Origin of the sequence: uncultured Veillonella sp. (genome assembly GCF_934230905.1) — a bacterium.
Classification (GTDB): Bacteria; Bacillota; Negativicutes; order Veillonellales; family Veillonellaceae; genus Veillonella.
Genome location: NZ_CAKQFJ010000009.1, coordinates 1 through 57,671, shown reverse-complemented (window position 1 = coordinate 57,671; position 57,671 = coordinate 1). Strand labels below are relative to the sequence as shown.

Below are 57,671 nucleotides of genomic sequence, written 5' to 3'. Positions count from 1 at the left end.
TTAGCCCAAGATAGCTTTCATATCAGCTTCTGGAGTTGTAATTGGATGCAAGTTGAATTTTTCTACCAAAATGTTCAATACATTGCTGGAGAAGAATTTAGGCAAGGAAGGTCCGATGTAAATGTTGCGGATACCCAATGCCAACAATGTTAACAAGATACATACCGCTTTTTGTTCGTACCAGGACAATACCAATGTTAATGGCAAGTCGTTTACGTCACATTCAAAGGCACCAGCTAAAGCTACTGCTACTTGAATAGCGGAGTAAGCATCGTTACATTGACCCATATCAAGAATACGAGGAATTCCACCGATTTCACCGATGTTAAGGTCGTTGAAGCGGAATTTACCACAAGCCAATGTCAATACTACAGTATCATCTGGAGTTTGTTTTACAAAATCTGTATAGTAGTTACGGCCCACTTTAGCACCGTCACAACCACCTACTAAGAAGAAATGTTTGATTGCGCCAGCTTTTACAGCGTCGATTACTTTGTCAGCAATACCCAATACTGTACCATGACCGAAACCAGTTGTTACTTCGTGACCACCGTTGATACCAGTGAATTCTTGAGCTTCTTTATAGCCGCCCAATTCAATTGCACGGTTAATAACAGCGGAAAAGTCTTTAGTGCCGTCTTCTTTTTCTTCTACGTGTGCACAGCCGTCGAAACCTACCATATCTGTAGTGAAGATATTAGCTTTGTAGTTTTCTTTTGGTGGCATAATGCAGTTTGTAGTAAATAAGAATGCGCCAGGAACATCAACGAATTCTTTTTGTTGGTTTTGCCATGCAGTACCAAAGTTACCTTTCAATTGAGGATGTTTTTTCAATTCAGGGTACGCGTGGCAAGGTAACATTTCACCATGAGTATAGATGTTTACGCCTTTACCATCAGTTTGTTCCAACAATTGTTTCAAGTCGTGAAGGTCATGACCAGTTACAACGATGAAAGGACCTGGTTCTACAGTCAAAGGTACTGTAGTTGGTACTGGAGTACCATATGTTTCTGTATTAGCTTTATCAAGAACAGCCATACATTTCAAGTTGATTTGACCGAATTCCATCAACAAATTTAACCATTCTTCAGCACTATGATCTTTAGCGAATTCAACAAGACCTTTGATAAACCATGCATCAACATCAGCATCATGGAAACCAAGGCGAGCAGCATGCCAAGCATACGCAGCCATACCACGCATACCTAACAATAATGTGGAACGAAGGGATACGATATCTTCTTCACCTTTCCACAATTGTTCCCAATCAAAGTTTTGTGCTGCGCTATCGATTTTTGTATGATAAGCATTTACTTCGTCAATGAATTCTTGAACGCGGTCTTCAGAAAAGTTTACGTTTGTTACGCACATAAACAAACCACGCATTAAATAATCAACGCCTTCTTTAGTTTGGCCTTTTACGTCTAAAGCGCGTGCTAAACCAACTAAAGCAGCAGTTAATTCGTCTTGTAAATTAGCAACTGGTGCAGTTTTACCACATACACCTTGTACAGTACAGCCGCCTGGAGCTGCAGATTGTTCGCATTGATAACAGAACATGCTCATTTAAATCCTCCTTTGCGAGACTTTCTCGCATTCAAGCTAATTTTTATAAACCTTATACGATACACTGATAAACATCAGGTTCTGATTGATTACATTGAAAGTATACCGTAAAGATGATACAATTTCTGTAGCTTGAGCAACAAACAAAAACTTTTTTAAATTTTTCCTGACTCCCCTTTTGGAACAGGTTGCTCACAAGAGCACATTTAAGTATTATATAATATTTATTACAAATTACCTATAAGAATCGTCACACCATGCGATGTGTAATTTAAGTTAAAATAACTATACAATATATTAGGAGGCACCAATGATCAAACAAGTTTTATCAAACGATATTATTAAACAATATCTGCCGGTCTTAACAACCTGTCCCTTATTCAATACATTGGGTATACCAGAATTAACGGACTACTTACATAATGCAAAAGTAATTATAATGGATTATAAAAAGAATGACTTTATCGCTATTTCGGGAGATCCTATGGAAGGTATTGGTATTATTTTAGATGGCAGCGCTCTACTTACGCGGGAAAATGTACTAGGTCAACGAGTTATCATGGCTAATTTAGAAGCCTCCTCTATCTTTGGGGAAGCCTTATTATTTAGCAAACGACCTCTTTGGCCAGCTACTATTAAAGCAACGAAACCAACTAAGATTATGTTTATTCCATTAGAAACATTTATTGAAACATTACCAGATTGCCAACAATGCCAAATTAAAATTCTATCAAATCTATTAGAAGACTTATCTGAAAAAGCATTACTTCTTACTAAAAAGGTGCATTATTTAACATTAAAAGGTATGCGTGAAAAAATTTACGCGTATCTTACAGATATTTATACAATGCAACATAGTGAAAAGCTTGTATTACCTCACAACCGTGAACAAATGGCCGAGGCCCTTAATGTTTCACGCACTGCATTAAGCCGTGAGCTAGGAAGATTACGTGATGAAGGTATCATCGAAATTAACGGTCGTCATGTTACCTTATTAGATCCTCAACAAATTGTAGAATTCGGCTTTAACAATTAATCAAAACTGGCATATAGCACAAAACCGCCTAGGTATTACCATAGGCGGTTTATTCATATGTTATTAGAACCAATGAGATAAATCAAAGTCTTCCCCAATGGTTGCTTTCACATGAGCTCGACCTAAATAAAGGCCAAGCAATGTAAGAGATATAGAACACATAGGGCTTTCATCATAAACACGGGCCAAATCGGAAAGAACCGGACTAATATCATCCATAATTTGACGAGCTTCTTCACCTCTAAAAGCAGTTGGTTTACTCTTCATCAAAGCCATGAGATCACGCTGTATCATAGGATCAGAAATGCGTGTTTCCCTAAAGAAACGTGGTGCCAATGATTCATCAACAACAGCCAATTTATACAGATTAGAATTTAAACTACGAACCACAAATCGAGGATCTACACCACGACCATCCGTAGCACGGAATAATTCTTCCTTTGTAAAACCACGATAATTAAATACAAATGGATATGAATTACTCAACAACTGCGTCAATGTTACGGATTCCCGTTCTTGTTGAGTACAACGCAAATAGTCTAGTTGACGATAAAAGGATGCGTCATAAGGTAAATCGGAAATAAATGGTTCGATATATTTTTCAACATAATGTTGAAAGTGAATACGTCCATAATTATTAGAGTTCCGAGAATATTGTAATAATAATGTTAACGCCATTACTTGAAAATGACCTAATGTAAGGTGTGGTAACACCCGCAACGCATCAAAAGCCACTAAGTACGGTGTACTCGACTTAGGCGATTGAACCACATCAAAAAAAGCTTCTAGTGCCGCCGTCTTCATCCACGTTGTAGGTGTCCCTGCATAAGCTTTTTGCATAGCTAACAAAGCTTCTTGAATTACAATATTCTGCAATAATAATTTTACTTCGCTAAGTTTAGTAATCCCCAAAGCAGCTAGTGCATCTCTTGTAATATCGGCTACAAATTGCATAGCATCACCATGTACTACACCGAAAGCATGAGCAAAAGGCTCAATTGCTAGAGCTACACGTTTATCTTCCTGTGCAGCCTGCGCCCAAGGTCCAATTGCTTCTGGCGCATCATCTTCTATATCAGATAAATGTGCATTAATTTCATCTGCGTTGAACATGCGTGTTTCTTCTAATGCAGACGGACCTTGTGGATTTACAGCTTCACTATTTGCATTACCAAACATCTGTGTAGCATCTGCATCAAAACAACGTGTTTCATCCATGACATCAGGAGATTCCCCCAACGCAATGGTATCCTCTGTAGATGGTACTACAACGGAAATAGGTACCGTTTTCTCGTTATTAACTTCTAAAACAGTCGGTTCTACTTCTGCAGGCTTATTAATATTATGGTCTTCTACAAAATTATGCACCTCAACAGGTTTCTTATTAAGTTGCTCATGTTCATTAACATTAGCCTCGTATACATCAACACCATCATGCGTTTCTCGCGGTGTTATGTGTACCTTTTCTTGTTCATACAAACGCCCTGTACGTGTTTTTTTCAAAGGCTTTGATTTTACAGAATGCTTTTCACTATTACTTACACTTTTATTAAATACCGCATAACATACTCCAAAGAAACCAAGTATAACAACGGCTAATACAACATATGGGATAAACGTTGACATCGCAGTCTCCTCTTACAATAATGCGTCATTATATACAGCACGAATACCACCAATACTCTTAGGTCGAACACGACAAGCCGTCACATGAGCTTCCCCGATTTCCTTAATACTTAATCGTACAGGAACCGCTACATGTTTCATATGCATACCAATGAAAGTATCCCCTATATCGATACCCGCATCTGCTTGTATAAATTCAACAATTACCGGATCCTTAAATCGGTTATAAGCCGTCATAGCCATAGCTCCACCAGCATGTAATTGAGGAACTACATTACATTCCTCCTCCCAAGTCATAGCCTCACGTTCCATTACAAGGGCTCTATTTAAATGTTCACAACATTGTACAGCAAGATATAAACCTCGTTTGCTAACGGCTTTATAAATCTCATCAAATACAATAGCTGCTACATCCTCATGAGAATCAGTGCCAATCTTTTTACCACAAACCTCACTAGTAGAACAACCTACTACAAATAGCTGCCCTTTATGTACCTTTGCCACTATTAATAATTCTTCTATAGCAGTATGCATCTCTTGTCTAATCTTTTCAATAGAATGCATGATATCGCCCCTTTTTAATATTCAAATCTATAAATATATTATCATAAATTATATGTCTTTTATAGACCAAACTATATTGTAATTGTGTGAAATTCCTATGATAAAATAGTGCGATATTATATTCATACAATCTTCGGCAAACAAAAGAGGCCTGCAATAGCAAGCCTCTTTAAATCGCTCAATGGCGAATATTAGATTTTTCTGTAAGGTTTTTGGCCTTGTTCGTAGAAGTTGTTACCTTCAGTATCGCCAACTACGATGCAAGGGAAATCTTCAACTGTCAATTCAGCCAAAGCTTCTGGACCAAGTTCACCATAAGCAAGTACTTCGTATTTTTTGATGGATTTTGCAATCAATGCTGCAGCGCCACCAACTGCTGCGAAGTATGTGCAACCATTTTTCTTCATGGATTCAACTACTTCTGGTTTACGGGAACCTTTACCAATCATGCCTTTAATACCTTGATCAAGCATTGTTGGTGTGTAAGCATCCATACGACCAGAAGTTGTAGGACCAGCAGAACCAATTGGATCACCAGGTTTTGCAGGTGTAGGTCCTAAGTAGTAAACGAATTTGTTTGTCCAATCGATTGGTAATTTTTCACCGCGTGCTAAAGCTTCTGTCATAACTTTATGAGCAGCATCACGAGCGGAGTAAATTTTGCCAGTAATAAGAACGCTATCACCAACTTTTAATTTACGGGAAAATTCTTCATTATATTCTTCAGTATTAATGCGAATTGTTTCAGCCATTGTAATTTCCTCCTATCGATTAAAGTACTACGTGTTTATGACGAGCAGCATGACACATAATAGTTACTGCAACAGGAAGACCAGCGATATGAGTTGCACCCCATTCGATGTTTACACCAAGGCAAGTTGTAGTACCGCCCAATTGAGGTCCGATACCAGTTTTATTAACCATTTCCAAGATTTCTTCTTCCAATTTTGCATATTCTGCATCTTTGTGAGGTGTGTTAATGTCACGAAGCAATGCTTTTTTAGACATAACAGCAGCTTGGTCCATAGTACCACCGATACCTACGCCAAGTACCATTGGAGGACATGGGTTAGGACCAGCATGTTTTACGATTTCAAGAACTGCATTTTTAACGCCTTCAACACCATCTGCAGGAACTAGCATAGCTACATCAGATTTGTTTTCAGAACCGAAGCCTTTAAGTTCTATATTGATTTCTACTTTATCGCCAGGAACAATGTCGATGTAGATAATAGCAGGTGTATTGTTTTGTGTGTTTTTGCGGTTGAACAAAGGTTCAGCTACAACGGATTTACGAAGGTAACCTTCTACATAACCTTGTGCAACGCCTTCATTGATAGCTTCTTTAAGATCGCCACCAACGAAATGTACGTCTTGACCTACTTCTACGAATACCATTGTCATACCAGTATCTTGGCAATATGGACGATCTTCAGCATCAGCAATTTCTGCATTTTTGATGATTTGATCGAGTACGATGCAACCAACTGGAGACTCTTCTGTTTCACGGCCTTTTTTCAAGCCTTCATAAATGTCTTTTGGCAAGTGGTAAGCTGCGTCCATACACATTTGACGGACTGTTTTTGTGATTTCAGATACTTGAATCTCGCGCAAGATAATCCCTCCTCAGGAAAATAATTAGATATTAACTCTAATACCATGAGATACATTTCTCTCAAAGTATTAAGCTAAGATTAACTCTATGACTCCATACTAGCACACTACCGGAGGCCTTTCAACGCTTTACCTATACAGTTTTCTCAATGAAATTTATCGATTTGATAATAATTTTCAGTGTTTAATTATACTATTTTTATGCACTTTCATAACTCTGATAACATCACTAAATCTCTTATATAATGCTTTATAACTGTAATAAATATCACATTTTATTATTGTATATGGTTCGTTACCAATTATTATATAATTCAGTGTTAACAATCATTTTATTGATTAATGAGATTATATGTCATTTACATATCAAAAGATTTTAATTATGAGTATATATAACGATTATTTTCAATACAATTTATTTACTAAATAACCTTACAAAGATAGTATAAAAACGTTGAAAAACACGCTAAACTACTGTATTTTTTATTAGTATATATAATTATCATTTTTTATGACCTTCTTATCAATTAATTTTATTTCTTATAGTTTTAAGTTTGCTATGTGTTTTAGTTATAGCATATGCTAAAAATTTTTAACTTTTTATAACATTTCCTCTTGCTATTCTCGATATGTTCATTTATAATTATGACTATATTATTCCTCGATAGCTCAGTTGGTAGAGCAATCGGCTGTTAACCGATCGGTCGTAGGTTCGAGTCCTACTCGGGGAGCCAATATTGGCCCGTTGGTCAAGCGGTTAAGACACCGCCCTTTCACGGCGGTATCCCGGGTTCGATTCCCGGACGGGTCACCAATATGGACGATTAGCTCAGCTGGGAGAGCGCCTGCCTTACAAGCAGGATGTCGGCAGTTCGATCCTGTCATCGTCCACCATATAAAAAAAGCAAGCTGAGGCTTGCTTTTTTTTATTTCAACTATGGTATACTGTAAAATATAGTTATGATTATATTTATATCAAGGAGAGTCCCTCATGAACTTAAGAGAAACAACTATACGTATGGGTTTGTGTCTCGCCTTAGCATTTGTTTCTACATTTTCAATAGCAAATGCAGCAGATATGGATGCACAAACCACAAAAGCTCGTTCAATTCCTATTGCACCAGTAAAAATTATACCTGATCCTGGTACCATAAAATCATCTTCTATTCAAATTACATCTACAACATCCAACACTCCTTCCAATATAGGAAAAGCTAATTACGATGGTCATTTAGATAACTTTCCCGCCCGCAAAGCAACTCTTGTGATTCCAACTACACTTCGAAATGAAAATACGGCTGCTTTTGGTAAATACCTATCTGATTCCGTAGCAAATGTTTTACGCTATCCTTATTACAATACAACAGTAGTAAGCACTAACACTCCACTAGCTCAAATTACAGCCGTTGATTTGGCAGAAGTAGCCTCTACACAACATTCTGAAATTGTTATTATGCCTGTTCCAATGCAAGATATATATGTACAACTACCAACATCATATCTTAGTCAATACTATCATGATGATAGCGATGATATCCACATTCAAGCAAAAGTTTCTGCTATGATTTATTATTATGATACTAATGAAGGCATTGTTCATACTATCCGCAGTGGTTTTAATCAAGTTGATGATACATTAACTATGCCAACTCATAAATCCGTTTGGAATAAAGTTATAAAAGATTTACTTGAAAAACTACCGTATAAACGTGTGCCAACAGATAGAGATCGTTATCAAACACCAGGTATTAATGCAGAAATGCCAGTTGTCCCTGACTATGAATTCCAAGTAGAACAACCAAAAAACACAGCTTACTCACTAAAAGGTGTTAGTGTATTATAATTTAATGATTGTATAGAACAAAAGAGTGTCCCCTATCAGGGTGACACTCTTTTTTATGTGTAAAGGAAAATAAGGGAATATACATTAATCACCTTATTTTCTATACCTGTATTCAATTAAATGACTACATATGTTGTGTTACTTTTAAACGAAGTAAAGCTCTTCCCAAAGCAAGTTCAGCCCGTTCAATATCAATATCAGGTGTAGGGTTAGATAAACGTCCTTCAGCGCGTGCTTTCGCTTTCTCCGCCCGACTAATATCAATAGACTCCGGACTTTCACAATTAGGTGTTACTATACTTACCTTATTATGTTCAATTTCAACAAAACCGCCAAAAATGGCAAATGTATGCTTTTCTCCATTAGGATTATCGATACGCAATGGTGCAAGATCAAGAGCAATAATCATAGGTGCATGATTAGGTAATATACCAAATTCGCCATCAATAGCACGTCCTACGAGAAAATCCGCCTTACCATCATATACAACGGCATCAGGAGTAATAATTGTTAGGGTCATAGGTTCCGTCATGGATTATTCCCCCTTCTCTTGCATTTCCTTTGCTTTTGCAACGGCTTCATCAATGGTACCAACCATATAGAATGCCCCTTCTGGCAAATCATCATGTTTACCATCTAGGATTTCTTTAAAACCACGCAATGTTTCTTGCAATGGTACATATTTACCAGGAGAACCGGTAAATACTTCCGCTACGAAAAATGGTTGACTCAAGAAACGTTGAATTTTACGAGCCCGAGATACAGTTAACTTATCTTCATCAGATAATTCTTCCATACCTAGAATTGCGATGATATCTTGTAAGTCACGATATTTTTGCAACACTTCTTGCACACCACGAGCCACGTTATAATGTTCATCCCCAAGTACATGAGGATCCAAAATACGGCTTGTAGAATCAAGTGGATCTACGGCAGGATAAATACCAAGTTCCGCGATGGAACGGGACAATACTGTTGTTGCATCCAAGTGAGCAAACGTAGCTGCTGGTGCAGGGTCAGTCAAGTCATCGGCAGGTACGTATACGGCTTGTACGGATGTAATGGAACCTTCTTTTGTAGATGTAATACGTTCTTGCAATGCCCCAACGTCATTTGCCAATGTAGGTTGATAACCTACGGCTGATGGCATACGACCTAAAAGGGCAGATACTTCGGAACCAGCTTGAATAAAACGGAAGATGTTATCGATAAACAAGAGCACGTCTTGTTTCTTCACATCACGGAAATATTCAGCCATTGTAAGACCTGTCAAGCCAACACGCATACGAGCCCCTGGTGGCTCATTCATTTGGCCATATACCAAAGCTGTTTTATTAATAACGCCGGATTCCTTCATTTCGTTCCAAAGGTCATTACCTTCACGGGTACGTTCACCTACGCCAGAGAATACGGAATAGCCACCATGTTCTGTTGCAACATTGTGAATCAATTCCATAATCAATACAGTTTTACCTACGCCGGCACCGCCGAACAAACCGATTTTACCACCCTTTACGTATGGTGCAATCAAGTCTACGACTTTAATACCCGTTTCAAGAATTTGTGTATCTGGTGAAAGATCATCAAATTTAGGTGCTGGACGATGGATAGGCCACATTTCATCTGCTACAACAGGTGCAGAATCATGGTCTACAGTTTCGCCGAGTACATTAAAGATACGACCCAATACACCTTCACCAACAGGAACAGAAATTGCAGTACCCATATCTTCTGCTTCCATTCCACGGGTCATACCATCAGTAGAGCTCATAGCAACACAGCGAACCATATCATCGCCTAAGTGTTGCATAACTTCTACTACAATTTTTTGTCTATCGTGAGCTTTATGGTCATGGTAAATGTGAATAGCATTATAAATAGCTGGTAAGTGACCAGCTTCAAAACGCACATCTACAACTGGGCCAATGACCTGCACCACTTTCCCAATATTATTACTCATTAAGAGGTCTCTCCTTATCTATTGCAAGGCATTTGCACCGCCAACAATTTCAGAAATTTCATTCGTAATACTAGATTGACGTAATTTATTATACTCAAGGCCTAAGGAACTAATAAGTTCCCCAGCATTATCAGTAGCTGATGTCATAGCTGTCATACGAGCACCTAATTCACTAGCTGCCGCTTGTAATAACCCGTTATATAATGTGATTTCTAAATACTTTGGCAATAATGCATCCAGAACTGATGCAGGGTCTGGCATAAATTCATATTCTTCGCCTTTTACTTCATCATCTGGTTGTTCTAATGGTAGAATTCGCTCTGCCTGTGCAATTTGCGTCATAGAATTTACAAAGCGCGTATAAATCATGATAACTTCATCAACTTCATGACGTTCATATAATGAAAGAGCATAATCCATAATATGTCGCGCATGTTCGTAACTTGGTTTATCAGAAAAACCACTGTACGATTGATCTATAGAATAGTGACGAGATTTCAAACTATCCTTTGGTTTCCGTCCAGATGTAATTAGGCAATATTCATTGGCACTTTTATGCCCAATTTGCTCTATTGCTAATTTTAATACATTAGACGAATAGGCCCCTGCCAACCCCTTATCAGCACCAATAACGATATAACAAGTTCGTTTTACAGGTCTACTTTCAAGTAAAGGACTTACATAACCTCGTAAATCACTAGTGGAGATATGACGCAAGATTTGCCCTATTTTCTCTGCGTATGGCCGCGTTGCATCAGCTTTTGCTTGAGCCTTACGAAGACGGGCAGAAGCTACCATCTTCATCGCTTTTGTTATTTGTTGTGTATTAGTAACACTTTTTATACGCTTTCGCAAATCTTGTGCACTAGCCATACATTACGCCTCCTTATGGGAAACTAATGTATGTGTAGCACCAAAGGCTTCTATACATTCTGGAATTGCTTGCTTCAACAAGTTTTCAGTAGCTTCATCAATTTTATTTGTGCTTTCAATATTGCCAATAATATCAGGGTAATTTGCACGAATGAAACGCAATAACGCTGCTTCAAAAGCCAACACATCATCTACTTGAATGCTAGCTAAGTACCCTTTTGTACCGGCATAAAGATTCACAACCATTTCAGCTACACTCATTGGCTCATATTGACCTTGTTTTAACATTTCAGTCAAACGTTCACCACGATCTAACTGTGCTTTGGTCGCCGCATCAAGATCAGAACCAAATTGAGCAAATGCTGCTAATTCACGATATTGTGCAAGGTCCAAACGCAATTGACCTGCGACTTGTTTCATTGCTTTTGTTTGCGCACTACCACCTACACGCGATACGGATAAACCTACATCAACAGCAGGACGAATACCAGAATAGAACATATCTGTTCCCAAGAAAATTTGACCATCCGTGATGGAAATTACATTTGTCGGAATATAAGCAGATACGTCCCCCGCTTGAGTTTCAATGATTGGCAATGCTGTAATAGAACCACCACCTAACTCAGGTGATAATTTAGCAGCCCGTTCCAATAAGCGGCTATGTAAGTAAAATACATCCCCTGGATACGCTTCGCGCCCTGGTGGACGACGTAATAATAGCGACATTGCACGATAAGCAGCCGCTTGTTTTGTTAAGTCATCATATACGCAAAGTACATGTTTACCTTTGTACATAAAGTACTCACCCATTGCAACACCTGCATATGGAGCAATGTATTGTAATGGTGCCCCTGTAGAAGCACTAGCAGACACAACGATTGTATAATCTAATGCACCAGTTTCTTCTAATTTTTGTACTACACGAGCTACGGTAGATTCTTTTTGACCAATAGCTACATAGATACAAATAACATCTTTACCCTTTTGGTTGATGATTGTATCAAGAGCAATTGCAGTTTTACCTGTACCACGGTCACCAATGATAAGCTCACGTTGTCCACGGCCAATTGGCACCATGGAGTCAATTGCTTTCAAACCAGTTTGCAATGGTTCGTTTACAGATTGACGATCTGCAATACCAGGTGCTGGATGTTCTACTGGACGACGTTCTGTAGCTTGAATAGCCCCTTTACCATCAATAGGTTGCCCTAAAGGATTAACTACACGACCAATAAGCGCATCCCCTACTGGTACATCCATAATTTTACCAGTGCGTCGTACTTCATCGCCTTCTTTAATCAAGAAGTCATCACCGAGTAGTACGGCACCAACATTATCTAATTCTAAGTTCAAAACCAAGCCATATACACCGTGTGGTAATTCTAATAATTCACCGGCCATGGCTCTTTCAAGACCATAAATATGGGCGATGCCATCCCCTACGTCGAGAACAGTACCCACATCATCGACATTAAGGTCAACATCATAGTCCTGAATCTGCTGTTTGATTATAGCAGTGATTTCTTCAGGCTTCATTTTCATATATACCCATTCACCCCAATCTAATAGAGTCAGTTCGTACTAACGTTTTTTTCAATTCATCTAAGCGCCGTGCAATAGATCCATCAATGCGTTTATCACCGATTTGAATGATAATACCACCAATGATTCTAGGGTCTTGACGCACCGATATAATGACATCCTTGCCGGTCATCGCTTGTAATTTAGCTTGTACATCCTCACGCAATATATCAGTTAATGGTTCTGCAACAGTTACAACAGCTTCCAAAATGCCCCGTGCTTCGCGAGATTTTTTTATGAAAGCTCTAATTGTATCTTGCAAATACCGATATCTGCCACGTTTAACCATGACATACATGAAATGAAGTACTGTCTTTTCTATAGCATCTCCAAAGACTCTTCCAAGTAAAGAAATCTTTGCATCTGCTTCTACAATAGGATTATTAATAAACCCTACCAATTCTGGTTGTTCATTAAGAACAGAGGCCACATATAAAAGATTTTCTTCTGTAGTTACTAAATTACCTTGTTCTTGAGCTAGCTCTAACATAGCTGAACTGTATTTATCTACTACAATTTCTGTGCTCATAATATCACAACCCTATCGTTTTACTATCAAGTTTCGCAATAGCGTCTTCAATTAATTTTGTATTAGTTTCGCTATCCATATCCTTTGCTACAACCTTAGTTGCCATAGCTACAGATAAAGAAATAACTTCATTACGCAAATTATTCATAGCACGATCGCGTTCATTTACAATATCTTGACGAGCTCGTTCTTTTTCATGTTCAATTTGTTCACGAGCTGCTGCCAATTGTTCACGTGTTGTTGCTTCTGCTTGTTGTACCGCTTTTTCAACAATTTGTTGTGCTTCTTGACGAGCATTAGCAATTTGTGCAGCATAATCAGCTTTAAATTGTTCCGCTTCTTGACGAGCATTTTGAGCATCTGCTAAATCTTTAGCAATACGATCTTTACGCTCTTGCATCATAGAAACCAATGGTTTAAATGCAAAACGGGCCAATATCCAAACTAATATAAAAAAGTTTAGCATTTGAGCAAGAATTGTCCCTAGCGTTAAATCTACCAAGGTCGTTCCTCCTCGCTATTATCTGAATAATAAAATGAAAGCAACTACTACACCGATAATAGGCATAGCTTCGATCAAACCAATAGCTACGAACATAGTGGACATCAATTGACCACGCAATTCTGGTTGACGAGCAATCCCTTCAATAACCTTGCTTGATACAAGACCATCACCAATGCCAGCACCAATTGCCCCACAACCTACTGCAATTGCTGCAGCTAATGCGAATAAACCTTGAACTTCCATAATTAATCCTCCATAAAATTAATGTTCTTCACTTAATGCCATGCCTAAATAATTGGCTGTTAAAACTGTGAAAATAAAAGCTTGAATGATACCAATGAATAAGCTAAATGCTATCCAAATCCATGGTACAGGTACAAACCAAGGCAAATGATACAATACTTCTAACAAAATTTCACCAGCTACAATGTTCCCAAAGAGACGAAAAGCGAGAGTAACTGGTCTAGCAATTTCTTCAAAAATATTAAGTACCAATAAAGCCTTATACGGCCGTATAAAATGCCTAAAATAAGATACCCCTTTTACCTTAATCCCTACTACCCAAACAACAAGAGTGCTACAAAGTGCTAGTGCAATTGTTGTATTAATATCAGAAGTAGGTGATTTAACAGCATCCAATGTAGGCATCAAACCTAATTCATTTCCTATAAAAATAAATAGAAAAAATGTAAATAATAATGAGCTAACCATTGGCCAATGTCGTCCAAGGTTCGGTGCTAACTGGGCTTCTAATAACTCTAGTATATTTTCTACCACATTTTGAACACCTGATGGTACTAAAGCTCGATTTCGCGTAGCTAATACGGAAATGATGATGACGATCGCCATCGTAATCCAGGTCGCAATTAAGGTATCCAGATTAAAAGATAACCCCAACCACTGTACTACTTGATGGTGACCTGCATGCAATTCCACAGACTCAACCCCTTTCTCATGCAGCAATATAAAATTTATATATATTAATACTATATATATGTAATATCATACCTCTTTATAAGTATATAATCAACATCCATACAGTAAACAATTTAAATGCCACATACCTAAAATGCATTTTTCGCATTTTAGGTATGTGGCAAAATATTCCAATTTTATCTTATAAATATAATTTTCATTATTTACAATCAAATATATAGTTATCGACTCAAGCGCCAATAAACAATATACAAAACAGGTTGTATAAGTACAATTGAAACAAATAAACTTTCTACCTTTACACTAGGTATTTTTAAACCAATTATCACAAAAGCACCTATTAAAGCTAATCGCCACATCATCTGACGACGAGCTTTAGCAACAGCTTGATTCGGATTTCCATAAACAAGGCCTTTATTGTGTAACCCTAAAAGTACTAAATATACCATCATAGTTAACATGCCCCATAGCCAACCTGGCATATATTGGTTCCACCCCAAAAGGTACTGAACTATAAGCCCTAAAAAGGTAACAAAAAAACAGGCCCATAGTACATGACGTATGAATTTAATATATTGATTCATAAACACCTCTCTATTTAACCTGTTTATATAACATATAAAATCCTGTAACAGCACCTGTTAACCCAAAAATAACCATACATAATGGTGCAGTATCCATCAACTGATCAAGCTGATAACCAATCCAAATGAATCCTCCGATACAAAATAGTAGTGTCAGCCCTGCCGAAGTTGCCATCGCCAGAGCTTTCACCATATCCTTATCCATATTATTTACCAAATCGATCTGGTCGATGTGTATCGCCTAAAAATTCGTGACGCAACGCTTGTAAAATACGTGCAGACGCTTTTCCATCACCATATGGGTTAACAGAGTTTGACATTGTTTTATACGCTGCTTCATCATGTAACAGCTCATAAGCCGCTTTGTACACAGCTTCTTTATCAGTTCCTACTAATCGAACGGTACCGGCATCAACAGCTTCAGGTCGTTCTGTGGTATCACGCAATACAAGTACCGGTTTACCTAACGCTGGTGCTTCCTCTTGAATCCCACCAGAATCTGTAAGAATTAAATAAGATTTAGCCATCAAATTAGCAAATGGTTCATAATCAAGAGGGTCAATAAGTGTCACCCGTTCTACATCACCTAATTCCTCTTGAACTACTTGACGAACTTTAGGATTTTTATGAACAGGAAAAACAACTTGGATATCTTCAAAATCATTCAATAAATCACGGATTGCTTGATAAACATGACGCATCGGTTCCCCAAGGTTTTCACGGCGATGCGTCGTAACAAGAACTATCCGTTTATTAGCATCCAACATGTTAATAGCAGCATCATCAAATACATAATCAGCTTTTACAGTTGTATCTAATGCGTCAATGACAGTATTGCCGGTTACATAAAGATGATTCGTATTAATATTTTCTCGTTTTAAATTAGCTTCAGAACTAGCAGTAGGTGCAAAATGATAGGTTGCCAACGAACCTGTTAACTTACGATTCATTTCCTCTGGGAATGGAGAATAAATATCTCCTGTACGAAGTCCCGCCTCTACATGACCAACAGGAATTTCTTGATAAAAAGATGCTAATGCACCAGCAAAGGTTGTCGTCGTATCACCATGGACCAATACAACATCAGGTTTCGCCTCTTCTAAAACGGACTTTAATCCCATTAATGCACGATTTGTTACATCGTACAACGTTTGACCTTGGCTCATAATATTTAAATCGTAATCGGGTGTAATATCAAACAGATGCAACACTTGATCAAGCATATCTCGGTGTTGTGCCGTTACAGTTACAATTGGCTCCATATCTGGTGCATCTTCTAATGCTTTTACAAGAGGTGCCATTTTGATTGCCTCTGGTCTTGTGCCAAAGATAGTCATTACTTTCAACATTTACTCATCCTCCACAGAGTTTATAAAAAAGGGGCGCAACGCGCCCCTACATTGGTTACTCTTTTTTAGAGCTATCATCTGAATGCTCTAATGCTTTTGCCAATTCTTTGCGATCAAAGGAAATAGTTTCATCTAAATCGCTACGTTCAATTGTAGGGCGTGGTAAGGGATGTCCCGCCGCATCACTATGTGTAATAACACCTAAACGACGAGCCACATAAATACTACATAGGAAAATAGCTAAGACCAGTACACAACCAATCCAAGCATTAACCTCTGCAACGATAACCGAAACACCACCGAAGATAGCAGTAACGGCATACATCATTAATACTGCTTGTTTTTGAGATAAGCCTTGTGCCAATAAACGATGATGCACATGACCTTTATCTGGCTTAAAGATAGGTCTTCCACTTATCTTACGACGTACAATAGCAAACAAGGTATCTAATATAGGCAAACCAAGAACAATAGCTGGTACAACTAATGCTATGGTAGCAGCCGTTTTAACAGCCCCCATAACAGATATAGCCGCCAAAGTATAGCCAAGTAGCATTGAACCGGTATCACCCATAAAGATTTTGGCTGGATTGAAATTATATCGCAAGAATCCCACCGTAGCCCCTGCAAGAGCTAGGGCAATACAAGCTAAATCTATTTGACCTAATTGTAAAGTCATAGCACATACAGCAATACAAGCAATAAAAGAAATACCTGCTGCCAAACCATCAAGTCCATCAATAAGATTCACAATATTAGTAAACCCTACAATCCAAAATATGGTCAATGGGATAGCCCAATATTTCAAATAGACTACACCGCCCCAAGGAAGATTGATAAAGTCTACACGAATATCGTAAGCCACAAGAATAGCTGCAGCAATAATTTGTCCCATCAATTTTGTTTTCGGCTCAATTTGTCGGATATCATCCCAAATACCAACGAGTACCAAAATTATCGTACCCAATACGAACCCAAATAATTTATGATCATGAGGAATGCTATTATTAAACAGTACAGACCCCATATAACCAAGAAAAATCGCCAACCCACCAAGACGTGGAATAGCCCCATGATGCACTTTACGAGCATCAGGTTTATCAATGGCCCCTACGGCAACTGCAAAACGTTTCACCAAGGGGGTTAGTGCAAAGGTTATGACGAGAGCCAACACAAAGGCCCACACATAATCAGGCACATACTCACTCATAAGTACACCTCCAACAACTCGAATGCGACAGATTCGAGGCTTCAACTTAATTTGTTAAGCTGCGAATAGGTGCTGGAATACGCCCGCCTCGAGCAATAAACTCAGCCGCACTGTAAGGACTTACTTCAATAATAGGAGCATAACCGAGAAGACCGCCAAACTCAACAACTTCACCAACGGTTTTACCAGGAACTGGAATGACACGAACTGCTGTTGTTTTATTATTAATCATACCGATAGCAGATTCATCAGCAATAATAGCAGAAATTGTATCTGCTGTAGTATCACCAGGAATAGCAATCATATCGAGGCCTACAGAACATACACAAGTCATAGCTTCTAATTTATCAAGAGATAAGCTGCCACAAGATACGGCATCAATCATTCCTGCATCTTCAGAAACCGGAATAAAAGCACCACTTAAACCACCTACGTGAGAAGAAGCCATAAGACCACCTTTTTTCACAGCATCATTTAACAATGCTAATGCGGCCGTTGTCCCATGACAACCACAAGAGGAAAGTCCCATTTCTTCAAGTACATGTGCTACAGAATCACCTACAGCAGGAGTTGGTGCTAACGATAAGTCGATGATACCAAATGGTTTGCCAAGTCGACGAGATGCCTCTTGTGCAACTAATTGACCAACACGTGTTATCTTAAATGCAGTGCGTTTAATTGTTTCTGCCACCACATCAAATGGTTCACCACGAACCGCTTCAAGAGCATGTTTAACAACACCCGGACCAGATACACCTACTGAGATAGCACTGTCACCTTCGGTTATACCAAAGAAAGCACCAGCCATAAATGGATTATCTTCTACAGGATTACAAAAAATAACGAGCTTCGCACATCCAAGTGCATCAATATCTTTCGTAAGCTCAGCCGTCTTTTTAACAATAATGCCCATTTCTCGTACAGCATCCATATTGATACCTGTTTTAGTAGAGCCAACGCCTACAGAACTGCATACAATATCTGTAGTGGCTAACGCTTCAGGAATAGATTCAATAAGAATACGATCTGCTTTCGTGGCACCCTTGGTAACTAGAGCAGAAAAACCACCGATAAAATTAACACCTACCGTTTTTGCAGCACGGTCAAGCGCTTCTGCAATTGGCACATAAGATGTTAAATCACTACCACCAGCTACTAAAGAAATAGGTGTTACAGAAATACGTTTATTGATAATTGGAACACCAAATTCGCGTTCGATTTCCTCACCAGTTTTAACTAAATGCTCAGCCTCTTTGGTAATGCGGTCATAAATACGATCACATAGTTCTTTACCAAAGCTAGATGCACATTCTAACAAGCTGATTCCCATGGTAATGGTACGTACATCCAACTTGTTATTATGAATCATCTGATTTGTTTCAAGAATATTGTCAATAGATAACATAAGCGCCTCCCTATCCTACGCGATGCATGCTAAGGAAAATATCCGCATGCTGCGCACGAATTTCTACGCCTAATGTTTTACCTAGTTCGGATAAAGCATCTTGAATAAATGTTAAATCCTTTGCGTCGTCAGTTTCAGTTTCACACATCATAATCATATTAAACAAACCCTCTAAAATTGTTTGATTTATAGATAAAATATTCACTTTATGGTCTGCCAAAATATTGCTAACACCAGCAATAATACCTACGCGGTCGACACCAACTACGGTAACTACTAATTTCATACAATCACCTTTTCTGACTCACTACAAACTATGTAAATGAAAATTCATTCATTCTATAAACTATATTAATATATTATATCACATATATCATATTAACAGCGTGAAAACTTCATGAGAATACTTATTCAATCTCTATCGTACCATTTAATGCGGCATTAACAATTTCTTCACCTGCTGTAAGCAATGCTACGAGACCTAAATCGCCCTTGTAACTTTCGCCATAAATTTTGTATAAATCTTCTGTTCCTGATGGTCTTGCTACAAACCATCCTTTATCAGTTTCCACTCGAACACCATCAATAGGCATGTCATTATACAGCGATGTCGTGCGAATATTCGTAATTGGATCACCATCAACAGTGGTAGCGGTAATCAATTCTGAGCTCATTTGTTTTAAAATTTGCTTTTGCTCTTTCTTACAAGGTGCATCAATACGACCAAATCTTGGATTTCCAAACTCTTCAAGAAATTCATCAGCCATTTTTAATGCAGATTTGCCCATAACCGCCATAATTTCCATACCCAATAAAGCCATAATCATGCCATCTTTATCAGTGGTCCACACAGTACCATCTTTTTTTAAGAACGATGCCCCTGCACTTTCTTCTCCACCAATACCTATAGCACCATCAAATAAAAGTTGTGAAAAATATTTAAAACCTACCGGGACTTCAAAAACAGGAATATCCACAGTAGCGGCCCATTTATCAATCATCGTAGTACACACTACAGTCTTCCCTATGCCCTTATGTTTCCAACCACGTGTAGTAAACAAATACCGAGCAGCTAAAGTTAAGAATGTATTAGCAGATATAAGACCACTGGATACAACAACACCATAGCGATCATAATCCGGATCATTACCGACGGCTAGATCAAAATCACCAATTCTGTTAATAACTGATGCCATAACATGAGGTGAAGAACAATCCATACGAACTTTGCCATCATGGTCATACGTCATAAAGCTAAAGGTCGGATCATAGTTATCATGAATAATCGTTAAATCAAGACCATACCGGTCCTTTATGGCTTTCCAATAACTAGCACCGCTCCCACCTAGTGTATCTACTAAAGTCTTTGGACCAGCTGCTTTTATAGCCTCCATATTAATTATATCGCCCAACTCTTCGACATATAATCCCTTATAGTCGTATGGAACTTGTGCAGAAGGTTCTATATTGTCAATACTAATACGCTTAAAATTCTCACTTTCACAATAAGCAGTCAAGTACTCATTAGCACGAATTTCAATCCATTTTGTTATTACTGTATCAGCAGGTCCTCCGATAATCGTATTGTATTTAATGCCTCCATTATCAGGCGGGTTATGAGATGGTGTGATAATAATACCATCTGCCTTATCATCATGTTGTTCATTATATCGAATAATAGCTCGAGAAATAGAGGGTGTTGGTACAAAATCCATATTGCAATCAACCATAGCAGTAACACCATTACCAGCTAGCACCTCAAGAACAGTCACAAGAGCGGGCTGTGACAACGCATGTGTATCTTGCCCTACAAACATTGGCCCTGTAGCACCAAACTGATTGCGGCTATCACAAATGGCTTGTGTTATCGCCGCTACATGAAGATCTGTAAATGTACCATCTATTGAGGTGCCACGATGACCGGATGTACCAAACGATACTAACTGCGTCAAATCTGTCATATCTGGAACCGTATCATAATACGCATCTACAATAGTCTGTATATCTATAATATCTTGTTCTTGAATAGGTTTCCCTGCTAATGCATGAGCCATACTATCCTCCTAAATCTATTCTTTATCTTCTATATAGTGGGCATTATCTTTACATTCCTTTACAAGATTTTCAATCGGTGTTGGTATCACAGGAGTAGTAAATCCTTTACCAATAACCTCTTGAGCATCCGTAATCAGAATGAACGCTTCATTATCCACTTCTTCTATAACTTCTTTTAATTTATTAACTTGTAACAAATTAACCGCTACCAATACAATTTGTTTGGGAGTCCGCGTATAGGCACCAATACCATCAATAATCGTAGCACCACGACCAACTTTACTAATAACGGCATCACATACTTCACAGGTTCTATAAGTAATAATGAAAGCAACCTTACGTTGGTTAAATCCAATAACAACCTTATTAGTAATAATCGTATATACATATAATGAAACTAAAGTTACCGCTACGGCTTCTAAACCAACAACCCAAATAGCAGCCGCTAGAATCACCGCATTAATTACGCTATTAATAGACCCCATTTGAAGTCCATAATATTTGCGAACAATAAGAGCTATCGGATCAAGTCCCCCTGTATTGCCACCAACACGATACACTATACCAAGACCAACTCCGGTTGTAATGCCAGCCATCATAGAACTCAACAACGGATCCGAAATCACCATGTTATATTGTAAAAAATCAAAAGCATCTACCATCCAGGACAACATAACAGTTCCATACAATGTATTAATGACTACTCGCTTACCTAACCAATGCCAAGCAGCCCAAAATATCGGAACATTTAAAATTACATTCCATGTACCTACCGATAGTCCTGTAAGGTAATACAGTATAAGGCCAATGCCACTAATTCCAGTACTAACCAATTTGTGCGGTAGCACAAATGCATCGATGCCAGCACCAAATATAGCGCAACCAATGGCGACAATTATACATTGATATATATCATCCTTATATTTAGACCACATCTAGGCCTCCTAAATTGCCATTTCACCATAAATATTCTATAATTAACTAATTAGATATATAGCAATATCCGTATATATTTACATACATATACAATTTCATCATAAACTACTTAATGTTTATTTTCAATCACTTTTAATCACATGTACGACGGCTATAAAGATTCGTACAAATCACACAGCATATCGAGGATTTTATGTCAAAAAGCATCGAACAATTAGGCCATAGTAAAATCAATATTGGCCTTGCCATCACTGGTAAACGTGATGACGGATATCACAATATAGATAGTATCTTTCAATCTATTCGCTTAGCAGACTCCATCTATTTTGCAAAACATCATTCAGTTGTATTTTCTGGAGTAGCACCCGAATTACCACAATATATTCAGGATCTCATTCCTTATGATGAACGTAACTTAGCGTTGAAAGCATTGCGTGAAGTACAAACCTATACAGGATGTAAATTAGGTGCCGCTATTCACCTTATGAAACGTGTACCTGCAGCAGCAGGCCTCGGAGGAGGCAGTGCAGATGCAGCAGCTATGCTACTAGGGCTCAATAAATTTTGGGATTTACGACTCACTATGGATGAATTAATGGTATTAGGAGCAAAGCTAGGTTCAGATGTACCATTTCTTTTAAAAGGTGGTACAGCGCGCGGTACCGGTCGTGGTGAAGAACTTGTCTATCACGCATCACCTGCACCTCATTGGTTATTATTAGTGAAGCCAGAAATCTCTGTATCTACTGCTGCAGCTTATGGTCGTTACAATGGTACGTCTCATGCTACATCAAATATGATTACCAGTGTTTTAGATCATTTGGAACATAATGATATGAATGCAGCGTTTACAAATAGCGCCAATACATTTGAAGAGCTATTATTTTCAGATCATAAAGAACTCATTACATGTAAAGAATTCTTTACAAACCGCGGGTACCCAACCATCATGACAGGCAGTGGCCCTACAATGGTTGTCTTATTAGAGAAGCCAGCACAGGCATTATCCTTGCAAGAAGAAATACAAAAGGCTGGCCATAACTGGCTTTCACTAATTACGAAAACCTGCACACAGGAGGAGGTACAATGACAAAACGATTGCAACCTATACGTCTAGACGCCTATAAACCATTAAGTGAAGTAGTAAGCGAAACGTTGCGCTCAGCCATTCAAGACGGTACACTAAAACCTGGTGAACGCCTTATGGAAATCCCGCTTGCCGAAGAACTCGGCGTAAGCAGAACACCTATTCGTGAGGCCATTCGCAAACTTGAACTTGAGGGATTTGTCGTGATGGTTCCACGTCGAGGTACATATGTAGCTAATATTTCATTAAAAGATATTACCCAAGTATTTGAAATACGTTCTGCCCTTGAAGAATTAGCTGCTGGTCTTGCCGCAGAACGCATTACTAGTGATGAAATAGAAACATTAGAACGAATGCTCGTAGAAATTGGCGATCATATGGAAAACAAAGACATGGATAGTGTGGTTGCCGCTGACGTAGCATTTCATGAGGTTCTCTACAAAGCCTCTCGAAATGAACGCTTAGCAGACATTGTTCACAATTTACGAGAACAAACATACCGTTTTCGTAGTTTCTCTATGAACCAACCTGGTCGCTTACGTAAAACCTGGGAAGAACATCGTCTTTTAGTTGAAGCTATTGCTTCTCATAATTCTGTACAAGCACGTAAACTTGCACGAATTCATATGGAACATTCTGAACAAACCTTATTGCAAGGAATGGAAGATGCGAAATCTTTTAACGCTGATATCTAATATCTAGTAACTAAAACCTAATACTTAATCATACTTTTATTTCATTAATAAAACCCGCATACATAGATATAAATTATCTTTATGTATGCGGGTTTGTTATATTCTATAGAAGAAAATCTCATTTTTTGATACAATAAATACAAATTTTATAGTTTTATTAGAGAAAGGTGAGTTTTATGGAAGCCCTACTTAATGATGCAGTCTCCACGGTGAACACCTATTTGTGGAACTACTTAATTATTTTCATTCTCATTGGTGCTGGTCTATTCTTTACAATGACGACCGGCGCCGTTCAAATCCGTATGTTTAAGGAAATGGTTCGCCTTGTAGCCTCTGGTGCAGGTTCAAAAACAGAAAAGAATCATGTATCCTCATTCCAAGCATTCTGCGTTAGTACCGCATCTCGCGTAGGTGTTGGTAACATCGCTGGTATCGCTATTGCCGTCGTACTCGGTGGTCCTGGTGCCGTTTTCTGGATGTGGGTTATTGCCCTTATCGGTGCCGCTACTGGCTTTATTGAAAGTACACTAGCTCAAATTTACAAAGAACCAGTTGCTAAAGGCGGTTTCTACGGCGGCCCAGCTTACTACATCCGCTACGGCCTTAACAACAAATTCCTAGCTGTTTTATTTGCTATTTTAATCAGTATTACCTATGGCTGGATTTACAACTCTGTACAAGCAAACACATTGGCCGCATCACTTCAAATTTTCAATTTTGATGTAGCCTATACAGGTATTGTTGTTGCTATACTTGTAGGCCTTATCATCTTTGGTGGTATCAATCGTGTTGCGAAAGCATCCGAAATTATCGTTCCAATCATGGCGGTTCTTTACATTGCTACAGCATTATACGTAGTCATTGCAAATATTCAACAATTTCCTCATGTAATCTATACGATTGTTACTTCTGCTTTTGAACCAAGTGCAGCGGGTGGCGGTCTATTAGGTGCAACTATTATGAATGGTATTAAACGGGGCCTCTTCTCCAACGAAGCTGGTGAAGGTTCTGTACCAAACGCAGCCGCAACAGCAGCTGTTAATCATCCTGTAGAACAAGGTCTTGTTCAAGCATTTGGTGTATTTTTAGATACATTTATTATTTGTACAGCATCTGCATTTATTGTTCTTATGGTTGGTGATTATAGCACTACAGGTCTTACCGGTGTAGCCCTTGTACAACATAATCTAGCACAACAACTTGGCTCTTGGGCACCTGCAGCCGTTGCTTTATTCATCGTAATGTTCTCCTTTAGCTCCCTTATCGGCAACTATTACTATGGCGAAATCAACATCAGCCACTTAACAGAAAAAAAATATTGTTTACATTTATTCCGTATCGGTGTAATTCTTATGACATTTATAGGATCCATTGCCTCTCTTGATCTCGTATGGAATCTAGCCGATTTATTTATGGCATTTTTAGTATTAACCAATATTAGCTCTATCGTTCGCATGGGACGTACAGCGGGACTTGCTCTTGACGATTACATTAAGCAACGTAAAGCAGGTATTAAAGCACCTGTATTTAATCGTTCCATTCTCAATCATACATATGGTGTTGTATGGTGGGGTAATGGGCAAACAACAGACTCTTCTGTTCCACCTACACCTGTAGAAGACACTAAAGAAAAATAATATGTATAGACTGTTAGGGACTTTATTCTTCGGAGTAAAGTCCTTTTTTGTAAAAATCTTTCACAACCATAATGAAGTTTTTACCAACTATAACTCATGTGTATACAACTATAGAATATAGTTAATTTGATACGTAGGTTATTGCCTATTCAATGTCGAATATATTAAGTAATAAAACTTTTAAATCATCTATTAATTCTGAATTATCAGGAGGGTCTTATATGCAAAATTACAATCCCTATGAAAACATGTTACACACACTTGATATAGCTGCTGAAAAACTAGGTTATACAAGAAACGACTATGAAGTATTACGTCACCCTGAACGAGAACTAAAAGTTTCTGTTCCATTACAATTAGATAATGGTGAAGTACATGTTTATGAAGGATATCGGTGTCAACATTCCACATTGCGTGGTAGTGCTAAAGGAGGACTTCGTTTCCATCCAGATGCCGATGAAAACGAGGTACGTGCATTAGCTGCATGGATGACAATTAAAAATGCTATTGCCAATTTACCTTATGGCGGTGGTAAAGGCGGTATCAAAGTCGATCCTAAAACCTTATCACCTCGAGAGTTGGAACGATTAACACGTAACTTTGTACGTCGAATTGCCCCTATTATTGGTGTAAATACGGATGTCCCAGCACCAGATGTAAATACAAATGCACAAATTATGAGTTGGATTGCTGATGAATATAGCGTATTGAAAGGAGAATGGAGTCCTGGTATAGTTACAGGTAAGCCCATCGAGGTTGGAGGTTCTCTAGGGCGTAACGAAGCGACTGGTCGCGGTTGTCTAATTGCCTTACAAGGCTACTTAGCTAAAAAGAACTTAGATATAAAAAACATGACTGTAGCTGTACAAGGATTTGGTAATGTAGGTTCTGTAGGTGCTCGTCTGATTGCAGAAGCTGGTGCCAAAGTTATTGCTATTGGTGACTCATCAGTAAATCTATATAATCCAAATGGACTTAATATAGAAAAAGCCTATGAATATGCTAATGCTAACAATCGCTCTTTAACAGGTTACTCCGAACCAGGTATGATAACTATAACTGGCCAAGAATTATTAACACAAGATGTAGATATTCTCTATCTAGCAGCACTGGAAAACCAAATTAACAAAGATAACATGAAAAATGTACGCGCCAAAATTATCTTAGAAGGTGCTAATGGTCCTACTACAAACGATGCAGATACATACTTCTTTGAAAAAGGTGTTGATATTATTCCAGACGTACTCGCAAATGGCGGTGGTGTGGTTGTATCTTACTATGAATGGGTTCAAAACAAGGCTGGTTTCTACTGGTCCCTTGAAGAAGTAAATGAACGACTCACTAAAAATATGCAAAATAGCTTTGAAGCAGTATGGCAAATGCAAGAAAAATATAATGTAGCACCTCGCTTAGCTGCCTATATGGTTGCCCTAGAAAGACTCGTTATCGAAACTACTCTTCGCGGCTACAACTGCTAATCATATTTATCAAAAATTACAAATAAAAAGGTCTGGCTTTCAGTTGAAAGTCAGACCTTTTTATCACTTACTAGCTAATTATTTAATTGATCCCATCAGTGCCACTACTGTACGCCGAGATACAAGAACTTTCACCAACGTAGCACCTACAATACCAGGAATGGTTTGACCAATCAATAAATTGATTACCAATGCCCAGTACGGAACACCTAAGAGTGGGCTAAGCCACAATGGTACGCATAATGCAGGTACTAAGATGATTGGCAGCATCGCCCACCACGCGCTAAGTCCAGCTCGTCGCATCAATACGATGATACCAGTCGTCAAAATACCGACACCAAAGCCTCCTACCATATCTAGGATGCCAAGGCCGCCGAACAAGAAATTAGAAACGAGATTACCTATGCCCATAGGAATGATTAAGAACGGAAAGGCATAAGCAAGTGCATATAAAGATGTAGCTATACGAATTTGGTACGCACCGAAAGAAATACCTTGAGTCATATAGATGAGAACAATATACAATGCTACTACCATAGCAGAAATAGTTAATTTTCGTGTAGAAACCATGCACTCACCTCCTTTTCAATAAAAAAGAGCATGGCAAAACTACCATGCTCGAATATGCTTATGTTTTCCGTAGTTTTGTTTAGAGACAGGATGGTTGCAAACTGTCTTATGTAGTTTTCGGCCTTTCGGCAACACGTCTATAATATCATATATTTACTGCTATCGCAATAAAGTAGGGGCCGACTAGGTTCTCCACAAAGCCTCCACCGGCCGAGTCTGACTTCGGCCTACGGCCTTCGCAGGGCCAAAGTCGTTTTGTGAAGGACCTAGTCGACCTCACTCTATACCTATAGCAATCATAAGATGTAATTTTCATCCATGTACTCGAAAGGCTGAAAACTACAACACTAACAGGTTCTAAGGAAGAGGGCCTCGACCTACTTAAGCGCAGGGTCTTGTATGCCGTTGGCACGGAAGGCTTCTTGACGGTCGATGCAGGTGCCGCAATGGCCGCATGGGTGGTCGCCACCTTCGTAGCAGGACCAGGTGAGTTGGTATGGCACGCCAAGGCGTAGGCCTTCGCGAACTACATCGGCTTTGTTACTATTGATGAATGGTGCTTCGAGGGAGCATTCTTTGCCAGAGCCTTCAAAGATAGCATCGCCCATGGATGTATAGAATGTTTCGGTGCAGTCTGGATATGCATTGCCAGCCGCATCATCCGCATGAGCACCATAGTAGATATAGCCACAATCAAGGGATAGTGCTAAGGATGCTGCAGCGGATAGGAACAGACCATTTCTAAATGGCACATAGGTGCTAACAGGTCCTGCCCCCTGTTCGTCTTGTTGTTCTTTGTAGGAACCAGTAGGAACGGCCTCTGTAGACTGCGTCAGCAAGGATGAGTTACTGAATGCAAACAATTTTGTTACATCCATCGTTTTCCCTTCTATGCCATAGTATGCTAATACGTTGGCCGCTGCCTCTAACTCCTTGCTATGTTTTTGGCCGTATTGTATGGATAAAGGCACTACGTTTTCTTTACCAAATCGCTCAATGGCGAGCGCCAAACATGTTGTGCTATCTACGCCGCCGCTAAATAATACAACGGCTTTTTGCTTTTGTGCCATCGTTCCTCCTTATGAAAGCCTCATCCGAAGATGAGGCTTTGTTCGTTAATATAGATATATGAAACTAAGCTTTCACCATATCACATATTATAATTCAATATCGAGTTCAACTGGACAATGATCACTGCCAAAGATTTGTTGATGAATTTTGGCCTCTTTAATCTTGTCATCCAAGCGTTTAGATGTAATAAAGTAGTCAATTCTCCATCCTACGTTTCTATCGCGGGCCTTGCCCATGTAAGACCACCAGCTATATTCATCAACCGCATCAGGATACAGATAACGGAATGTATCAGTAAATCCAGATTCCAACAATGCAGTCATCTTAGCACGCTCTTCATCAGAGAAGCCCGCATTCTTTCGATTGGTTTTAGGATTTTTCAAATCGATTTCATTGTGAGCCACATTGAGATCACCACAGAGTATGACAGGTTTCTTTTTATCCAATTCTAATAAGTATTCACGGAAAGCATCTTCCCATGTCATACGATAATCTAAACGGGCCAATTCACGTTGGCTATTCGGTGTATAGCAACAAACGAGATAAAAATTATCATATTCAGCAGTAATAACACGACCTTCTTGATCATGCTCTTCAATGCCGATGCCATTTGTTACGGCAATCGGTGTAATTCGAGTAAATACTGCGGTTCCACTATATCCCTTTTTCACTGCACTATTCCAAAACTGTTCATAGCCTGGTAGTTCTAGCTCAATTTGATGTGGCTGTAATTTTGTTTCTTGCAAGCAGAAAATATCCGCATCTAATTCGTTAAAGGAATCAATAAAGCCTTTTGTTACGGCAGCTCGCAGTCCATTCACATTCCAAGATATTAATTTCATTGATACTCCTTATAAGGCATTTATATACAATATTATTTGTGAAAGCTAGCTTTCACGAGCATGTTTATGTTTACGATCATGCTTTGCCTGAGCCCGTGCTTGTCGCACGACTTCATTAGCTTTCATTTCGTTTTCTTTACGATATCTAAAGTAGTTTGCCACAACGGATAATAAGAAAATAATCATCACCGTTACATTAAATAAGCCAGGTCCATAAGTATACAAATGATAGCATAAATAGACAAAAGCAACGACCGATAATATATGGTTTAAGATTCTCATAATGTTTCAACCCCTGTTTGAATTGGGAATTCATCATAGGTTACCCAATCACTGGAACTGCCTACATATAACGCAGAATTAAGCCCTACTTCACTCATCACAAGTAGCGCATTACATGCAGTCACACCAGAACCACAATAGGTAACAACTGGTTTTTGTTGATATATTTCATTATAGAACTCATTTTCTAAGTCCTTAATAGAACGTGGTCCTTCCGATGTATAACCGCTTTCATAAAAGTGATTAACAGCCCCAGGAATATGCCCTGTCATACCATCCATCGCATCTACTACTGAACCATCATACCGTTCCGGTGCCCGCACATCGACGATAACATGAGAACCGGACTTACTTGCCTCCAATACCTCATTACGACTCATAGTCATATCAGTTTGTAAGGTATAATTGAACGCCGTTGGCTCAGTCGGCAAAAGCGTAGGCTCCTTAGTCAACAAATGACCTTCTTTAACCCATCTTTCAATACCACCAGATAGTACGCGTACATCCTTAAGACCCATGTAGCGCAAGGTCCACCAGAGACGACCAGCTAAAAAAATCCACGAATCATACACAACAACCTTGGAATATTCATTAATACCAAATGTTTCAAAGGTTTTAGCTAACTGTTCCATATCCGGCAATGGATGACGTCCCCCATGTTCACCAATAGGGCCTGTCAAATCTTTATCTATATCTACAGGAAAAGCGCCTTTGATGTGGCCACGTTTATAATCTTGAAACCCTCTTGCATCAAGAATGATAACTTCATCCATGATAGGTAATAATTCATTAGGAGTGATGAAATTAGACATAATATCTCCTTTCATATGATTATATCGAAAAATGCAAATCTATTAATACCATTATATACGAGAGAACAGGAATATACAAATGAATCTCAATTATAAACGCTTATATAATGCATCAACGGCCTCTAAATCTGCAGGCAACCACTCCACCGAGCACAAAGTCTCTTTAGTCAACCATTTAGCTGCTTCGTGTTCTAACAATGTTATATGTGAGTCTTCTGTTAACGTACACCAATAGCAATGCATAGTAAGATCAAATTTTTCATACCCATTATAGTTAACAGTAATTAGCTTTTCACCTACATTAATATTGGCTTGTAATTCTTCTTTAATTTCACGAATCAAAGCTTCATCATGCACTTCTCCAGATTCAATCTTACCACCAGGAAATTCCCAACCATCTTTTAAATCACCATATCCTCTTTGAGTCGCTAATATAGCGTTACCCTTTTGAATTATGGCAGCAACAACTTCTATATGTTTTCTAATCATTATATAATCCACACCTATCCATTTAATAAATAGTCATATATATCATCACGTACAGGAACCTCTAATCTATATTCAAGCTCTACAGCCTTTGTATCACTTGCCATCATAATTTCCTCTGCATTTTCTCTCCCCGTCGAGTGAATGGGCCCTAAATAATAAAATTCTTTTGACTCTTCATCATCCTTATTTTTACGCATAAATAAGTGCATTGCAACACCTAATTTATCTGCATCAAATGCGGTTGTTACATCATCCGATGTAAAAGAGCGATTGTTTTTAGAAATTACTTTAATCAAAGTAGGAGTCTCAAACCTATCCTCATACTTTATGCTATCCTGTATACCTTCGTCTTTATGATAATTGATAAATAGAGGATACGTCTTAGTATCACGATGATATTTATATCCACCTATATTTAACGGGACTTCATTTTGAGGCCATTCTAATAACTGACATACTTGCTCATAATTATATTTTTCATAAAGCGCAAATGGCGTAGGCTTTAAAATAGATGGTCCATATTTACTATAATATCTATCCAAGCCAAACTCTATCAGTTCATTAATATGATCTCTAAAATAGATATCTTCCAATGCAACCTTAAAACAATCAGAAATAGAATAGTCATCGCCATTAGACTTAATAAATATACAATCTCTAAATGTCTTTTTAGTTAATGACACAGAAAACTGATTGCTTAAAAGATTAATGAGATTCGTTTTTCCAATATCAGACAATTCAACATTATACTTGTCCCTTAAACTCTCAGTTATAGATTGAATGATGTTATCCTGACCTTCTAATAAAAGTTGTAATGCCAATACATCTCTAACGCGCATCCCCGTCGCTAATTTTTGAGAGATAAAGTGTAACATCTGTTCCTGAATTGGTGTAAAAACTATCTTATAATCCTTATCTTTTATTTGGGTTAAGAAATGATGATATGACTTATATTTATTAAAAATTTTTGTAATATCAATAGACCCATAGTCCTTAAAATCTTTGATTCTAGGTATATGCCCAAGCTTATATTTTAAATCTAAATATGCTTCCTTAATAAGTTTAGCACTACTCAAATTAGCTGTATCTATGGCAGCAAAAATACGTTTTTTAGCTATCGCATCAAAATGAACTGTTGACGTCCCAGGAATAATACGATTGCCAGACTGTACATATTTACGTAGTATATCCTTGTTATAGCTCCTATCACCGGATAAAGCCAACGGTATCATATAGCTATTAGAATAATTACCTATAAAATCTAAGATAACCACATATTCCTTATCTTCAAATTTACGCAACCCACGACCTAACTGCTGAATAAATACAATAGGACTTTCTGTTTGACGTAACATAATGACTTGGTTTACTTCAGGGATATCTACGCCTTCATTGAAAATATCTACTGTAAATATATAGTCTAGTTGATCATCCACGAAACCTTGATAAGCTCCAGTACCAGTCAAACGAGCTATAGCATCTTCACGTTTTGCTTGCGAATCATCACCAGTCAACGAAATTGTCCTAAACTTTCTAAGATTAAATGCATCGGATAATTCCTTAGCCTCTTTTTTATTACTGCAGAACACCAAGCCCTTAACGCGACTTCCACTATGACCAAAATAACGAATTTTTTCTATAATTTTATCAACGCGTTCACTTTCTGATAAATTGGAGAAACTAATAGTATCCTTTTCAAGATTAATTTCTTTACCATCAATCCAGAGGTCACTTATCCCAAAGTAATGGAATGGACATAATAAGTCTTCCTCTAGAGCCTGTTCTAAACGAATCTCATAAACAATATTATGGTGAAACAAGTTATATAAATCATATCCATCCGTACGTTCTGGACTAGCAGTCATACCTAATAAGAATTTTGGTTTAAAATAATCAATAATTCTTTGATAACTTTCAGCACCGGCCCTGTGGACTTCATCGATAATAATACAGTCAAAGTCATATGGATTATATTTTTGCAAAATCTCATTTCTCCCCATCATTTGCATAGTGGAAAATACATAATCCGCATCAAAACGTTTTACATTACCGGAAACAATACCAAAAGAAATGGATTGATCATCAAACACCCGTTGAAAACTACTGAGTGCTTGATTAGCAATTTGCTCACGGTGTACTAAAAATAACAATCGTTTAGGTCGAATCTCTCGCATTGCAAATGCAGCTGCATACGTTTTACCAGTACCAGTGGCAGAAATTAATAAGCCTCTACTTTCATTCTGATGACGTAATTCATTAAAGTTATCTATAAACTGCTGTTGCATTAAATTAGGCTCTAATTTCAACGCCCCTTTTAACTTCACCTGTTCAGCAATATTTTTTAGGGAAAGACGATCAGAGCGTTCCCATCTAGGTCGATACCAAGGCAAGAAATCCGAATACTCCATAGTAAACTCGGAATTCCAATACAATTCAAACTCCTCTAATACTTCTTTAGTATAAGTATCATTTACATTAGATTTGGCCCTAGTATTCCACTCTCTATTTTTCTTAAGTGCATTAATTGTTAGGTTAGAACTACCTACAATAATTTGATATGATTGTTCTTGTTTAAAAATATATCCCTTCGTATGAAAGCCATGCTTACTACCATTAGTAGTGCAATATACTCGAAGCTCTATATTCTTTAACTTCCCTAAATCATCTAGCACCTTAGGATTATTAAAGCCAAGATAATCAGTAGTTAAAATACGCCCCCTTACACCTCGTTCTTCTAATTCTTTCAATATTGGTTTTAAAACTAATAATCCATCATCTGTTATAAAAGCAACGCTAATAAGAAACTCATCACAGTTACGTAATCCATCCTCAATAGCAGATAAAACATTGCGTCCTTCTCCATTAGCAATAAGTTCCGTTGTAAAAAAATTATTCATAAGCTTTGAATCTGACATAATACACTCCCTTACCGGATTATATATGTATACTATTATAGCAGCCTATAAGTTTAACTCCCAGATTAATACATAAAAATAAAATTACTAATTTTTTATATATAATTTTGTATGTATTTTCATATTTATTTAATAATTATCATTTATATGTATCTTTTTTGCCCCCTTAATCTATGTTATAATAATACTAATATTGACTATATAGAATCTATAAAGTATGGATATTTTTTCACAAACGAATTTTACAAGGAGTATAGGCAATTGAAAAAGGGTTATATTAAATTAATCTTAGCCATAATTCTAGGAATTGCTGCTATTGGTGGAGGAATTTATGGTGCATATCACTTCCTATCTAATAAAGCAACAACAATCTTATATCGTTCTACTATCGAGGACAAAATTAATGCCTTACGACCTTACATTGAGGCAGCAGATACATTTAATTTAAATAGTGTTGCCTATACCTATCAAATACAACCAACCCTTGAAGAGTTGCGAAATCACACTCATAATACGTCTGTAACATTACCTGACTATAAAAAACTGAAGGCTCAGCTTGAAGCAGCTAAAGAAGAAAGTTCCACCCCATATGAGGATGTAAATAAAGCGACAGATGAGTTACTTACCATCTTAACACAATTAATTCCTGTATCCGAACAACTTCAAAATTACTATACAGATCGAACTTTTGAGAAAGATAATTTCGTAGGTAGTGATAACTTAGCGAGTCAATATATACCATTAGCCGATCAATTCAATGCGGCATACAATGCATTTGATTTAGCACTTGAAAATCGAAATAACGAATTGTATACAGAACGAATGAAAGAATTCACTAATGAAAATAGAGTCAATGCAGTTAATTTCATCGAATTAAACATTCTGTTATCACAAACTATAGATATCATTGATCCTGATGGAAATACAGATACACAAAAGGTTGAAACAAATTTACAAGAAATCGCAAAACGTCTTAATGAGTTGCAACCTGGTACTAAACCAGAAACACAAGCAGCAGTTAAACAATATCAAGATGCTGTAAAAGAATTTATTGCAGAAGCTCGAAATTATATCATCATCAACTCCTCCTATGGTGAGGCATACACACAATTATATGTAAAATATAATCGCATGATTAGTCGTGCCAACGAAGTTGATATGAATGATCTCGATGCTACAGATAGTAAAAAATAATACTGTTACAATACAAAGGACTAGTCAAAAGGCTAGTCCTTTGTATTATCCAAATTAATGTAGGTTCTGCTACTGTTACTCTATTCCCTATTTTATAAACCATAAAAAGAGGCCATTACCTAAGTAATAGCCTCTTTTTGACGAGAGAGTATTCAATTAATCGGTACTTTGTTGTAATTCCCTTTGTGCTCGTCGAACTGCAATAATTTTACGAACAGCACAAATACCTAAACCAATTAACAGTGCAAAAGCGCCACCTACTATAGCACTTTCACCACAGGAATAAATTGCATATACACAATATAAAACACCAAGTATACCGATTACTCTAAAACGATTAATATAGGATTTAGAGACATTAGAACGTTCCATCATAGCTGGCACAGACAGAGTAACAAGAATATATGGAACAACATTAGTAACAACAGCCAAGTTAACAAGATTTTCAAACTGTTCACGCAATATTTCATTAGCAGTGAAAAGTGTCAATATAGTTTCGATAATGAGAAGAATTAATACACCACGAACTGGTGCATCCTTGCTATTTACACGAGCAAAGACCTTAGGAAAATAGCCCGCTTCAGCAGCACTTTTAAATACGCGAGACAATGTAAATTGCCAACAAAGTAAAGCGCCACAGCAAGAAATCACCATTGATGCCATAACAAAATCACCAACTGCACCATTAAACATATGCATGAAGGTTAAACCAAAAGGGGCATTTGAATTCAACAAGTCTAAATTCGGTACAATGCCGGCCATAACATTAGTAGACAAAACATAAATTACAGCTACTGCCAATGTGCCACTTACTGTAGCAATAGGCACATTTTTTCTTGGATTTTCCACAGCATCTGCATTGGCTGCAGCCGATTCAAAACCAAGGAACCCCCAAAGGGTCAGAGAAATTGATTGCTTAACCGCATCAAAAAAAGGAACATCATTTGGATTCCAAGCTGCAATAAAAGTATCAGGATTAAACCAAAACCACCCTATAGTGCTAATTGCTAAAACGGGAAGAATAGATCCCCAAACTGTTATATTACTAAGTCGCCCTGTAAAGCGATTGCCTCTGAAATTCAAAATTGCCGCAAACCAAAGCAACACAATTGTTACTTGACTCGTCTGAACAGCATTTAAATCTATTCCAAACAGTTCGGATCCATAGCCTACTGCCGAAACTGCAATAGCTACATTAGCAATGATGAGAGATATGCTGTAAGCATAGCTCGCCATAAAATGTCCAGTTTTACCGAAGCGATGTTCTGCATAACCGCCCATGCCTCCTTTAATCTGGGAGAACATACCCGCTTGAGCAAAAATATACGCTAATAAAAGCGCACCCACAGCCGTTACGAGCCAAGATAAAACTGAAATAGTACCAACTTGAGCCAAATTAGTTGGTAACATAATGATTCCAGCTCCTAGCATATTGGCTGCTACCATTGTGGTTAACTGGAATACAGACATTTTTTTAGCGGTGGTTTTCATGTATCAATCCCCTTTCGTAAGGTGAATTTTTTCTCGTCCATAATTCACTTATATATATTAAAACCGCTAAGTACATTCAGTTCCTGCTGTAATGGGCGGGAATGTGAAAGTACCGTTTTCATTTTTAGTTCGAGTTAATAATAACACCATAAAGATTAATTGGAAAGTACTTTATTAGTGGACAACTTAATTTACACGAATCGAATAAAATCATAGTAATTATATATTATTTTTGATTAGAAACGGTATATAAAATGTAAGATTATTATTTTCTTTCAGTTTAATCCTTTAAATATAAGAAAAATCACTATCTATTCAAATTATAGTTTCGTGCTACAAGACCATTATCCATTACTAGTCCACTCAATACAGACATTATTGTATATAAAAATTTACAAACTTTTTGGGTACCCAACCTCTTTTTGATATATCTAAGCACACATAAAAATTGGCTCCACCCAGGGATGGAGCCAAATATACAATACATACTATGAGTATATAACACAAACTAACTTACTCGTGTACAGAGTTTACAATAGTTTTCCAACTACCGATTTGTGCTTCTTCATTAGCAATAACAGTTTTACCATTATTGCGCTGTCTTTCAACACATTCTGGAGCTGTACCAGAATAGTTCTTACGACCAGCTACACAAGCCTCAATGGAGATTGCATCAAGGATATCAGCATCAAAATGTGCAGAAATTGCTTTAAAATCTTCCACAGATAAGTCAAGTAGTACGCAACCTTTTTCAATGCAATGATGTACCGCATTACCAACGATTTCATGAGCTTCACGGAATGGAACCCCTTTTTTTGCAAGATAATCTGCCATATCTGTTGCATTAGAGAAGTCATCATCAAGAACCGCTTTCATATGGGCCCCATTAACCTTCATACCACGAATCATGGCCGCATTAATAGATAATGCAAAGTGAACTGTATCAATAGCATCAAAAATGCCTTCTTTGTCCTCTTGCATATCCTTATTGTAAGTGAGTGGCAAACCTTTCAATGTTGTCAAAAGACCTAATAAATGACCATAGGTGCGACCTGTTTTACCACGAACAAGTTCACATACGTCAGGATTTTTCTTTTGTGGCATGATGCTAGAACCTGTGCAATGAGCATCATCAAGTTCAATAAAATTAAATTCATTGGAGGACCACAAAATTAACTCTTCACTAAGACGACTTAAATGCATCATGACTAAGGATGCAAAGGATAAGAATTCAACTACATAGTCACGATCAGATACAGCATCCATGCTATTTTCATAAATACGAGAAAATCCTAATAACTCTTGTGTATAAGTTTGATCAATACCATAGGTAGAACCAGCTAAAGCACCGGCTCCTAAAGGCATAATATCAGCATGTTTAAACACCATCAACAAACGATCAAAATCACGTTCTAACATAGAAAAGTATGCCATCATATGATGACCAAACAAAACAGGTTGTGCCCGTTGTAAATGTGTATAACCAGGCATGATAACATCGCTATATGCTTCTGCTTTTTCAATAAGTGCCTTCTGCATATCTACGATGAGCTCACCCATTTCAATCACTGCTTTACGCACATACATATGTAAATCGACTGCACATTGATCATTACGGCTACGACCTGTATGTAGACGTCCACCAGCTTCACCAATATCGTCAGTTAAACGTTTTTCAATATTCATATGAATATCTTCAAGAGCCACGGAGAATGGGAACTCACCCTTATCGATTTGGCCTTTAATTTTAGTCAAACCGGACACTATAGCATCGCAATCTTCTTGAGAAATAATATTTTGTTTTGCTAACATTTTAGCATGAGCTTTACTGCCCGCAATATCTTCGGCGTACATTCTAGCGTCAAAAGCGATAGAGGATGTAAAATCCTCTACCGCTTTATCTGTGCCTTTTGTGAAACGCCCGCCCCACAATTTAGCCATTATTTACCTGCCTTTTCTTTCATCAAAGCATTAATTTTGAGAGGTAATCCGAACAAGTTAATGAAACCTGCTGCATCAGCTTGGTTATATACATCATCTTCTTCAAATGTTACGAAGTCTTCACTGTATAAGGAGTATGGTGATGTTGCACCAGCGGAGATAATATTACCTTTGTACAATTTTAATTTTACATCACCAGTTACAGTTTTTTGAGTTTCATCAACAAATGCTTGTAATGCACTCATTAATGGTGCAAACCACATACCATCATATACAAGTTCAGCATATTTATTAGCAATAAGCTCTTTATAATGATATGTTGCTCTATCTAGACAAAGATATTCAAGTTCTCTATGAGCATACATGATAATGGATCCACCTGGGTTTTCATAAACGCCACGAGATTTCATGCCAACCAATCTATTTTCAACGATATCGACAACACCAACACCATAGTGTGCACCGATTTCATTAAGTTTTTCTAATATTTGTAGTGGAGTACCTTCTTGACCATCAACGGCTACAGGCATACCTTCTTTAAAAGTAACAGTTACATAACCAGCTTCATCAGGAGCTTGTTCTGGTGTATGTGTTACCAAATATACATCATCTTTAGGAGCATTTGCTGGATTTTCAAGATCCCCACCTTCATGGGATAAATGCCATACATTTTGGTCCATAGAATATGGATGAGATTTTGTAGCTACGACTGGGATATCGTGTTTAGCAGCATATTCCATACAGTCTGTTCTGGATTTCAAATCCCATTCTCTCCAAGGAGCAATGATTTTCATATTTGGAGCTAATGCTTTAATAGCTAATTCGAAACGAACTTGGTCATTACCTTTACCAGTCGCACCATGTGCAATTGCATCAGCGCCTTCTTTTTTAGCAATATCTACAAGGATTTTACCAATCAAAGGTCTAGCAAAAGATGTACCTAATAAATATTTACCTTCATAAACGGCACCAGCTTTTACTGTTGGCCATACATAATCTTTTACGAATTCTTCCTTAGCATCAACAATATACGCTTTAGAAGCGCCAGATTTAATTGCTTTTTTCTCAACTGCATCATAATCTTCAGGTTGACCTAAGTCTACACATACAGCGATAACTTCAGCACCATAATTCTCTTTTAACCAAGGAATAATAACAGATGTGTCTAAACCACCAGAATATGCGAGTACTACTTTATTTGCTTTACCCATGATAACACCTCATAAACTTAATTATACCAGGTACAAAATATACCAATTGTTATTATTATACTACGAATTCATTATGAATTCTTCATGTCTTTTCGACTACAGAAGTTAGTATACCACTGTATATTTATAAATGCAAGTCTATATTTTATACATTTATATAATATAATTCGGATTCGAATTATATGTTCAAACCACACTAATGATCTAATCCGAGATCTTGCTTATACGCATAATCTGCCTCAGCTTGAGTAATCATACCTTGCTCTACCATTTGAGTAAGGACCAGTTTTTGCCGAGCTTTTGCCCCTTTATAATTTTCAAAAGGATCTAAATAGGATGGTGCATTAGGTAATGCCGCTAACATAGCACATTGTCCTAAAGTTAACCGACTAGGACTAGTTCCAAAATAACCTTCTGATGCATCTTTAATACCATAGTAATTATGTCCATAATATACTGTATTCAAATACATAGTTAGAATTTCATCTTTGCTATAGTAATGTTCCATTTCTATAGCTAAAATTGCTTCCTCCGCCTTACGTGTCATGGTCCGTTTAGAAGATAGAAATAAATTTTTCACCAATTGTTGTGTTATTGTACTTCCACCTTCAACAGTTTCTCCTGCTACTGTATTAACATAAAAAGCACGAGAAACACCAAGAACATCGATAGCACCATGTTTATAATACCGCTTGTCCTCAATAGCAACAAGGGCACGTTTCGCATTATCAGGAATACTCTCTGACTTTATCCATTTATCCTTTGGTACACGTTGATTTAGTGCACGTTCAACCTTTTCTTTAAAAGTAAATACACGATACACCCGATCCCAACGACTTAACGTATCTTCATTGTTCTCAATAACCTGTTCTACACTCGTATGAGCCTTACTAACACGATTGGTACCTTGATAGCTTTGATATGTATCATATGCATATATAGCTCCAAATACTATGCAAACTACTAGAACAAGTCGGCGCACTAATCGAAATATAAACATAGATTCACCTACATCTACTTCACAGCAAACTTTTGAATATACAAATATTCTCCAGTAATAATCATATAAAACAACTATCTTATATTGATTGTATTGTAACACAACTCTTCTATTTTTAGCATACTTAGGTATATTGTATTTTTTATCTTTATTATCGTATAATATATAAGATGATGAAACATGCCCAATTGGAGGAGTATTATGAAACAGTGTATGGATTCAGACAATCTACATCGTCGATTGCGTAAAATTCTAGGTCAAGTGCAGGCTATTGATCGAATGATTGAAGAAGACATTCCTTGTGAAGATGTACTAGCCCAAATTAATGCAGCCAAATCTGCATTACATAAAGTCGGCCAAGTGGTCCTCGAAGGACATATTAACCATTGTGTACGCGATGGTATTCAACACGGTGATGTAGATAAGACAATTAATGATTTTACAGTTGCTGTAGAACGTTTCGCTAACATGGGAAAATAAAAAGAGGCAATATCCTAACGATTAGGATATTGCCTCTTTTATGTATTAATCATGATTAGTTGTTAAGAACTCACTAAGTGCTGCTACCGCATCCTCTTCATCAGCACCATCAGCAGTTAATACTACAGATGTACCTTTAGTTGCACCTAATGTCAATACAGTCAAGATAGATTTAGCATCCGCTGTTTTTCCATTCGCTGCAATAGTTAATTTAGATGCAAACTTAGCCGCTAATTGTGTAAATGCTGTTGCAGGGCGAGCATGTAAGCCAGATTCATTTGTAATTTCTACTGTTACTTCTTTCATGAGTTACCTCTTTCTAATGAGCGTTCAGAAACGCCTAATATTTTCGCTACTAACAATATAGGTATTGTATCAATTTACCTCTATCAAATTCAAGTTTGTTTTTATAAAAGTTACGGTCTAAACCAATCCCTTTTTATCTAGTATAGATTTTGCATAAGTTGTAATTTCTTCTGCTGTATCCATAGACAATGCTTTTTGGGCAAATTCTTCACATTCTGCCTTTGTAACAGAACGCAAAATATTTTTAATGAATGGAATAGATGATGCCGTCATGGAAAATTCATCGAGTCCTAATCCCAATAACACCATAGTAGCCACTGGATCACCAGCAAGTTCCCCGCACATACCAGTGAAATTACCTTGTTCGTGACTCGCATCAATTACATGTTTGATGAGGCGTAATACAGCTGGATGTAATGGTTGATATAAATTACCAATAGATTCGTTCATACGGTCTACCGCCAATGTATATTGACAAAGGTCATTAGTACCAATGCTAAAGAAATCTACATATTTAGCCAAAATCGGAGAGATGACTGCTGCCGCAGGAACTTCAATCATAATGCCAACTTTTATTTTTTTATTAAAAGCTACACCTTCAGCTATTAATTCATCCTTACATTCAGTAAGTATCGCATTTGCTGCTTTAACCTCTTCCACGGAAGCAATCATAGGATACATAATATGAATATCACCAAATGCACTAGCACGCAGTAACGCACGTAATTGAACCTTAAAAATATCCGGACGATTTAAAGAAATACGAATGGCACGATACCCAAGAAATGGGTTCATTTCTTCCGGTAAATCTAAACATTTTAATTCCTTATCGCCACCAATGTCCATAGTTCGGATAATAACAGGCTGTCCATTCATAGTTTCTGCTACTTGTTTATATTGTTCAAATTGGACTTCTTCATTTGGCAATTCATCGTTTTCCATATAAAGGAATTCAGTACGATATAAACCAATACCCTGAGCTCCCATAGTCAATGCATATTCTGCATCCTTCGATTTACCAATATTGCCGAATAAATCAACATGATGTCCATCTTTTGTAACAGCTTCTAAATTAGCAGAATCCTTTAAGCGCTTCAACTCGTCTTGGAAATCAGCTGCTTCTTTTGTATAATGAACCCATTCTTCATCAGCTGGTTCCGTAATGACTTCACCTTCAGTGCCAAGCACAACAGCTCGTACATTGTCAGTAAAACTATCAATATCTCCAACACCCATAACAGCAGGGATTTCTAGGGTACGTGCCATAATAGCCGCATGAGATGTAGGGCCACCAGCAGCTGTTACGATACCTTTTACAACATTCTTATCTAGTGAAGCTGTATCAGATGGAGCTAAATCGTGCGCCACAATAATAACCTCTCCAGAAATATGAGATAAGCCACGTGGATTCATACCAAGCATATTACGCATTAGACGGTCACCAATATCTTTAATATCTGCACCGCGTTCTCGCATATATGGATCATCCATACCGATAAAAATAGCTGCAAAGGTTTCTATTGTTTGCGCCGTAGCAGCTACGACATTCATCTTTGAATGTTCCACAAGAGACTTAATACCATCAGATAGAGATGGATCTTGTGCTATTTGCATATGAGCTTCAAAAATAGCAGCCTCATCAGCCCCCATATCAACTAATGCTTTTTGACGAATCGTATCTAATTGCTTAAGGGTAGCCGCCATAGCGCTAGCAAACTTACCAATTTCAGATTCTACTTGCTCTTCAGCCACCTCATAATCAGGTATAACTATTTCCTCTTGTATGTATTTATACACATTGCCAACAGCAACGCCTCGAGATCCAGAAATCCCTTTAATTCGCATCTGTGCTCCTCTTTCTATACTTATAAATTACATTACGTTTCATTTTAACATTTTTATATTGAACAATAAAGAGACCACCTATTTTGTGTTATAATGTTATATTATATAATTATATGTAGTAAAATTGTAGACTTTCACGAGTACCATAGTGAAAGTCTACTCTATTGTAAGGAAAAGTCGCAATGTATTTTACGCGACTAAGAATAGGAGTATATATGAAGTTAACCAAAATGCATGGTCTCGGTAACGATTTCATCCTCTTTTCTGACCCACAAGGAGCCAACAAAGATTATGCAAATCTTGCCATCCGCCTCTGCGACCGCCGTACAGGCATCGGTGCTGATGGGCTTGTCATTGTTGTACCATCTAATACATGTGATGTACGCATGCGTATCATCAACTCGGATGGCAGTGAAGCTGAAATGTGTGGTAATGGCATTCGCTGTTTTGCTAAATACGCTTATGAACACGGAGAAATCAAAGAAACAACTTTCACCATCGAAACATTAGCAGGCGTTATGACACCCACATTAACCATCGAAAATGGTGTTGTAACACAAGTAACAGTAGACATGGGCAAACCATACTTTAACAGCAATGATATTCCTATGAATGTAGATATGGATAAAGTAATCGATGTTGACCTCAATGTAAATGGCGAAACAGTGACAGTAAGTTCTGTTCTTCTCGGTGTACCTCACACAGAAGTGTTTGTCAAAGATATCACAAAAGCACCGGTTACGACACAAGGACCAATCCTCGAAAAACACGATGCATTTCCTTCTAATACAAATGTAAACTATATTGAGGTTGTAAATGATCATCACATTAAGGTTCGCACATGGGAACGTGGCGCGGGTGCTACACTCGCATGTGGGACAGGTTCTTGTGCATCTGCTATTATGGCCCATGAAAAAGGATATACGGGACGTGAAGTCGATGTAGAATTATATCTTGGGATATTACACATTAGTTATTTGGAGGATGGCACGGTTCTTATGACAGGCCCTGCTGAGGAAGTATTCGAAACAGAACTTCCTATCGAATAATATGAAGTGGTTACAGTTACTATTACAAGCATACTTAAAATATAAACAGGGGCGCCCTATGCTGCCAAGTAATATAGGACTATTGGTGTCATTACTCGTTTCTATCTTCATTATTTTGGCCTCTCTAATGTTGAATGTGCCCATCGGTTACGCACTAATTCTCATATGGTTATGCTTTGCTTACGCTCTATATCGTCAAGGCTATTCTCTAAAAGATTTACTCCGTATGTCTTGGACAAGTGCAAAAACCAGTATTGTGGTAATGCAAATCTTTTTGCTTATCGGCTGGTTAACAGCCATGTGGCAAGCATCAGGTATCATTCCTATGATTATTGCCTCTAGTATAGAACTGATTAATCCCAACCTGTTCATTATCTGTGCATTTTTAATTACATCTTGTGTAAGTATGCTACTTGGCACATCACTAGGAACAGTTGGCACTATCGGTATTGTATTAATTACAATTGCTAAAACAGGAAATCTCCCTGTCGATATAGTGGCCGGGGCTATTATGGCAGGGGCTTATTTAGGAGATCGAAATTCACCTCTATCTTCCAGTGCCTCACTGGTAGCAGCCCTTACACATACAAAGGTAAATAGTAATATTCCTATCATGTTTAAAGACAGCATACCTGCTCTTATTATTAGCTGCATATTATATATACTATTATCCTTATGGTTCCCACTCGACTACACAAACAATTATCTAGCAGATACAATTCATTTTGTTTTCAACATCCATTGGACATTATGGATACCTGTTCTTATTGTCATAGGACTATTGCCAACAAAACTTTCTATACGTTGGCCTATTGGTTTGAGTGCACTAGCGGCAGCCATCTTAGCAATGATTCATCAAAATTATACACTTATGGATATTTTGCAATTTAGCTTAGTTGGCTTTACATTGCCTGATTATAATCCACTAACCGATATCATTCACGGCGGAGGTTTACAAACCATGTGGATACCAACACTATCCATCTTCATGGCATGTTCCATTTCTGGAATGTTAGAAGGCGTCGGCTTTTGGAATGATATTCGCTGTCTATTGCAAAACGTATCAGGGCGTGCTGAACTCTTTGCGTCGAATGTACTCATTGCATTTATTACTGGGGCCCTTGGTTGTAGTCAAGCAATTGCCGTAATCATGACACATTCAATTATGCGTACCACCTATGCTAAGGAACGTATTCAAGACGAAAATGTGATGCTAGACTTTGAAAATAGTGGCATTCTTATTGCCGCTTTACAACCATGGAATATCGCTGCTCTTGTACCAATCATTATGCTAGATATATCACCTGCCGGGTACATTCCATTTGCGTTTTTCTTATACCTAGTACCACTTATCTATTGGTATCGTTTACGACGTAAAGAACACCGCTCCTACTAACACATTCTATAATTTATAAGAAACATAAAGGAAAATTTATGATTTATACGATTACTTTCAATCCGGCATTGGATTATATCGTTCGCTTAGACCACTTAACCCCTGGTACTATCAATCGTACAGAACAAGAATATGTACTCGGTGGTGGCAAGGGCATCAATGTGTCAATCGTACTCAATAACCTAGGTATGGATACAACAGCGCTAGGATTTATAGGCGGTTTTACAGGTAATGAAATCGTACGTCAACTTAATGAATTTGGCGTCCGTGAAAGTTTCATCCGACTCAAGGATGGTTTAACCCGCATCAATGTTAAGGTCAAAGCATCCGATGAAGAAACAGAAATCAATGGTCGTGGTCCCGTCATCGCAGATGATGAACTACACGCATTATATGCCCAACTCGATACATTAACAGATCAAGATACATTAGTCTTGGCTGGTAGCATTCCTTCTAGCCTTCCAAGCACCATGTACGAAATCATTATGGAACGCTTAGCGCATAAACATATTCGTATCGTCGTAGATGCAACTAAGGATTTATTAACTCGCGTATTACCATATAAGCCATTTTTAATTAAACCAAACAATCATGAATTAAGTGAAATTTTGGGCCGCCCCCTATCTACAAACGATGATTTAATTAATGCAGCCAAAGAATTACAAACGCAAGGTGCACAACATGTACTCATCTCTATGGCTAGCGATGGAGCCATCTTGGTATCTGCTGATGGTTCAGTCTATACAAGTCCTCCACCTAAAGGAACTCTTATAAACTCCGTTGGTGCCGGTGATTCTATGGTAGCTGGTTTTATAACGGGATACCTAAATACTCAAGATTTACAACAAGCCCTCTATTGGGGTATTGCTACAGGCTCTGCTTCAGCGTTTTCGGAAAATCTAGCCACTAAAGACGAGGTTCTTACCTTGCTTAACACAATTTGTTAATTTTGTTATTCAATATATATGTACAGTAAGGAGTACACACATGAAGATTACTGACTTATTAAAGCCCCAGTCCATCCTGCTGAACGCAGCCCCAGTAACAAAGGCTGATGCTATTTACATCTTAGGTGATTTAATGGATAAGAGTGGCAACTTATCTGACAAGGCAGAATACTTACAAGCAGTCTTCGCCCGTGAAGAATCTGGTTCTACAGGTCTCGGCGATGGCATTGCCACACCACATGCTAAATCCACAGGCGTGAAAGAAGCCGGTCTTGCCGCCATGGTCGTTCCAAATGGTGTTGATTTCGATGCCCTAGATGGACAACCATCCCGCCTATTCTTCATGATTGCTGCCCCAGAAGACGCTGCTGATACACATATAGAAGTATTGAGCAAATTAGCAACTATGGTTATTGACCCAGACTTTAAAAACGCCCTTATTCAAGCTACTACAGTTGATCGTTTCTTAGAACTTATCTCCGCTAAAGAAGAAGGAAACTTTGATCCTTCAGTAGAAGGCTATATTAAAACCGCAGATGCTCAAAACGCCGCAAGTATTACCGAAGCTATCGAAGCAAAAGCTACAGAGGCTATCGAAAAGGTTATTCCTAAAGTAACTGTAGACAACCCACATTATGACGTATTAGCTGTTACAGGTTGTCCTACCGGTATTGCTCATACGTATATGGCAGCTGAGTCCTTAGAGCGTAAAGCAAAGGAAATGGGCATTTCATTAAAAGTAGAAAAAAATGGTGCCTCTGGTATCAAAGATGCTCTTTCAACAGAAGAAATCAATCATGCAAAATGCATCATCGTTGCTTCCGATCGTCAAGTTGAAATGGCCCGTTTTGACGGTAAGCCAATGATTCAAACAAAGGTTGCAAACGGTATTAATAAAGCTGAAGAATTGTTACGCGAGGCTATATCTGGCACCGCACCAGTATACCACGCCTCCCAATCCGACAAAGATAGTGCGAACTCTGCTATCGATGCAAAAGATAGCTTTGGTCGTCAAATCTACAAGCATTTAATGAACGGCGTATCTCACATGTTGCCATTCGTTATTGGTGGCGGTATCTTAATTGCTTTAGCATTCTTATTCGATACATTTAATCCAGCTAACCCTTCTGGCTTTGGATCGGGTACACCATTGTCTGCATTCTTAATGAAAATAGGCGGTGCATCCTTTGGTTTTATGTTACCAGTTCTAGCAGGTTATATAGCTATGAGTATCGCAGACCGTCCTGGTTTAGTAGCTGGTTTTGTAGGCGGTTTGCTAGCGAACCAAGGTGGTTCTGGTTTCCTTGGCGCCTTGATTGCAGGTTTTGCAGCAGGTTATTTAGTGCTTTTAGTTAAGAAACTAGTATCCGGTTTACCACAAGCATTAGAAGGTACAAAACCAGTACTTTTCTATCCTGTACTTGGCGTATTATTTATTGGTATCGCTATTACATTTATCATTAATCCTCCTGTATCAGCCTTGAACGAATGGCTTATGACTTCCTTACAAACAATGGGGACTACTAGCCGTGTATTGTTAGGGCTCATATTTGGTGCTATGATGTCTGTTGATATGGGTGGTCCTGTAAATAAAGCAGCCTATGTTATTGGTACCGGTGCATTAGCGACTGGTGAATATGGTATTATGGCAGCCGTTATGGCAGGTGGTATGGTTCCCCCATTAGCCATCGCCCTTTGTACGACATTCTTCCCTAGTCGTTTTACAGAGGCAGAACGTAAATCTGGTATTACAAACTACATCATGGGGCTTTCCTTCATCACAGAAGGTGCCATTCCATTTGCTGCTGCAGATCCAATCCGCGTATTACCATCTTGTATCATCGGTGCTGGTACGGCAGGTGCATTGTCTATGTTCTTTAAATGTACATTACGTGCCCCTCACGGCGGTATCTTCGTAGTACCAACAATCGGCAATCCACTTCTTTACCTTGCATCTATTGCAATCGGTTCCGTTGTGGCTTGCATTATCTTGGCTATTGTAAAACCAAAACTCAAAAAATAATATCACAATTGGTCTATTTAGTTTAATCATTATAAACGACTGACTAATAACTAATGTATGCAAAACACCCTATGTCACAATACTGACATAGGGTGTTTGTATGTATAGATTATATTTTTATCTGATTATAGGATTACATCATCATAGAATGTACCATACACCATTTTAAATATGCGATTAGCAACATGATAGCTTTCAAAATCAAAGTCCGTAGGTGTTAAGAATGTAACATTCTCATAGCCTTTAAGAGCTGGTTGTGTTGGTTTACTTTCACCATTAAGAGTGTAATCCTGTTGATTTAATACCATCCCTACAATACCAGATTCCATCATTTTTATATTCCATAGTTCATTTAAAGTAAAATCTGGTAGCCTTGTTTTTAGCTCTGGTACCTTAGCTACCATATTAGCAAAGGAAAGGTTTAAGTCATAGTCATAACGAACCTTATATTCCCTAATTAAATCAGATGAAGGCAATACAACATATATCTTAGCCTCTATATTTTTTGTATGCGCATCTGTAGAATTATCTCGGATAGTACTTAATTCAATATATTTACCATCTCCACCACCTGTATCACCTTTAGATATAATTCGTGCAAAACGACTAGTATCTTGCAACTCAGTATTGGACACAGCCTTCACAGGATTTAAAGAAGCACACAAAACACATACCAGCGCCATAAGAAATAAAAAACGTTTCATAAAGTACCTCATTTCACTACAATGTCGTCAAAATGCTGCTGATATGCTACAGCAAACATAGCGTCTGCTACAGCAAATAAGTCTTCATCAAACCGTCCACGATCTAATGGACGTAATTGATGTACTAAAGGAACTTTACTAATAACCTCTGTACCGTCTACATTATATCGTTTCACCTCTCGTAACTCGATTTGTATCCCTGATTGATCCTGTGCAGCCTTAATTACAGCATACATAGATGGTGATGGCTTTACAAGATTCATAGCTTGTATTAAAGACCCTAAAGAGTAATTCGTATCGTACGTAGCAGTTAATTCATATTCTGTAATAGATGTACTTCGAGGAGTTTCATAAACAGCATAAAAAGTACCTTTTAATTTATAGTGTGGTGCTGCGTATTCTAAAGACTCTACAGAATATGTATTTAAATAACTTATCAGCTTATTTTGTATAGAACCATCTCCATAAGAATACGATTTTTGATACACATTTTTAAACTGCGGTGAGCTATTTAATTCATTAATTGAAATAGCTTGAATTTGCATGGTAAAAGTAGCCATCACCATACATGCTAATAGAAATTTTTTAAACATATTCTCTCCTTTAAAACAAAAATCGGATAAATTACCAAAAGCATACCATATTTCATTAAGAAATGTATACATAAGAAACAGGACTTATGTCACACTATAGTGACATAAGTCCTGTTCTTAACTACTAAACATTAGTTTAATATTCTCTCTGACGTAGTTACACTCTACTATATAAAATTGCTCTATTAAAGTAATTCTACCTATTAAGACAATTTAGTAAGCAATTGACTTACCATAGCTTTTAAATCATTAATCTCAGTTTGTTGCTGATCTAATTTAACTTGTTGTGCATCAATCTTAGATTTCTGTTGTTCATTTTCAGATCGTAACTGAGTTACTTCATCTTGCATTACATAGATAGAACTAATAGGACCTGCTTTGTAACGATCAGGAATAGCATCCTTTCTTTCACGACTGCCGCCGAATTTATGCGTTACACCAGCATTTATCATATTATGATTAGAACCTAAAGTAACCCCAATATTAAACATTGTATCTTCCGTTTTATAGTGAGCAAGACCCAAAGCTCCGGCAGTCTCACCTCGATAATTCCCAATACCAGCCATAATTTGTGTTGGTTCCAATGGATCATATTGAATTGGCTTCAAAGCGGCCATAGCGGCAGCATGAGCACCTACACGTTGTGTTTCAGTCCCTACACGATTAATGGAATCCTGAATTTCAGCTTGACTCGCTTTTAACTGAGCTACATTTACTGCATCAGAATCATCTATACCAGGTGCTACACCACGAATTTGATGTCCACCATTCTGTAATCCATCAGCCGTTAAGGATACCGGATCTGCAGAGCGATCTGCAGGAATAAATGTCAATCCAGTGCCTCTAACAAGTGTAGTATTACCATCAGCATCCCTTACGGCTGTACCTGCATCCGTAATCTTTGTAGATGGTCCGTTATCACTACCTACAGTAATACTAGTAAGATCTTTTATATCTTTACTCAAAGAATATGTGAAAGTCGTTTTATCTTGATCAAGAACAAGATTATCTCCTGCGCGGAATCTTACAGTGTCACCACCTTGTACTTTTTCAATAGTGCCATTCGGTGATGTCACATTCCATGCAGATAGATTTTTAACTTGTTGTTCACCTTTAGGAGTTAAGTTACTCAAATCTTGATTTGCCGCATTGTCAATCTTTGCTCTAGTAGCATCATCAATCTTGATAATAACATCATCACCTTTAGCCTCACTAACCAGTCCATTTTCACCTTTGATATCAAACTTCACATCACCTGTGCTCAAAGATTTTTCATTAGTAGAACCTGTATTACCACCTAAGGAAATCTTACGACCAATCGCTTTTGTATTTTTATCAATTTGGGCTTTATTGGCTGCAATATTTACTGTATTTGCCGCAATATCACCGGCATTTTTAGTGATGTTAGCTTTATTAGCCGCTACTTGATCATCCACTTTTTTCAATTGATCTTCTGTGGCTGCACGACCAGTAACAGGTTGCGTTTGGCCTGGAATCCATACAGTGTTAGTTAAGCCCGTAACTTGAGGTGTTTCTACACCACTAGTTGCTTTCACCGTCGGTGCTGTAATTGTTTGATTAGCAGTTATTGTATCTGCTACTACAGATGTAAAGGCTACATCTTTTTTTGTAGCTATTGTAAAATCTCTACCATTTTGCTTAATAACAATATTATCGCCATCAATGAACTTAACTGTATTACCACCTTCAACTTTTTCAGCAGTACCATTATTAGCTACTACATTCCATGCGGATAAATCTTTAACTTGTTGTTTACCAACAGCTGTTAAGTTGCTCAAATCAGTATTTGCTGCATTGTTGATTTTGTTGGCAGTATCGTCATCTAATTTAACAGTTACATCGTCGCCATTAGCTTCAGTAACGATACCATTTTTCCCTTTAATATTGAATTTCACATCATCTGTGCTCAAAGATTTTTCAGTTGTATCACCATTATCACTACCTAAGGATATCTTACGAGCAATCGCTTTTGTATTTTGATCAATTTGAGTTTTATTTACTGCAATATTGCTAGCATTTTTATTAATAGCATCTTTGTTAGCAGCAATATTATCTTTATTTGCTGTTACTTGATCATCAACAGCTTTCAATTGATCTTCCGTTGCAGCACGGCCAGACTTAATATTAGTTGGATCCCAAGTTGTATTTGTTAAGCCACTTACTTCAGGAGTCGTAATCTTTTGATTGGCCGTTACCTTATCGAATGTTACTTCTTTCTTAGTTGCGATAGTGAAATTTTTACCATTTTGTGTAATAGAAACATTATCACCATCGATGAATTTAACTGTATCGCCACCTTGAACCTTTTCAGCCGTTTCATTATTAGCTACTACATCCCAAGCTGCTAAATCTTTAACTTGTTGTGCCCCAGCTGGAGTCAAGTTACTCAAGTCTCGGTTTGCTGCATTATCGATTTTATCTTTTGTAGTATTATCCAATTTAACAGTTACATCTTCGCCATTAGCTGCAGTTGTAATACCATTTGCACCTTTAATATTGAACTTAACATCACCTGCACTCAAAGATTTTTCAGTTGTATCACCATTATCACTACCTAAAGATATTTTACGAGCAATCGCTGTTGTATTTTTATCAATGTTATCTTTATTAGTAGCAATCGCTGATTTATTAATAGCAATATCACCAGCATTTTTATCGATAGCAGTTTTGTTATCTGCAATCTTTTGCTTATTATCTGCAATATCACTAGTATTTCGAGTAATATTATCCTTATTTGCTTTAGCTTGATCATCAACTGCCTTCAATTGATCCTCGGTTGCAGCACGACCAGACGTAATATTAGTTGGATCCCAAGTTGTATTGGTTAAGCCTGTTACTTGAGGTGTTTCCACACCAGTTGTTGCTTTAACTTTAGGTGCTGTAATGGTTTGATTTGCAGTCACATTATCGAATGTTACATCTGGCTTAGTAGCAAATGTAAAATCTTTACCAGATTGAGTAATGATAATGTTCTCACCATTAATATATTTAACAGTGTCGCCACCTAAAACTTTTTCTGCAGTACCATTATTAGCCACTACATTCCAAGCCGCTAACTCTTTAACTTGTTTCTTACCGTCTGGAGTCAAATTACTCAAATTTTTGTCTGCAGCGTTATCGATTTTGTCTTTAGTAACTGCATCAAGTTTAACAGTCACATCATTACCAGAAGCTGTTGTAGTAATACCATCTTCACCTTTAATAGTGAAGTCTACATCATCATTGCTTAAAGATTTCTTAGTTGTAGTACCAGTATTACCATTTAAGAAAATCTTACGAGCAATAGCTGTTGTATTTTTATCGATATTCCCTTTATTAGTAGCAATATCATTTGTATTGTTAGTGATATTTTGTTTATTTGCAGCTACTTGATCATCAACTGCTTTCAATTGATCTTCTGTGGCAGCACGACCAGGTTCAGCTACGGTTTGACCTGGCGTCCAAGTTCTATTTGTCAAGCCTGTTACTTGAGGCGTTACTATACCTGTTGTAGCGGTTACAGTTGGAGCTGTGATACCTTGAGTAGCTGTAATATTATCAAATGTTACATCTTTCTTAGTTGCAATTGTAAAGTTTTTACCAGCTTGCGTAATTCCAATGTTATCACCATCGATAAACTTAACTGTATCGCCACCTTTAACATCTTCAGCAATACCACTATTAGCAACTACTTTCCAAGCTGCTAAATCTTTAACCTTTTGCTCACCTGCTGGATTTAAATTGCTCAAGTTTTTATCAGCAGCGTTATCGATTTTATCTTTAGTATCTGTATCAAGCTTAATAGTTACATCATTACCACTAGCTGTTGTAGTAAGACCATCTTCACCTTTGATCTTGAAACTTACGTTTCCGTCATTCAAAGATTTTTCAGTTGTAGAACCAGTATTACCTTCTAAAGAAATTTTATTAGCAAGTGCTGTCGTATTTTTTTGAATAGCAGTTGTATTTTTATCAATAGCATTTTTATTAGCTTCTGCTTTGTCATCAACTTTATTCAATTGAGAAACATTAACAGCATCTTTATCAGCTACACCAGCAGCTATATTAGTAATCTTCTTATCGCCTGCATTGATGCCTGTATCACCATCGATTTTAACAGTTTCATTACCTGCCGCATCTTTGAAGGATGCACTGTTCAAACCTGTTAAATTCTTCTTCAAGGATAGAGAGATATTTTTATCGTTTCTAGCAACAGTAATGTTATCATCGCCAGAGAAATCTACTTTATTACCTTTTTCAACTGTTACAGGTGTTGCTTCACCATTAGCAGAAAGATCCCACGTATATTTATTTTGATCAATAGCCTTATTAATGGCTTCTGCTACATTTTTAGAATCTGCCATACCAGCTGTTCCTGTAGCTGTACCATTTGTAACAGCAATATCTTGCTTTTTACCAGCAATTGTAATTTTCTTACCATTAGCTGTCGTTTCGATGTATGTATTATCACCATTTATGGCTAATTTACTATTTGCTAGATTTACATCGCCACTACCAGTGTCGCCTGTGAAAGCAAGGTTAACACTCTTCAATTGTGCTACGTTAACTGCATCTGTATCAGCTGTACCAGCAGCAACATAGTTAATTTGACGAGTTTGACCTGTTGTACCTACCGCAACACCACCTAACGTAGATGTTAAAGTGGCACCAGTTAAGTTAGCATATGTATCAGTACGACCAGTATTAGTATTATAACCAGCTGCACCTGCCGCAGTACTAGCAACAGATTGAGAACCAATGGCTACACCATTAGCAGTTGTTGCACTTGCACCATCACCAATAGCAATCGCTTTATTAGCCGCTGCTGTAATGGACGCATTAGGACCGATGGCAATAGAGTTAGTTGCTTTAGCGCCTGTATTATCCTCATTTGGAATATCTTGAGAATTAATAGAAATATATCTATAAGCAATTTGATTAACAATAGCTGCTAACTGAGAACCATTGATTGCATCTGTAGAAGTAGCACTTACCTCACCAGGAGCCACGTTTTTCAATTGACGTTCATAGCCTGCAGAACCAAAGGATACTACGTCACCTGGTAATGTTTTATCACCACCGGCCCAAGAAGCTGTAATATTATTCGGTAATGTATAACTAGTTTGTTTTGTACCTGCTTTATCGGTAGTAGAACCACCGCCTAATGCAACGGAGTTATCTCGATTCGCTTTAGCGCCGGTACCGATAGCCACGGCATTCGTTACATCTGTAGTACCTGAAAGTCGATTTTGTGCATTAGCCGCCGTGCCAATTGCAATACTAGCATTTCCGGAATGAGCCTTCATACCAAGAGTAATACCTGCATGTCCAGCAGTTGCAGTAGTCCATCTAGGGTTACCCAAATTTACACCAGTTAGTTTTTGCACCGCTACTTGTAAGCTTGAAGATGCAGTATTACCATTATTAATATCTGTGTAATCAACGGTTCTACCATTTGCACTATCAGTATCGTCACCACCAATAACGATAGATGCATCACCTTTAGCAAGCGTATTACCACCGATAGCAATACTTTGATCGCCCTCTACAATGGCTCCGTCATTTGCAGCAGCACCACCACCAATAGCAATCCCTTGTTTACTATTTTTAACCTTTGCATTTGTACCAATCGCAACTGTAGTATTACCATCAGCAGATGCTTGCAAACCAACGGCAACACTTGCTGTACTTAATGCAGCTGGACCACTATTAGAATATGCACCTTTGCCAATAGCAACACTGCCACCACTATTAGCATTTGCACCGGTACCAATTACAACTACATCATTTTTACTTGCAGTTACATCTTTACCTAAACCAACTGCATTCACACCTGTAATAGTACCACTACCATAAGCAACTGTAGCCCCTCCAGTATTAGATGGCACTGAGTTTACCGCTAGCACATTACTAGCATTAGTCATAGCTAATACCGCAAAAATGCCCGCTACTACAATTTTCTTTTTACCGCTATTATTCTTAGCTAATTCAGAAACGACTACATAACAATTCTTAGACTTATTCCAGATTACTTTAAATACTTTATTCATTGATTCCCTCAAAAATTAGATGATGTATATTTTCTCAAGTTCTCAAATCATCTAAATACTAACTCAACCTATATTGAAATTTTTAATGTTTTCGATATATTAAGTATATAAAATTTTCGATATAGTTGAATGTGATTTTAATCACATTTTCACGATTAACTCATGATAAATATAACTAATATAATTGCAATAATAGCATCTTACTCCATCTTTATACTCCTGGTAAAACTATTAAATACGTATTTTTCTAACCATTATAAATTTCATAATTAAAATTTTATTCATAAAATAATTACGACAAACTCATGAGTAATACACAAGTCAACTATTAATGAGCACTCTATCCTATTTAAAGTCAAATCGTTTATAATTTTAAATTTATTTCTAAATTCATATACTTACAATAGTACTAATCGCTACAGATAAACACTATATAGAGGGAAAGTATACAATTTTGCTCATTTATGTTAAACTATATAAATATAAATAAATTTTAAAATTATAAATTATTATTTGAAATCTAAATTCGGAGAATAATTCATGAAATTATCTAAGAAACGTAAAGTTACTGCCGCTTTATTTGCAGCAGCAACCTTAGGCAGTGTTGCTCATGCAGCACCTGCCCTTAATATGAACGATTTAGTGAGTACAAACAATTCTACTGAATCAACAACACAACAAGTAGCAATACGTCCTGCGCAAACACAATCTACCATAACACCAATGGTTCCTCGTGTACGCCCAGTACCAGTTCCAGATACTGCGAAAGCATTATCTGAACAATACAAGGCTATTTCACAACCACAATATGTCGTTAATAAACAAACAAAGACAGTTATGGAACCTACATTAGTAATGCATAGTTTGATTAATGTACAGCATCCTCAAGCTACTCAAAACTTACAAAATCAAACAACAGAGTCTAACAGTAAGCCTGTATACATTCAACCGAAACCATTAATTCAAGAAGAACAATCTACAACACCGCAAATGCTCCCTACTACTACGGTTAGTAAATCAGTTGTAGCAAAACGCACGCTAACAATTCGGGATATACAACGTACTGAACGTGAACGCTTAGCTAAATTAGCTGAAGAACAAGCTGCTCAGCAAGAAGCAATGCAACAACAAAGCAGCGAACAAGCACAAGCAATCCGTCAAATGGCGGCCGAACGTGCAGCTGAGGCTCAGCGTCAAGCTACACTATTAGCACAGCAACAAGAAGCCCAACATCAAGCAGCTATTAAGGCTGAACAAGAACGTATGGCAGTTCAACAAGCCGAGGCTCAACGCCAAGCAGCTATCAAAGCTGAGCAAGAACGTATCGCGGCTCAACAAGCTGAAGCTCAACGTCAAGCAGCTATTAAGGCTGAACAAGAACGTATCGCGGC

General features: G+C 37.7%; 49 protein-coding genes, 3 tRNA genes and 1 pseudogene. 16 read left to right on the top strand and 37 right to left on the bottom strand.

Annotation, left to right across the window (positions count from 1 at the left end; genetic code table 11):
• The gene (gene hcp, locus Q0E20_RS03735) at positions 1–1,566 is read right to left on the bottom strand and encodes a hydroxylamine reductase (RefSeq protein WP_295996508.1); all 1,566 of its coding nucleotides are present in this window, start codon (positions 1,564–1,566) and stop codon (positions 1–3) included.
• Positions 1,567–1,876: 310 nt separating this feature from the next.
• On the opposite strand from hcp, the gene Q0E20_RS03730 reads away from it, so the two are divergent.
• Positions 1,877–2,602 carry a Crp/Fnr family transcriptional regulator gene (locus tag Q0E20_RS03730; protein ID WP_295996505.1) on the top strand — a complete coding sequence of 242 codons (726 nt, stop codon included), beginning with the start codon at positions 1,877–1,879 and terminating at the stop codon, positions 2,600–2,602.
• Between the two features lie 63 nt (positions 2,603–2,665).
• Here the strand turns inward: Q0E20_RS03730 and Q0E20_RS03725 are convergent, their stop codons facing one another.
• The 4 genes from Q0E20_RS03725 to Q0E20_RS03710 all read right to left on the bottom strand — a co-directional run bounded on the left by Q0E20_RS03725 (position 2,666) and on the right by Q0E20_RS03710 (position 6,406).
• A complete protein-coding gene (locus tag Q0E20_RS03725) occupies positions 2,666–4,228 on the bottom strand; it encodes an LPO_1073/Vpar_1526 family protein (RefSeq protein ID WP_295996502.1) in 1,563 nt (520 codons plus the stop codon).
• Positions 4,229–4,240: 12 nt separating this feature from the next.
• The gene (locus Q0E20_RS03720; protein WP_295996499.1) at positions 4,241–4,792 is read right to left on the bottom strand and encodes a TIGR01440 family protein; all 552 of its coding nucleotides are present in this window, start codon (positions 4,790–4,792) and stop codon (positions 4,241–4,243) included.
• 191 nt (positions 4,793–4,983) lie between these two features.
• Positions 4,984–5,544, bottom strand: a complete 561-nt coding sequence (locus Q0E20_RS03715) for a Fe-S-containing hydro-lyase (RefSeq protein WP_060924362.1) — start codon at positions 5,542–5,544, stop codon at positions 4,984–4,986.
• Positions 5,545–5,563: 19 nt separating this feature from the next.
• Positions 5,564–6,406, bottom strand: coding sequence for a fumarate hydratase (locus tag Q0E20_RS03710; protein WP_295996496.1), 843 nt, complete (start codon positions 6,404–6,406; stop codon positions 5,564–5,566).
• 658 nt (positions 6,407–7,064) lie between these two features.
• On the opposite strand from Q0E20_RS03710, the gene Q0E20_RS03705 reads away from it, so the two are divergent.
• The 4 genes from Q0E20_RS03705 (at position 7,065) to Q0E20_RS03690 (ending at position 8,249) form a co-directional block, all read left to right on the top strand.
• A tRNA-Asn gene (locus tag Q0E20_RS03705) sits at positions 7,065–7,140 on the top strand.
• Between the two features lie 5 nt (positions 7,141–7,145).
• Positions 7,146–7,220, top strand: a tRNA-Glu gene (locus tag Q0E20_RS03700).
• Between the two features lie 4 nt (positions 7,221–7,224).
• A tRNA-Val gene (locus Q0E20_RS03695) sits at positions 7,225–7,300 on the top strand.
• 97 nt (positions 7,301–7,397) lie between these two features.
• A complete protein-coding gene (locus Q0E20_RS03690) occupies positions 7,398–8,249 on the top strand; it encodes a hypothetical protein (protein WP_295996494.1) in 852 nt (283 codons plus the stop codon).
• A 124-nt stretch (positions 8,250–8,373) separates the two neighbouring features.
• On the opposite strand, the gene atpC is transcribed toward Q0E20_RS03690, so the two are convergent.
• The 16 genes from atpC to Q0E20_RS03610 form a co-directional block, all read right to left on the bottom strand.
• Positions 8,374–8,781, bottom strand: coding sequence for an ATP synthase F1 subunit epsilon (gene atpC / locus Q0E20_RS03685; protein ID WP_295996491.1), 408 nt, complete (start codon positions 8,779–8,781; stop codon positions 8,374–8,376).
• A gap of 3 nt (positions 8,782–8,784) precedes the next feature.
• A complete protein-coding gene (gene atpD, locus Q0E20_RS03680; protein WP_295996489.1) occupies positions 8,785–10,209 on the bottom strand; it encodes a F0F1 ATP synthase subunit beta in 1,425 nt (474 codons plus the stop codon).
• 18 nt (positions 10,210–10,227) lie between these two features.
• Positions 10,228–11,082, bottom strand: a complete 855-nt coding sequence (atpG, locus tag Q0E20_RS03675) for an ATP synthase F1 subunit gamma (RefSeq protein WP_295996485.1) — start codon at positions 11,080–11,082, stop codon at positions 10,228–10,230.
• A gap of 3 nt (positions 11,083–11,085) precedes the next feature.
• Positions 11,086–12,624 carry a F0F1 ATP synthase subunit alpha gene (gene atpA, locus Q0E20_RS03670; RefSeq protein WP_295996481.1) on the bottom strand — a complete coding sequence of 513 codons (1,539 nt, stop codon included), beginning with the start codon at positions 12,622–12,624 and terminating at the stop codon, positions 11,086–11,088.
• 10 nt (positions 12,625–12,634) lie between these two features.
• Positions 12,635–13,192 carry an ATP synthase F1 subunit delta gene (gene atpH, locus Q0E20_RS03665; protein ID WP_295996478.1) on the bottom strand — a complete coding sequence of 186 codons (558 nt, stop codon included), beginning with the start codon at positions 13,190–13,192 and terminating at the stop codon, positions 12,635–12,637.
• 4 nt (positions 13,193–13,196) lie between these two features.
• The gene (gene atpF, locus Q0E20_RS03660) at positions 13,197–13,694 is read right to left on the bottom strand and encodes a F0F1 ATP synthase subunit B (RefSeq protein WP_295996474.1); all 498 of its coding nucleotides are present in this window, start codon (positions 13,692–13,694) and stop codon (positions 13,197–13,199) included.
• 18 nt (positions 13,695–13,712) lie between these two features.
• On the bottom strand, positions 13,713–13,940 hold the full coding sequence (gene atpE / locus Q0E20_RS03655) for a F0F1 ATP synthase subunit C (protein ID WP_275249381.1): 228 nt from the start codon (positions 13,938–13,940) through the stop codon (positions 13,713–13,715).
• An 18-nt stretch (positions 13,941–13,958) separates the two neighbouring features.
• Positions 13,959–14,633, bottom strand: a complete 675-nt coding sequence (gene atpB / locus Q0E20_RS03650; protein ID WP_275249382.1) for a F0F1 ATP synthase subunit A — start codon at positions 14,631–14,633, stop codon at positions 13,959–13,961.
• 221 nt (positions 14,634–14,854) lie between these two features.
• Positions 14,855–15,115 (bottom strand): Tat pathway signal protein, encoded by a 261-nt coding sequence (locus tag Q0E20_RS03645; protein ID WP_295996469.1) that lies wholly within the window; start codon positions 15,113–15,115, stop codon positions 14,855–14,857.
• Between the two features lie 112 nt (positions 15,116–15,227).
• Entirely contained in the window at positions 15,228–15,422 is a 195-nt protein-coding gene (locus Q0E20_RS03640) for an AtpZ/AtpI family protein (protein WP_366509622.1), read from the bottom strand.
• A gap of 1 nt (position 15,423) precedes the next feature.
• Entirely contained in the window at positions 15,424–16,566 is a 1,143-nt protein-coding gene (gene wecB / locus Q0E20_RS03635; protein WP_295996463.1) for a non-hydrolyzing UDP-N-acetylglucosamine 2-epimerase, read from the bottom strand.
• 55 nt (positions 16,567–16,621) lie between these two features.
• Positions 16,622–17,776 (bottom strand): glycosyltransferase family 4 protein, encoded by a 1,155-nt coding sequence (locus Q0E20_RS03630; RefSeq protein ID WP_295996458.1) that lies wholly within the window; start codon positions 17,774–17,776, stop codon positions 16,622–16,624.
• 46 nt (positions 17,777–17,822) lie between these two features.
• Complete coding sequence (locus tag Q0E20_RS03625) at positions 17,823–19,181, bottom strand: PFL family protein (protein WP_295996455.1); 1,359 nt, start codon at positions 19,179–19,181, stop codon at positions 17,823–17,825.
• A 10-nt stretch (positions 19,182–19,191) separates the two neighbouring features.
• Positions 19,192–19,467, bottom strand: coding sequence for an ACT domain-containing protein (locus tag Q0E20_RS03620; protein WP_295996452.1), 276 nt, complete (start codon positions 19,465–19,467; stop codon positions 19,192–19,194).
• Between the two features lie 121 nt (positions 19,468–19,588).
• A complete protein-coding gene (locus Q0E20_RS03615) occupies positions 19,589–21,235 on the bottom strand; it encodes a phosphoglucomutase (RefSeq protein WP_295996450.1) in 1,647 nt (548 codons plus the stop codon).
• 15 nt (positions 21,236–21,250) lie between these two features.
• Complete coding sequence (locus Q0E20_RS03610) at positions 21,251–22,171, bottom strand: YitT family protein (protein ID WP_295996447.1); 921 nt, start codon at positions 22,169–22,171, stop codon at positions 21,251–21,253.
• Positions 22,172–22,365: 194 nt separating this feature from the next.
• Here Q0E20_RS03610 and ispE point away from each other — a divergent pair, with 194 nt between their 5' ends.
• The 4 genes from ispE (at position 22,366) to Q0E20_RS03590 (ending at position 27,069) form a co-directional block, all read left to right on the top strand.
• Positions 22,366–23,262 (top strand): 4-(cytidine 5'-diphospho)-2-C-methyl-D-erythritol kinase, encoded by an 897-nt coding sequence (ispE, locus tag Q0E20_RS03605; RefSeq protein WP_295996444.1) that lies wholly within the window; start codon positions 22,366–22,368, stop codon positions 23,260–23,262.
• Positions 23,259–23,954 (top strand): GntR family transcriptional regulator, encoded by a 696-nt coding sequence (locus tag Q0E20_RS03600; RefSeq protein ID WP_295996442.1) that lies wholly within the window; start codon positions 23,259–23,261, stop codon positions 23,952–23,954. The genes ispE and Q0E20_RS03600 overlap by 4 nt, the downstream gene beginning before the upstream one ends.
• A 176-nt stretch (positions 23,955–24,130) precedes the next feature.
• On the top strand, positions 24,131–25,591 hold the full coding sequence (locus Q0E20_RS03595) for a sodium:alanine symporter family protein (protein ID WP_295996438.1): 1,461 nt from the start codon (positions 24,131–24,133) through the stop codon (positions 25,589–25,591).
• Between the two features lie 221 nt (positions 25,592–25,812).
• Positions 25,813–27,069 carry a Glu/Leu/Phe/Val dehydrogenase gene (locus Q0E20_RS03590; RefSeq protein ID WP_295996435.1) on the top strand — a complete coding sequence of 419 codons (1,257 nt, stop codon included), beginning with the start codon at positions 25,813–25,815 and terminating at the stop codon, positions 27,067–27,069.
• A 78-nt stretch (positions 27,070–27,147) separates the two neighbouring features.
• Here the strand turns inward: Q0E20_RS03590 and Q0E20_RS03585 are convergent, their stop codons facing one another.
• From Q0E20_RS03585 to Q0E20_RS03555, 7 genes are all read right to left on the bottom strand, one after another.
• Positions 27,148–27,639, bottom strand: coding sequence for a QueT transporter family protein (locus Q0E20_RS03585; protein WP_295996432.1), 492 nt, complete (start codon positions 27,637–27,639; stop codon positions 27,148–27,150).
• A 377-nt stretch (positions 27,640–28,016) separates the two neighbouring features.
• Positions 28,017–28,709 carry a 7-cyano-7-deazaguanine synthase QueC gene (gene queC, locus Q0E20_RS03580; RefSeq protein WP_295996430.1) on the bottom strand — a complete coding sequence of 231 codons (693 nt, stop codon included), beginning with the start codon at positions 28,707–28,709 and terminating at the stop codon, positions 28,017–28,019.
• A gap of 87 nt (positions 28,710–28,796) precedes the next feature.
• Complete coding sequence (locus Q0E20_RS03575) at positions 28,797–29,552, bottom strand: exodeoxyribonuclease III (RefSeq protein WP_295996424.1); 756 nt, start codon at positions 29,550–29,552, stop codon at positions 28,797–28,799.
• Between the two features lie 45 nt (positions 29,553–29,597).
• Complete coding sequence (locus Q0E20_RS03570; protein ID WP_295996421.1) at positions 29,598–29,834, bottom strand: hypothetical protein; 237 nt, start codon at positions 29,832–29,834, stop codon at positions 29,598–29,600.
• Positions 29,831–30,646: a sulfurtransferase gene (locus Q0E20_RS03565; RefSeq protein ID WP_295996418.1), complete on the bottom strand. Its 816-nt coding sequence runs from the start codon at positions 30,644–30,646 to the stop codon at positions 29,831–29,833. The genes Q0E20_RS03570 and Q0E20_RS03565 overlap by 4 nt, the downstream gene beginning before the upstream one ends.
• Positions 30,647–30,736: 90 nt before the next feature.
• The gene (locus Q0E20_RS03560) at positions 30,737–31,135 is read right to left on the bottom strand and encodes a (deoxy)nucleoside triphosphate pyrophosphohydrolase (RefSeq protein WP_295996415.1); all 399 of its coding nucleotides are present in this window, start codon (positions 31,133–31,135) and stop codon (positions 30,737–30,739) included.
• Between the two features lie 14 nt (positions 31,136–31,149).
• Positions 31,150–34,032 carry a DEAD/DEAH box helicase gene (locus Q0E20_RS03555; protein WP_295996412.1) on the bottom strand — a complete coding sequence of 961 codons (2,883 nt, stop codon included), beginning with the start codon at positions 34,030–34,032 and terminating at the stop codon, positions 31,150–31,152.
• Between the two features lie 279 nt (positions 34,033–34,311).
• Between Q0E20_RS03555 and Q0E20_RS03550 the strand changes: the two genes are divergently transcribed.
• Positions 34,312–35,244 carry a DUF3829 domain-containing protein gene (locus Q0E20_RS03550; RefSeq protein WP_295996407.1) on the top strand — a complete coding sequence of 311 codons (933 nt, stop codon included), beginning with the start codon at positions 34,312–34,314 and terminating at the stop codon, positions 35,242–35,244.
• Positions 35,245–35,400: 156 nt separating this feature from the next.
• Here Q0E20_RS03550 and potE read toward each other — a convergent pair whose 3' ends face one another.
• The 4 genes from potE to Q0E20_RS03530 all read right to left on the bottom strand — a co-directional run bounded on the left by potE (position 35,401) and on the right by Q0E20_RS03530 (position 40,887).
• Positions 35,401–36,735: a putrescine-ornithine antiporter gene (gene potE / locus Q0E20_RS03545; RefSeq protein WP_295996399.1), complete on the bottom strand. Its 1,335-nt coding sequence runs from the start codon at positions 36,733–36,735 to the stop codon at positions 35,401–35,403.
• 513 nt (positions 36,736–37,248) lie between these two features.
• Complete coding sequence (gene argH, locus Q0E20_RS03540; RefSeq protein WP_295996395.1) at positions 37,249–38,676, bottom strand: argininosuccinate lyase; 1,428 nt, start codon at positions 38,674–38,676, stop codon at positions 37,249–37,251.
• A complete protein-coding gene (locus tag Q0E20_RS03535) occupies positions 38,676–39,887 on the bottom strand; it encodes an argininosuccinate synthase (protein ID WP_295996391.1) in 1,212 nt (403 codons plus the stop codon). The genes argH and Q0E20_RS03535 overlap by 1 nt, the downstream gene beginning before the upstream one ends.
• A gap of 196 nt (positions 39,888–40,083) precedes the next feature.
• Complete coding sequence (locus Q0E20_RS03530) at positions 40,084–40,887, bottom strand: transglycosylase domain-containing protein (RefSeq protein WP_295996388.1); 804 nt, start codon at positions 40,885–40,887, stop codon at positions 40,084–40,086.
• Between the two features lie 201 nt (positions 40,888–41,088).
• On the opposite strand from Q0E20_RS03530, the gene Q0E20_RS03525 reads away from it, so the two are divergent.
• Positions 41,089–41,367, top strand: coding sequence for a metal-sensing transcriptional repressor (locus tag Q0E20_RS03525; RefSeq protein ID WP_005377006.1), 279 nt, complete (start codon positions 41,089–41,091; stop codon positions 41,365–41,367).
• Positions 41,368–41,412: 45 nt separating this feature from the next.
• Here the strand turns inward: Q0E20_RS03525 and Q0E20_RS03520 are convergent, their stop codons facing one another.
• Together Q0E20_RS03520 and ptsP are read right to left on the bottom strand one after the other, a co-directional pair.
• Complete coding sequence (locus Q0E20_RS03520; protein ID WP_295996385.1) at positions 41,413–41,673, bottom strand: HPr family phosphocarrier protein; 261 nt, start codon at positions 41,671–41,673, stop codon at positions 41,413–41,415.
• Between the two features lie 117 nt (positions 41,674–41,790).
• Positions 41,791–43,518 (bottom strand): phosphoenolpyruvate--protein phosphotransferase, encoded by a 1,728-nt coding sequence (gene ptsP / locus Q0E20_RS03515; protein ID WP_295996382.1) that lies wholly within the window; start codon positions 43,516–43,518, stop codon positions 41,791–41,793.
• Between the two features lie 215 nt (positions 43,519–43,733).
• Between ptsP and dapF the strand changes: the two genes are divergently transcribed.
• Genes dapF through Q0E20_RS03495 form a run of 4 tightly spaced genes read left to right on the top strand, consistent with a single transcriptional unit; the run spans position 43,734 to position 48,933 of the window.
• Entirely contained in the window at positions 43,734–44,567 is an 834-nt protein-coding gene (gene dapF / locus Q0E20_RS03510; protein ID WP_295996379.1) for a diaminopimelate epimerase, read from the top strand.
• Between the two features lies 1 nt (position 44,568).
• Positions 44,569–45,963, top strand: coding sequence for a Na+/H+ antiporter NhaC family protein (locus Q0E20_RS03505; protein ID WP_295996376.1), 1,395 nt, complete (start codon positions 44,569–44,571; stop codon positions 45,961–45,963).
• A 38-nt stretch (positions 45,964–46,001) separates the two neighbouring features.
• Positions 46,002–46,910 carry a 1-phosphofructokinase gene (gene pfkB, locus Q0E20_RS03500; protein ID WP_295996373.1) on the top strand — a complete coding sequence of 303 codons (909 nt, stop codon included), beginning with the start codon at positions 46,002–46,004 and terminating at the stop codon, positions 46,908–46,910.
• A 40-nt stretch (positions 46,911–46,950) separates the two neighbouring features.
• On the top strand, positions 46,951–48,933 hold the full coding sequence (locus tag Q0E20_RS03495; RefSeq protein ID WP_295996371.1) for a fructose-specific PTS transporter subunit EIIC: 1,983 nt from the start codon (positions 46,951–46,953) through the stop codon (positions 48,931–48,933).
• Positions 48,934–49,058: 125 nt separating this feature from the next.
• Here the strand turns inward: Q0E20_RS03495 and Q0E20_RS03490 are convergent, their stop codons facing one another.
• The 3 genes from Q0E20_RS03490 to Q0E20_RS03480 form a co-directional block, all read right to left on the bottom strand.
• The gene (locus tag Q0E20_RS03490) at positions 49,059–49,637 is read right to left on the bottom strand and encodes a hypothetical protein (protein ID WP_295996367.1); all 579 of its coding nucleotides are present in this window, start codon (positions 49,635–49,637) and stop codon (positions 49,059–49,061) included.
• 8 nt (positions 49,638–49,645) lie between these two features.
• On the bottom strand, positions 49,646–50,230 hold the full coding sequence (locus Q0E20_RS03485) for a hypothetical protein (protein ID WP_295996364.1): 585 nt from the start codon (positions 50,228–50,230) through the stop codon (positions 49,646–49,648).
• A 203-nt stretch (positions 50,231–50,433) separates the two neighbouring features.
• On the bottom strand, positions 50,434–56,280 hold the full coding sequence (locus Q0E20_RS03480) for an ESPR-type extended signal peptide-containing protein (RefSeq protein ID WP_295996361.1): 5,847 nt from the start codon (positions 56,278–56,280) through the stop codon (positions 50,434–50,436).
• A 540-nt stretch (positions 56,281–56,820) separates the two neighbouring features.
• Between Q0E20_RS03480 and Q0E20_RS03475 the strand changes: the two are divergent.
• Positions 56,821–57,671: pseudogene (locus Q0E20_RS03475) on the top strand (hypothetical protein); the annotation flags it as partial.

Excerpts from the sequence above, each read along its gene's own strand:
- Q0E20_RS03600 (WP_295996442.1), top strand. The coding sequence starts at position 23,259 with ATGACAAAACGATTGCAACCTATACGTCTAGACGCCTATAAACCATTA.
- wecB (WP_295996463.1), bottom strand. The coding sequence starts at position 16,566 with ATGTTGAAAGTAATGACTATCTTTGGCACAAGACCAGAGGCAATCAAA.
- atpE (WP_275249381.1), bottom strand. The coding sequence starts at position 13,940 with ATGGAAGTTCAAGGTTTATTCGCATTAGCTGCAGCAATTGCAGTAGGT.
- atpC (WP_295996491.1), bottom strand. The coding sequence starts at position 8,781 with ATGACGGAACCTATGACCCTAACAATTATTACTCCTGATGCCGTTGTA.
- atpD (WP_295996489.1), bottom strand. The coding sequence starts at position 10,209 with ATGAGTAATAATATTGGGAAAGTGGTGCAGGTCATTGGCCCAGTTGTA.
- Q0E20_RS03495 (WP_295996371.1), top strand. The coding sequence starts at position 46,951 with ATGAAGATTACTGACTTATTAAAGCCCCAGTCCATCCTGCTGAACGCA.
- Q0E20_RS03525 (WP_005377006.1), top strand. The coding sequence starts at position 41,089 with ATGAAACAGTGTATGGATTCAGACAATCTACATCGTCGATTGCGTAAA.
- Q0E20_RS03490 (WP_295996367.1), bottom strand. The coding sequence starts at position 49,637 with ATGAAACGTTTTTTATTTCTTATGGCGCTGGTATGTGTTTTGTGTGCT.
- Q0E20_RS03595 (WP_295996438.1), top strand. The coding sequence starts at position 24,131 with ATGGAAGCCCTACTTAATGATGCAGTCTCCACGGTGAACACCTATTTG.
- Q0E20_RS03625 (WP_295996455.1), bottom strand. The coding sequence starts at position 19,181 with ATGTTATCTATTGACAATATTCTTGAAACAAATCAGATGATTCATAAT.
- atpA (WP_295996481.1), bottom strand. The coding sequence starts at position 12,624 with ATGAAAATGAAGCCTGAAGAAATCACTGCTATAATCAAACAGCAGATT.
- Q0E20_RS03730 (WP_295996505.1), top strand. The coding sequence starts at position 1,877 with ATGATCAAACAAGTTTTATCAAACGATATTATTAAACAATATCTGCCG.
- Q0E20_RS03690 (WP_295996494.1), top strand. The coding sequence starts at position 7,398 with ATGAACTTAAGAGAAACAACTATACGTATGGGTTTGTGTCTCGCCTTA.
- Q0E20_RS03535 (WP_295996391.1), bottom strand. The coding sequence starts at position 39,887 with ATGGGTAAAGCAAATAAAGTAGTACTCGCATATTCTGGTGGTTTAGAC.
- Q0E20_RS03645 (WP_295996469.1), bottom strand. The coding sequence starts at position 15,115 with ATGCCAGGTTGGCTATGGGGCATGTTAACTATGATGGTATATTTAGTA.
- Q0E20_RS03725 (WP_295996502.1), bottom strand. The coding sequence starts at position 4,228 with ATGTCAACGTTTATCCCATATGTTGTATTAGCCGTTGTTATACTTGGT.
- hcp (WP_295996508.1), bottom strand. The coding sequence starts at position 1,566 with ATGAGCATGTTCTGTTATCAATGCGAACAATCTGCAGCTCCAGGCGGC.
- Q0E20_RS03615 (WP_295996450.1), bottom strand. The coding sequence starts at position 21,235 with ATGGCTCATGCATTAGCAGGGAAACCTATTCAAGAACAAGATATTATA.
- Q0E20_RS03585 (WP_295996432.1), bottom strand. The coding sequence starts at position 27,639 with ATGGTTTCTACACGAAAATTAACTATTTCTGCTATGGTAGTAGCATTG.
- potE (WP_295996399.1), bottom strand. The coding sequence starts at position 36,735 with ATGAAAACCACCGCTAAAAAAATGTCTGTATTCCAGTTAACCACAATG.
- Q0E20_RS03570 (WP_295996421.1), bottom strand. The coding sequence starts at position 29,834 with ATGAGAATCTTAAACCATATATTATCGGTCGTTGCTTTTGTCTATTTA.
- Q0E20_RS03715 (WP_060924362.1), bottom strand. The coding sequence starts at position 5,544 with ATGGCTGAAACAATTCGCATTAATACTGAAGAATATAATGAAGAATTT.
- Q0E20_RS03480 (WP_295996361.1), bottom strand. The coding sequence starts at position 56,280 with ATGAATAAAGTATTTAAAGTAATCTGGAATAAGTCTAAGAATTGTTAT.
- Q0E20_RS03560 (WP_295996415.1), bottom strand. The coding sequence starts at position 31,135 with ATGATTAGAAAACATATAGAAGTTGTTGCTGCCATAATTCAAAAGGGT.
- Q0E20_RS03520 (WP_295996385.1), bottom strand. The coding sequence starts at position 41,673 with ATGAAAGAAGTAACAGTAGAAATTACAAATGAATCTGGCTTACATGCT.
- ptsP (WP_295996382.1), bottom strand. The coding sequence starts at position 43,518 with ATGCGAATTAAAGGGATTTCTGGATCTCGAGGCGTTGCTGTTGGCAAT.
- queC (WP_295996430.1), bottom strand. The coding sequence starts at position 28,709 with ATGGCACAAAAGCAAAAAGCCGTTGTATTATTTAGCGGCGGCGTAGAT.
- dapF (WP_295996379.1), top strand. The coding sequence starts at position 43,734 with ATGAAGTTAACCAAAATGCATGGTCTCGGTAACGATTTCATCCTCTTT.
- Q0E20_RS03590 (WP_295996435.1), top strand. The coding sequence starts at position 25,813 with ATGCAAAATTACAATCCCTATGAAAACATGTTACACACACTTGATATA.
- Q0E20_RS03565 (WP_295996418.1), bottom strand. The coding sequence starts at position 30,646 with ATGTCTAATTTCATCACTCCTAATGAATTATTACCTATCATGGATGAA.
- Q0E20_RS03505 (WP_295996376.1), top strand. The coding sequence starts at position 44,569 with ATGAAGTGGTTACAGTTACTATTACAAGCATACTTAAAATATAAACAG.
- Q0E20_RS03610 (WP_295996447.1), bottom strand. The coding sequence starts at position 22,171 with ATGTGGTCTAAATATAAGGATGATATATATCAATGTATAATTGTCGCC.
- Q0E20_RS03485 (WP_295996364.1), bottom strand. The coding sequence starts at position 50,230 with ATGTTTAAAAAATTTCTATTAGCATGTATGGTGATGGCTACTTTTACC.
- atpG (WP_295996485.1), bottom strand. The coding sequence starts at position 11,082 with ATGGCTAGTGCACAAGATTTGCGAAAGCGTATAAAAAGTGTTACTAAT.
- Q0E20_RS03720 (WP_295996499.1), bottom strand. The coding sequence starts at position 4,792 with ATGCATTCTATTGAAAAGATTAGACAAGAGATGCATACTGCTATAGAA.
- Q0E20_RS03555 (WP_295996412.1), bottom strand. The coding sequence starts at position 34,032 with ATGAATAATTTTTTTACAACGGAACTTATTGCTAATGGAGAAGGACGC.
- argH (WP_295996395.1), bottom strand. The coding sequence starts at position 38,676 with ATGGCTAAATTGTGGGGCGGGCGTTTCACAAAAGGCACAGATAAAGCG.
- pfkB (WP_295996373.1), top strand. The coding sequence starts at position 46,002 with ATGATTTATACGATTACTTTCAATCCGGCATTGGATTATATCGTTCGC.
- Q0E20_RS03640 (WP_366509622.1), bottom strand. The coding sequence starts at position 15,422 with ATGGATAAGGATATGGTGAAAGCTCTGGCGATGGCAACTTCGGCAGGG.
- ispE (WP_295996444.1), top strand. The coding sequence starts at position 22,366 with ATGTCAAAAAGCATCGAACAATTAGGCCATAGTAAAATCAATATTGGC.
- atpH (WP_295996478.1), bottom strand. The coding sequence starts at position 13,192 with ATGAGCACAGAAATTGTAGTAGATAAATACAGTTCAGCTATGTTAGAG.
- Q0E20_RS03620 (WP_295996452.1), bottom strand. The coding sequence starts at position 19,467 with ATGAAATTAGTAGTTACCGTAGTTGGTGTCGACCGCGTAGGTATTATT.
- Q0E20_RS03630 (WP_295996458.1), bottom strand. The coding sequence starts at position 17,776 with ATGAGTGAGTATGTGCCTGATTATGTGTGGGCCTTTGTGTTGGCTCTC.
- Q0E20_RS03575 (WP_295996424.1), bottom strand. The coding sequence starts at position 29,552 with ATGAAATTAATATCTTGGAATGTGAATGGACTGCGAGCTGCCGTAACA.
- Q0E20_RS03530 (WP_295996388.1), bottom strand. The coding sequence starts at position 40,887 with ATGTTTATATTTCGATTAGTGCGCCGACTTGTTCTAGTAGTTTGCATA.